The sequence below is a fragment of the Candidatus Pseudomonas phytovorans genome (assembly GCA_029202525.1).
In the GTDB taxonomy this organism is placed as follows: Bacteria; Pseudomonadota; Gammaproteobacteria; order Pseudomonadales; family Pseudomonadaceae; genus Aquipseudomonas; species Aquipseudomonas phytovorans.
In genome coordinates this window covers 4839107-4895791 of record CP119325.1, presented here as the reverse complement: position 1 = coordinate 4895791, position 56685 = coordinate 4839107, and the positions used below count along the sequence as shown (strand labels likewise).

Genomic DNA, 56685 nt, shown 5'->3' with positions numbered 1-56685 from the left:
TCAGTTGGAAGTCGTCGGGGATGTGAGGAAGGGCGATTCGCCATTTATGGGAAACGGCTTACAAGATAAACCCAAACGGGCTACGAAATTTGTGTGTCCGACCCAATGTCAAAGCGTGATTGGTAACTTTTCGTGCACTTTTATTCGTGCTGTTTAATGTGCCAGCATTATATGTAGGAAGTTTCCTGCAATGTGCGGTGCAGCACCGGCCCAAGGGCCGAGGATGCACCGGCACGCTTCAGGTGGGGCTGGAGCGCCCGGTCATTTCCCGGGCCATTTCGCTGGCATAGCTGTCGGTCATCCCGGCGATGAAATCGATCATGCGCAGGAAGGCGCTGTGCAGCGAGGCATGGGGGTCTGGGGCATTGTTGCCGATCAGGTCCAGTACCCGGCGGCTCTTGAACGAGGGGGTGCGCCCGCCGTGCTGTTCGAGCGCTGCGCCACAGAAGGTGTTGAGCAGAATCTCCAAGGTGGTGTAGGCGCCGATTTCATGCAGAGTCTTGCGCTTGTCCTGGAAGATCTTGTTGCGCGCCATGTCTTTGGCCTGCAGCACACAGCGTTTGGCCGGGCCGTGCATGTGCTCGACCAGGTCGCCCGCCAGGTGCCCGGCCAGCAATGCCTGCTGCTGCTCGACGAACGCATGGGCGGCGGCGTTCGTCAGGTGCTCGATAGCCTTGCCACGCAAAATCGCCAGCTTGCGCCGGCGGGAATCGCGCGGGCCGAGCTGGCGGTAGGTTTCTGGCAGGTCTTCGCCGACCAGGTCAAGCAGCAGGCTTTCGACTTCAGCGTATTCCAGCAACTCCATTTCCACGCCATCTTCGAGGTCGATCAGCGCATAGCAGATGTCATCGGCGGCCTCCATCAGGTACACCAGCGGGTGGCGCGCCCAGCGCTGTTCTTCCAGTTGCGGCATGCCGAGCTTGCGGGCGATCTGCTCAAGCAAGGGCAGCCCGCTACGTTCAATTTGGCAACCAAATAAAAAAGTTGCTATGTAATTGACTTTAATGGAGAAAATTATATTTATTTGTTTGGTTTCCAGACTCTCGCACCGTCGGGATGGGGAGCATTAGCTGCACGCAACCCCTCTAACTATGAGCAGAACGGAGTCGTGAGGTAACGAGGTTTTTTGATGGAGATAGACAAGGGCTGGAGCATCAATGGCAATTTTGATGGGGGGCTCGGAAGGTTGAGGAATCGTCTGCCCACCGTCTTCAATTTACATGCCTTAGGTCGGGAAAGGATCATGCGGATACAGGCATATGGACATCACAATCGCCCTCGGTTAGGGTTCAGCCTACCGCTTGAACCTCAGTAACGGATTACACGTCGCTATGACGCAAATTATAAATCGTGATGCAGCCGATAAGACGAAAGGTTTTCGATTACAGAAGCTTCGTGCGGCAAGGCTACTTCTTGAAGCGTCGAGCGAAAACGCACATGTGAATTTCTATTATGCTGCCATTGAGGTTGAAGAAGATGTAACAATAATAAAAACTACAGATTTCACCACTGAGCAGATAATTGAAGAAGACAAGAATTTTGATCCTGAAAGTAACTTCACCATCTTCTCAGATGCGGTGATCAATACGCTTGTAAGTTTTTTCGATATCTACATAGGTAAATGGCAAAAAAGCTACTCAACCGTGTTTACGTTTAATTTTTACACAACAACAAATTTCGGAAAGGAGAGAAAGGTTAAGCTTTCCGATGGGACCAAAATAGAACTCCCTAAGAAACCAATTCTTGAAACGCTCCAAAATAAGTCCGAAATTACCGACGAAGCAGCGAGCCTTATCAAATCCATATTGGTTGACGAATATAAAGATCAATATAAAACAATAGAAGGTAATGGGCACCTAAAAGCACTGGAAGACATGCCTTTAGATGACTTTAAAGTCTTCTTGAATAAGATTACATGGCTGTCAGGGCAAGAAGACGAATCAGCTCTGCAAGGGATAGCAGAAAAGCTAATAAAAGAAAGCAGCTATTATCAAATTAGTATGAGTGGTAAAGAGCAATTAATCCTTGCAAAAATATTAGATAAGATCGATGAAAAGCAGCATTTCAAAGATTATGCAGAAAGGTTCATAAATTCTGCTGAGGTGCAGCTTATTTTTAAGATGGCTGAATCTGAAATAAATGAATCGCTGCTTGATCCGATTTGGAAAGACCTTCAAGAACTATCCTTAAAGATAACTGATAAGCGAAATCTTGAGGAGAAAATATTGGATGTTTGTCCAAATTATCCACAATCGAGAATTGCGACGCTAGCGAGAAAAGCTTGCAACTCAAAGACCGAAGAAGATGCAAGCAATAAAAGTTTCTTGTCATTGAAGTACAGGGTTTTTGAGGCATGTGATGACTACTTTTTTGACAATCAAAAACTAGAGAAAAATGTTGATCAAAAATGTATTGATATGACAATAAAGATACTGCAAGAGAAAGCCGTTAGCTCAGTTGAAGAATTGAAGAAAGACTATACCTACTCCGTATCTAACAGAGAAACCATAAATAGCATAGTCCTCAATTTGATTGACTCATGCTTCGTAAGCCTCGACGAGGAGAAATCGAAATGAACGAGGCTGCCAAAAAGAATTTAATGTTCATCTCTTCGGATGATTTTTACCTTATAACGTACTCAATTATTATTATTCTTGACTGCCTTGGATGTACCAAAGGGAGAGAGTTTAAGGATTATAGGAAGCTGCCTTTTATAATTGAGCTAATAAATAATAAAAGAAACATGCTTACATTAGAGGCTACACCTCTAGAAAAGCTACACAAAAACGACAAAGATTTTTTATTTCAGAGCTACACCAATGGTTTAGCAAAAAGAAGTGAAACTTTAAAGATTCTTTTTACGCTTGAAAAAAGGGGTTATGTAAGCTTGCAGCAAGGAAGTATAGAAACTTTAGTTAACATAACTCTGAACATAGACAGGCTTCCAAAAGATTTTTTATCAAAAAAAGTATTCGGTACCGAGTACCAGAACTGTCAAAGGTTTAAGACAATAATCCAGAGAAGCACTGCACTTACTCTTGATACTTTTCTCGGTAAAATATATAGAGATAGAGGCGTAAAAATATGGGAAATTTAAGAATCCAAAAGATAGTTTACCAAGGTGCGAACTATCATTTTGAGTCCCCCATATTCGATGAGAACCTTATTCTTATAGAAGGTGACAATGGCACAGGTAAAAGCACCTTTTGCAACCTGATTTACTATGGTCTCGGCGGTAGAGTTAATGAATTCAGTCGAAAAGAGAAAAAAGAACAGCACAAAGAAATAACGAGCGATAAAGACAATCGGGTTGATCTTTACATAAAGATAAATGAGGAAAGCTTCAAGCTCACAAGATACATAGAAGACAATGACATAACTATATCTTCGACATTAGAAGTAAGTGATATTCAGACAAAGTCTCTCGCACTCATACATAATGGCGACGTTGCTCCAATCATATTGCAAGTATTCCGCTCGCAAGAGTCTGAATATATATTTTCGGATTGGATTTTATCGAAGCTAAAAATATCTGTTGTAGAGCTATATCAGGGTCATCGAAATTTTAAAATAAATTTCAATGACCTTATGCGTCTTATATATCATGACCAGCAACCAGATCCGAGAGGGGTCTACAAAAAGCTGGACACTCAAAACAACTTCATGAACGACTCCGAGCTTTTGAGGAAAGCTATCTTTGAACTTTTAGTCGGTAAAACATACTCAGATTATTATGACTCTCTTTCCAAGTCGAAGGCATTGGAGAAGGAAAAAATCATCGCGGCAGGACTTCTAAAAGAATACTCGCGGATCATAGAGGAATTATCAGGAAGTTCAGAGCCTCTCAACATTACTTTCCTACAAAAAAACCTGCAGGAAAAAGAAAATCAGTTAGAAAAACTGCATGACTCACGAAATAAATTCAAAAGTGGTAGAGGCACAAAAACGACAACGGTAGATTATGCACTAATAGACCTAAAAAATAAAATAACTGAAAAGCAACTCGCACTAAGCGAATTAAATCAAACGTTAATTTCAACGATCGGAGAAAGACATAAGCTTAACTCTATAAAAGAGAGCACTCTTAGAGAGATTTCACAAATATCCAAAATAATTCATTCTCACGATCAGCTTAATTTGTTTTCAGCAGACACTTGCCCGTATTGCTTAGGGAGAGTTGAGCGTATAGCCGGTCATTGTGTGTGTGGCTCCGAAATCAGAGAGGAACAGTATCAACGTTTTTTTTATACATCCAAAGAATACAAAGATATTTACAAGTCTAAGATAAAAACTACTCATACAATTGAAATAGCAATAACTGACTGCGAGCAAGAGCTGAGTGCTACCCAAAAAGCCATCATGCATATTGAGGCTGAACTTCCTGAGTTAATGCGAAAAATAGAAGAGCGTGTTGATAATCTCGACACGCCAATAGATCTCGATACGATAAATGATATTGATGATGAAATTTTAAATACCCGTCAAGATATAGAAACGATACGCCAACAAATGGAGGCGGAGGGTAAGAATGTTCGTCTGACAAACGATTACGAAAGGAAAAGAAGCGACCATGAAACAGCAAAGTTATTGACAGATCGGCTTGAGGCCAATGCTAAGATAGACATACAAGATAAAGTCGGTAAACTGAGTGCAATATATAATAAACTCATGACCGACTCGCTTCCGGACTGTAATGTCGCACGAATCAGTATAGAAGATTACTTACCAATAGTTGGTGGCGGTGAATACAGGGAGGCCAGTTCGGCTGTATCAAAAAGGCTGATGTATTACCTAGCACTTATGAACTTATCTCTTTCAGAGGAAAACGTCCCTTTCCCAAGATTCCTGATTATAGATACGCCAGAAACATCAGGAATTGAGCTAGATAATCTTAAACGCTGCTTGGAAAAAATTGGAGAGCTTGACCACTATGGAAAACCTTACCAAGTAATACTCACTACGGGTCTAAAAAAGTATCCTGACAGCTTCCTAAAATACAGAAAAATTTACTTGCCGGACAAGCAGCATCGATTGCTTATTAAAAACTAGTAATGGGCAGGGGTTGTACTCTCCATTTGCGTATGTGTTGAAGGTGGTGATATGGCTAGTATGAGTTGGATAGCTTTAACTAAGTTGAGTGAGGTGGTACGTTATGGAATTGTTTGACTTGACAAAATTGAAAAACAAGAAACACCAGCATTATGTGCCGCAGTTTTATCTCGAGCTGTGGATGTCTCATGACGGCTTCTTTGTTAAGAATAGCATGGGTGCTGTTCCTAAAATATATCTAAAAAAAACAACCGTTGATGTAGGTGAGGAAAACTTTTTCTACAAAATTGAGATGGATGATGTGGTTTGGGATATGTTGTATTACCGATTCGGAGAGGAAGCGAAATCCAATGCTGTTATTGCACAGGTGATGCAAGATCTTTTTATGCTGAAAGCAATGGATGACGTAGTTACCAAAGGCATTGGAATAGTAAATAATGATGAAGCTATGCGTGATAATGCGAGAGAAATACTGGAGTATTTGAAAAGACATCATCTCGAGAATGCTTATTCTAATATTGAAGGTGCGGTTTCAATCGAGATTGAGTCATTCAGTAAGTCTCAAAATTCAGACTTGTGGGTTCCTCCGTCTGCTGAAACGTTCATGCATATTTTAGTTTTTTTCTGTTTTCAATCGCTGCGAACAAAGCAGCGTATGCATAATCTAGAATCACAAATTGCTGAAATGTATTTGGAGCGGGGGGATGAGTCTATTCAGCTCAATTCTGAGCAGAAAAAATCCGTCATGAAATGCATGTTATATATTTTATCTTATCAGTTGTGTCAGAAGCTTTTTGCTGCTGGTTGTAGCATGACTATCTCAAAAAATCATACAAAGCTCAATTATCTTACCTCTGACTGTCCTGCAATGTACTTTGATAAGGCTAGTCTTCAGGCAGGAGCTAAGTCTTTTGGTGTCATGCCTCTTTCCCCTAAGTTGCTCGTTCATATCAGTGTGCCAGACGAGAATGTGCGAAGCGAGCAGAGCATCAAGATGGTTGATGTTTATGATGCAGGTATCATAAAAAAAGCAAACGAACTGGTACTAGAGTATTCGCATAATTTTGTGTTTGCTAAGAAGAAAAAAGATTTGCGTTGGGAATAAGGGGGGAGGTGCTTTTACAATCCAAATCGCACAAGGCATGTATTCCATTGTGGGGGGAGGAAAAGAATTCAGCTACCGGTATTTTTCTAAAAATCGAATTTATATTAGGCTCTGAAGGAAACCCTTTGGGTTTATGAAGGTGGACTGGATGAGCACCTTGAGTTCTCCTTTCATCCGGAAAAGGTTCTGGAGCGAGCATTTTTATGCGTAAGTTAGTAGGAAAGGCTTCTTTCTAAATGGTATTAAGTTTTGGTGTCTTTTTTCTATATTTTATTGCAAATGTCTATGTCTGAGCTATATTCATACGTTTTGCGTATGTGTTGAAGGTAGTGATATGGCTAGTATGAGTTGGGAAAAGCTGCTTAATAATACCCGTCTTGGCGGTCGGCCTCCAAAATCTGAGCTAGGCCGTTCACCTTTCCACTCAGACCATGACAAGGTTGTGTTTTCTGGTGCTTTCAGACGCCTTGCAAGAAAAACGCAGGTCCATCCTCTCGCCACTAATGACCACGTTCACAATCGCCTCACGCACAGCTTAGAAGTGGCTTGTGTTGGTCGGACGCTGGGAGTGAGGGTTGGCCAAGAGCTTCTGAATGAACGGCTTATCCCTGAGCAGCATTCAGCTTCTGATATTGGTGATATTGTCCAAACTGCTTGTCTTGCTCATGACATTGGCAACCCTCCCTTTGGGCACACAGGTGAAGAGGCTATACGTCACTGGTTCTCCAATGATGTCGGGGCAAAGATAATTGAGCGGCTTCCATTCAATGAAGCTGCTGACTTGCGTAGGTTTGAAGGTAATGCCCAAGGGTTTAGGGTTTTAACTACCTCAGAGTATCATCCCTATGAAGGGGGGATGCGTCTAACCTATGCGTCACTTGGAGCTTTTATTAAGTATCCTTGGCTGGCAGGGGATGCTCTTAACATGCAAAGGCCGATTCAGAATAAATACGGTATTTACTGCTCTGAGTTGGGTTTGTTTAATGAAGTGGCTGATGCTACAGGTTTGTTAAAGCTGGGTGATGGTTGGCGGTGTCGCCATCCACTGGCTAATTTGATGGAAATTTCTGATGACTTCTGCTATGCCATTCTTGATTTAGAGGATGGTGTAGAGATGGGTATCCTTGACTGGGATAAAGTCTTTGAAATTTTATGCCTTGTCCTTAGCGACTACCAGAAGGATCAGCTTGTCAAAGAAATTCAAGGCATGAAAGTTGGCCGTAGGCTCTCTATGGTTCGTGGAAAAGTTATTTCAGCTTTTGTAGATGCTGGAGCGACAGCCTTCATGAATAACCATAATGAAATTATGACAGGCAAGGTGTTAGGTATCTTAGACCTTTGTGATAAGACCGTGCGTGAATGTGTATCAGCCGCCAAGGGTCTTGCTCGTGATGAAATCTTCCAACATCCGAGGAAGGTTGAGTTAGAAATCGGGGCTTACAGCACAATTTCTACGATTCTTAACGTTAGCTGTTCTGCCGCTTTGGAATATGTCAGAAAGGGCGGTGTGGCTGATTCGAAGACTAGAAGGGTGGTTGAGCTTCTTGGTTTAGACTTGAAGAATTTAGACGCTAGCGGGGGTGTTTCCAAGGAGTACGGTGCAATCATGCAGGTTCTGGATTACGTGAGCGGTATGACAGATAACTATGCCATGCACTTGGCTCGACAGTTTAGTGGTATGGGTGGGGAGCGAATCTAGGTGGCTTGGCTCGCTGGATCGGTGGTAAGCTGGCGTTCTAGCAAAAACCTCCTTATTCTTTTTTTGAATGCTAATTCTTCTTGATATTGCCAAATAGTTGCACTTATAAACTTTTGGCTGTTGCTTTTCAAAAAATGTCATTTTTGGCTGCAAGGCCTAAGTACAGCTCACTCTGGTAGCTGCCGAACTTGTGCTTCTTGTAGCCCAAGGCGTCGGCGTGGCGTGCGCTCCAGGGGTACTTGAGGTAAGTGCCGAGGGTGGCATAGGTCAGCCGGGTACCGCCGTCGAACTGGTGATACTCCAGTTGGGTGAGCACGCGAAAACCCTGGGCGTTGCCCTCGAAGTTCAGGAAGTCGGCCCGCTGGTCGTCGCTCATGTCGTCCAGCCAGCCGCGCCCGGCAGCCTGCTGGAACCAGTGGCGGATGGCATCCTCGCCGGAGTGGCCGAAGGGCGGGTTGCCGATGTCGTGGGCCAGGCAGGCTGACTGCACGATCATCCCCAGGTCGCTGGGGGCGCACCAGTCGGGCAAGTTGTCGCGCAGGGTTTCGCCGACGCGCATGCCCAGCGAGCGACCGACACAGCTGACTTCCAGCGAGTGGGTCAGACGCGTATGGATATGGTCGTTGCTGGAAACCGGGTGCACCTGGGTCTTGCGCCCAAGGCGGCGGAAAGCGCCGGAGAAGATGATGCGGTCGTGGTCTTTGTGGAAGGGGCTGCGCCCGAGTTCATCGGCGCTGTAGAGGGCTTTGCCCAGGCGTTCGCGGGTGAGCAGGGTGTGCCAGTCCAAGGCGCATTCTCCTGTGGATCGAAGGCTATAGCTTCCGGTGTCGTGTTCATCTGCGCAAGGGGCAGGTCGATACCTGCCTTGTGGAAGCGGGTTCAGGTCGTCAGGGGCGACGCGTGCCTTGCATGTACAGGCGCAGCAGCGGCAGCAGGCTGCTGCCCAGGCGCACCAGCCGCGCCAGGTTACCGCTGCGCACGCCTTTGCCGGTCAGGAAGCCCAGCGCCACCACGGCGCCAATCCCCCACAAGGGCGCATGCTTTATCCCCAGCCCTTCGTGTAGCGAACTGCCCATGCCGCGCACGCGGCGCAAGGGCTCCATCAGCTGGCCGGACTCATGGCGGATTTCCTGGCGGTGCATCTCCATGCGCAGGCGCAGCAGTGCTTTGCGCAGCTCGCGCGGATTACGGGTGTCTGGCAGTTGTGGCAGGCTCATGGCAACAGGCGCTCCCGGTCCTTGGCGAGTTCTTCGAGGGTGGCCCCGAATGGCGACGATTCGTCAAACACGGCTGCCTTCAGGCGCAACCCGCAATACACTGCGGCAAGCCCATAGAACACGCACAGGCCAATGATGCCGGCCAGTCGATAGCTGTCCCACAGCAGTACCAGCAACAGCCCGGACAGGGCTGTCAGCAGCAGCAGGGCGAACACCAGGGCGAGACCTGCGAACAGCAGCAGGCGCAAGGTGCGGCCCTTTTGCTCCTGCAACTCGATGCCGAACAGTTCGATGTGGCTGTGCAGCAGCCCCAGCGCAGCCGCGCCCAGGCGTTTGCCCGAGGCGCTGGCGCCAATGGCGTCATTCTCCATGGGAACCCCTTAGCGCCGGTTGGCCAGCAGGCCTATCAACAGGCCGACGCCGGCCGCGATGCCGATCGCCTGCCACGGGTTTTCCTGCACGTACTGCTCGGCGTTGCCCAGCGCGGCCTGGCCGCGTTCGCGCACCGAGTCCTGGGTCAGCTGCAGGGTTTCGCGAGCCTGGGCCAGGCGGTCGTGAATCTGTTCGCGCAATTCGTCGGCCTGATCGCCCGCCAGGTTGGCAGTGTCGGCCAGGAGTCGCTCGGTGTCGCGCACCAAAGCCTGAAAGTCAGCCATCAGTATTTCTTGTGCAGTCTTTGCCGATTTGCTGGCCATGGGCCTCTCCCTGTCGATGAGTGTTGGTCTTTCGAGTAATAGCACGCGCGGAAGGTTCAAGTGCCTGCGCTGGTATGCGCCTTGCTTAGGCTTTGCCACGTTGCGGGGCGTCGCTGGCAGGCATTACGCCGATTCGGGGCGCCAACGCAGCGAATACCGATAAACCTTAACCCAATCCACGACAAACCCAAGAAAAAACCACGCAGGCTCCGACCCGCTCACCGAAACAGGGCAGGGGGCTGGCACCGATTCGGTGCAGGGATGCAGGTTCTTGAACTGTCCTGGTGCCTTTTTCAGCAGGTCTGCCTATTTCATGGAAAACATGCACAGCGCGATGGACTCCCTGGTCCATGGTTCCAATACCCTGTTCATTCTCATGGGCGCCATTCTGGTGCTGGCCATGCATGCCGGCTTCGCGTTCCTCGAAGTGGGTACGGTGCGCCACAAGAACCAGGTCAACGCCTTGTCGAAGATCCTCAGCGACTTTGCCATCTCGGCGCTGGTGTATTTCTTCATCGGTTACTGGATAGCCTATGGCGTCAATTTTTTCCAGCCGGCAGCGGTGCTGGCGGCTGATCATGGTTATTCGCTGGTCAAATGCTTCTTTCTGCTGACATTTGCTGCGGCGATCCCGGCGATCATCTCCGGGGGCATTGCCGAGCGGGCGCGCTTCGTGCCGCAGTTGTGTGCCACGGCGTTGATCGTGGCGTTCATCTACCCGTTCTTCGAGGGCGTGGTCTGGAATGGCAACCTGGGGCTGCAAGCCTGGTTGCAGGCCCGCTTCGGCGCGCCTTTCCATGATTTTGCCGGCTCGGTGGTTGTGCATGCGATGGGTGGCTGGCTAGCCTTGGCCGCAGTGCTGCTGCTGGGCGCGCGCCGTGGACGTTACCGGGATGGCCGGTTGGTGGCGTTTGCGCCGTCGAGCATTCCTTTTCTGGCGCTGGGCTCGTGGATTCTGATCATCGGCTGGTTCGGCTTCAACGTGATGAGTGCTCAAACGCTGCAGGGCGTCAGCGGCCTGGTGGCGATCAACTCGCTCATGGCCATGGTCGGTGGCACCCTGTCGGCCTTGTTGGCCGGTCGTAACGACCCGGGCTTCCTGCACAACGGGCCGTTGGCCGGGCTAGTGGCGATTTGCGCCGGTTCCGACCTGATGCACCCGATTGGCGCACTGACAACCGGCCTGGTGGCCGGCGCGTTGTTCGTCTGGACATTCACCGCAGCGCAGAACCGTTGGAAGATCGACGACGTGCTGGGCGTGTGGCCACTGCATGGCCTGTGCGGCGTGTGGGGCGGCATTGCCTGCGGCGTCTTCGGCCAGGCGGCACTGGGCGGGATGGGCGGTGTCAGCCTTGTCAGCCAGTTGCTGGGCAGCCTGATGGGCGTGGTGGTTGCACTGGTCGGAGGATTTGCCGTGTATGGCGTAATCCGCGCGCTGCATGGGCTGCGCTTGAGCCATGAGCAGGAATTCCAGGGTGCGGATTTGTCGCTGCACCGTATCGGCGCCACCAGCCAGGATTGAGCCAGGTCAGGTGCACGGATGGCAGGACGGACCTAGAATAGGTTTCTCCCTGCCAAACCGGAATGTACCCCATGTTGCCTGAATGCCAACTGTTCGGCACCCTCGGCTGCCACCTGTGCGAAGTGGCCGAGGGGGTGCTGATGCCTTTTGTCGATCATGGCCTGTTGGTCGAGTTGGTCGATATCGCCGAGAACGAGGCGCTGTTCGAGCTCTATGGCCTGATCATTCCCGTGCTCAAGCGTTGTGACAATGGCGGCGAACTGCACTGGCCGTTCGATGCCGAGCAGGTGGTGGCGTTTCTCGCGCAATGATGGCTCCAGGGGAGCTGTAACCCCGCTCCAAGGTGATGGATGTGGGCTGATGATCAGGTGCCGGCGCAGTGACGCTGGTGCCCATATTCAGTCATCGGGAGCTTCGCCATGTTGATCACTCCGCATTTCACGCTTGATGAAATGACCGTTTCACAGCTTGCCGCCAGGGACGGGTTTGACAACACGCCATCGCCCGAAGCCCGGGCCAACCTGCAGCTGCTGTGCGGTGCGCTCGAGCAAGTGCGCGCGTTGTTCGATGCGCCCATCATCGTCAGCAGCGGCTACCGCAGCGAGAGGGTCAACCGATTGATCGGCGGTGCCCCGAAAAGCCAGCACGTTCAGGGTTTGGCGGCCGATTTCACGGTGATCGAAGTCAGCCCGCGCGAGACCGTGCGCAGAATCAGCAACAGCGCTGTCCCTTTCGATCAACTGATCCTCGAATTCGATAACTGGGTGCACCTGTCTGTATCGCGCGGTTCGCCCCGGCGGCAAGTGCTGACCATCCGCAAAGGCAGCGGCTATCTGCCGGGGCTGCAATGAACCGCATTGACGACGACAAGGGGATGTTCGTATGCTGTATATAAATACAGTATCGAGGTGAACTCATGCTCAACGTCGAGCAACTCAAGTACAGCGTCAACCGCATGCCCGTCGAGCGGGTGGCCGACGCCGTGCTGGAACTGCGCCTCGAAGGCCTGGTCACTGATGACCGTACCCCGTTCGGAAAAGTCCACTTCAACACCTGCTTCGCCGAGATCGAAGCCCTGTTCCAGCGCGCCGGTTACCATCGCGGGCTGGATGTGGTGGGTTATCAGGGGTTGCTGTATGCCCTCTATGATCCTGGCCGTTGGGAGCCCGTTCAGGTGCTGCGCTGGCTGAAGGCGCGCAGCGAGGCGATTGCCGAGGCTGGTTGACGGCGCAGGCTTGGGGGATAATGCGCGGCCTTGAATGTTTCGAGCCCTGCCATGACCACGCCTTTCGACCCTGCTCACCAGCAAGCCAGCACGGTGTGCCTGCCCCCCGGTAACTGGGCGACGGTGCTCGATTGCCTGTGTGACCATTTCAAGGCCATCGACCGCGCCCAGTGGCTCGACCGCTTTGCCCGTGGCCGCGTGCTGAATGCCGAAGGGCACGCCGTTTCGGCCGGGTTGCCGTACAAGCGCGGCATGCGCCTGCACTACTTCCGTGAAGTGCCGAACGAGCGCCCCATCCCGGTGCAGGAAACGCTGCTGCATGTGGATGAACACCTGGTGGTGGCCGACAAGCCGCATTTCCTGCCGGTGACGCCAACCGGTGAATACGTCGAGCACACCTTGCTGCGCCGCTTGATTCGCCGCCTGGACAACCCGCACCTGGTGCCGTTGCACCGCATCGACCGGCACACGGCCGGGCTTGTGCTTTTTTCCGCCAACCCGCATACCCGCAGTGCTTACCAGCGCTTGTTCCCAGAACGGCGCATCGACAAGCGCTACCAGGCCATTGCCGCAGCGATGCCGCAGCATGTTTTTCCGCTGGTGCACAAAAGCCGCCTGGTGCATGGCGAGCCGTTTTTCCGTATGCACGAAGTGGAAGGGGAGGCCAACAGCGAAACCCTGGCCGAGGTGCTGGAGAAGAACGGCGAGCTTTGGCGCTATGGGTTGTCGCCGGTGACCGGCAAAACCCATCAGTTGCGCGTGCACATGGCAGCGCTGGGGGCGGGAATCAGCAATGACCCGTTCTATCCGCAACTGCTGAATGAAGAGGATGATTACCAGCGGCCGCTGAAGTTGTTGGCACAGAGCCTGCGCTTCGAGGACCCGCTGAGCGGGGAAGAGCGCTACTTCGAGAGCCGCTTGAGCCTGGACTGGTAGCGCCGGTAATCAGGCCTGCACGGACTCTGTGGGAGCGGGCGTGCCCGCGAACACCGGCGAAGCCGGTGCCATCCCCTGCGATGGAGTGCCAGGTTGCGAGCGTTAGCGGTTGAACCGCTCCACCAGCGAGTACTGGCTCCCCGCTGTGCTGGTCAGCTCCTCGCTCAATAATGCCGAGTGCTGCGCCTGTTCGGCGGTCTGGTCGGCGAGCTCGGCGATGGTGCTGATGTTGCGGCTGATCTCGTCGGCCACTGCAGTCTGCTCCTCGGTCGCTGCGGCAATCTGGGTGGCCATATCGGTGATGTTGGCCACAGCTTCGCTGATCCCCACCAGCGCCTCGTCAGCCTGCATTACACGGTCGACGCCTTCCTGCGCCTGGCGGTGGCCGCTTTCCATGGTCAGCACGGCGTTGCTGGCGGTTTGTTGCAGTTTGGCGATCAGGCCATGGATCTGCCCGGTGGACTCGGCAGTGCGCTGGGCCAACTGGCGCACTTCGTCGGCCACCACGGCAAAGCCACGGCCCATTTCACCGGCACGCGCCGCCTCGATGGCCGCGTTCAGTGCCAGCAGGTTGGTCTGGTCGGCAATGCCCTTGATCACGTCGACCACGCCACCAATCTCGTCGCTGTCCTTGGCCAGCTGGGTGACCGTCTGGCCGGTTTCGCCCACCGCCGCCGACAGGCGCTCGATGGCTTCGCGGGTTTCCCCGGCGATCTGCCGGCCCTGGCTGGTCAGGCGGTTGGCTTCCTGCGTGGCGTCGGCGGTGCGCTGTACGTGGTTGGCCACTTCCTGAGTGGTGGCGGCCATCTGGTTGACGGCGGCGGCGACCTGCTCGGTCTCTACCCGCTGGCGCTCCAGCCCCGAGGAACTCTTGTGCGCCAAGGCGTCGGACTGGCGCGCCTGGTCGCTGAGGTGTTCGGCACTGTCCTGCAGGCGGGTCAGGCAGGTTTTCAGGCGGGCATCCTGGCTGAGCATGGCCATTTCCAGGCGCGCCTGTACGCCGCGGCTGTCGGTGAACATCTGTGCGATCAGCGGGTCGGAGGTGGTCTGTTCGGCCAGGCGCAGCAGGCGTTTGAGGCCGCGCTGCTGCCAGCTCAAACCGAGCAGGCCGAGGGGCACGGATAGCCCGGCAGCCAGGGCAAAGCCCCAGGAATGGCCCAGCGAGTTGCCAATCAGGAAGCCTGCCTGGCTGATCAGGATGAACGGCAGCCAGTCCTGCAGCACTGGCAGCCACTTGTCCCTGCGAGGTACCGCAGGCTTGCCCTGGTTGAGACGGTGGTACAGTGCTTCGGCGCGGCGGATCTGCTCGGCGGTTGGCTTGACCCGCACCGACTCGAAACCGACGACCTGGTTGTTGTCGTAAATCGGGGTGACGTAGGCGTTGACCCAGTAATGGTCGCCGGACTGGCAGCGGTTCTTGACGATGCCCATCCACGGCTGGCCCTGCTTGAGGGTTTGCCACATGTGGGCAAACACGGCAGGCGGCACATCGGGGTGGCGTACCAGATTGTGCGGCGCGCCGGTCAACTCCTCACGGGTGAACCCACTGATTTCGATGAACGCATCGTTACAGTAGGTGATCACGCCCTTGGCGTTGGTGGTGGAGATCAACCGCTGCTGAGCAGGGAAAGTCCGTTCTCTCTGGGTAATCGGCTGGTTGTTACGCATGGGTTGATAGTCCGCAGGGCTTTGGACAGATATCGGCAAGCCACTGGTTTTATTGAATGATTATTTAATGTCATGGATTTCAGGTATGGCAAAGCCTGCCTGGGGCCGCAGCGCGGTGCCCCAGGCTTTCCTGGCTTAGCTTGCAATCAACTGGCGCAACACATAATGCAGAATCCCCCCAGATTTGAAGTACTCCACTTCATTCAGGGTGTCGATCCGGCACAACACCTCGATCTGTTCCTGTTGCCCATCTTCGCGGGTGATGCGCAACGGCAGGCTCATGCCTGGGCGGATCTGTGCGCCGTTCAAACCCAATACATCGATCCGCTCCTTGCCGGTCAGCCCCAGTTGCTTGCGGTCGTGACCGGCCTTGAACTGCAGCGGCAGTACGCCCATGCCCACCAGGTTGGAGCGGTGAATGCGCTCGAAGCTCTCCGCCAACACCGCCTTGATGCCCAGCAGGTTGGTGCCCTTGGCCGCCCAGTCGCGGCTCGAGCCGGTGCCGTATTCCTGGCCGGCGATGACCACCAGTGGGGTGCCTTCCTGCTGGTACCGCATGGCCGCATCGTAGATCGACAGTTTCTCGCCAGTGGGCACGTGCAAGGTGTTGCCGCCTTCTTCACCCCCCAGCATTTCGTTGCGGATCCGGATGTTGGCGAAGGTGCCGCGCATCATCACCTCATGGTTGCCACGCCGCGAGCCGTAGGAGTTGAAGTCGCGTGGCTCCACCCCCTGTTCACGCAGGTAGCGACCGGCGGGGCTGTCGGCCTTGATGTTGCCGGCCGGGGAGATGTGGTCGGTGGTGACCGAGTCGCCCAGCAGCGCCAGCACCCGCGCGCCGTGGATGTCGGCGATCTGTGGTGGTGGCCCGCCGATTTCATCGAAGAACGGCGGGTGCTGGATGTAGGTAGAGTCAGCCTGCCACACGTAGGTGGCTGCCTGCGGCACCTCGATGGCCTGCCACTGCGCGTCGCCGGCAAACACTTCGGCGTATTCCTTGTGGAACATCGCTGTATCTACCTTGGCTACGGCCGCAGCAATTTCCTGCTGGCTGGGCCAGATATCGTGCAGGTACACCGGTTGGCCGTCAGTGCCGGTGCCCAACGGGTCGCGGGTCAGGTCCACGCGCACGCTGCCGGCCAGTGCGTAAGCCACGACCAGCGGTGGCGAGGCCAGCCAGTTGGTCTTGACCAGCGGGTGCACACGGCCTTCGAAGTTGCGGTTGCCCGACAGCACCGACGCCACGGTGAGGTCGGCGCTGCCGATGGCTTTCTCGATTGCGTCGTCCAGCGGGCCGGAGTTGCCGATGCAGGTGGTGCAGCCATAGCCGACCAGGTCGAAGCCCAGTTGGTCGAGGTAGGGGGTGAGCCCGGCGGCCTTGAAGTAGTCGGTGACCACTTTCGAGCCCGGCGCCAGAGAACTCTTGACCCAGGGTTTGCGTTGCAGGCCCTTTTCCAGGGCCTTTTTAGCCAACAGTCCGGCAGCCATCATCACACTGGGGTTGGAGGTGTTGGTGCACGAGGTAATCGCGGCAATCACCACGGCGCCATCGCGCAGGGTGTGCGTCTGGCCTTGATGGCTGTAGTCGATCTCGCCAGCCTGGTCGGCGTTGCCCACCGCTACGCCGCCACCGCCCTCGCTTTCCAGGCGGCCGACTTCCTTCGCCAGCGGCTTGGGTTGCAGTTCGATGAAATGGTCAAAGGCCTGGCTGACCTGGCCCAGTGCCACGCGGTCCTGCGGCCGTTTGGGCCCGGCCAGGCTGGCCTCGACCTCGTGCATGTCCAGCGCCAGGCTGTCGCTGAACAGCGGCTCCTGCCCCGGCAGGCGCCACAGGCCCTGGGCCTTGCAGTACTGCTCGACCAGTTGCACGGTCGCTTCGGGGCGGCCCGACAGGCGCAGGTAGTCCAGGGTTACCTGGTCAACCGGGAAGAAACCGCAGGTGGCGCCATATTCAGGTGCCATGTTGGCGATGGTCGCACGGTCAGCCAAGGGCAGTTCGGCCAGGCCGTCACCATAGAATTCGACGAATTTGCCCACCACGCCTTTTTTGCGCAGCATCTGCGTGACCGTCAGCACCAGGTCGGTGGCGGTGATGCCTTCGCGCAGCTTGCCGGTCAGTTTGAAGCCGATGACCTCGGGGATCAGCATCGACACAGGTTGGCCGAGCATGGCCGCTTCTGCTTCGATGCCACCGACACCCCAGCCGAGCACGCCCAGGCCATTGATCATGGTGGTGTGCGAGTCGGTGCCGACCAGGGTGTCAGGGAAGGCGTAGGTGCGCCCATCGGCTTCACGGGTCCACACAGTACGGCCCAGGTATTCCAGGTTGACCTGGTGACAGATACCGGTGCCCGGCGGCACTACGCGGAAGTTGTCGAAGGCGCTCTGACCCCAGCGCAGGAAGGCATAGCGCTCGCCATTGCGCTGCATTTCGATGTCCACGTTCTCGCCGAAGGCCTGCGATGTGCCGTAATGGTCAACCATGACCGAGTGGTCGATCACCAGGTCCACCGGTGACAACGGGTTGATGCGTTGCGGGTCACCGCCGGCCTTGGCCATGGCCGCGCGCATGGCGGCCAGGTCGACCACGGCCGGCACGCCGGTGAAGTCCTGCATCAGAACGCGCGCCGGGCGGTACTGGATCTCGCGGTCAGAGCGCCGCTCGCTCAGCCACTGGGCGAGGGCGCGCAAGTCGTCGCCGGTGACGGTATGGCCGTCCTCCCAGCGCAGCAGGTTTTCCAGCAGCACCTTCAGCGACATGGGCAGGCGTTGCAGGTCGCCCAGCTGGCGGGCAGCCTCGGCAAGGCTGAAATAGTGGTAGGTCTGGTCCCCGACCTTCAGGGGCTTGAGGGTGTTCAGGCTATCGAGCGAGGGCATTGCCAACTCCTTCTGCGCCGGTGCCCGGCAACTACTCAAGGTTTGCCGGTGTCACCGCTCTGTGTCGATCCGCACGGTACGGACCTGGCTGAGTGGTCAGGTTAGACCGCTTTGCGGCCTCTGACCCTTTTCTGGACCGGTGGGGCGTGTCGCAGGTTCCGAACTTCCTTTATCATCGCCGCCCTGCCGGCGCCTGTTGCGCGCCAGCCGTAGTGGAGTGAGAGATGAATACCCTGTTCATGCATTGCCGGCCCGGTTTCGAGGGTGAGGTTTGCGCTGAAATCAGCGAACATGCCGCCCGCCTGGGCATTGCTGGCTATGCCAAAGGCAAGCCGCACAGTGCCAGCGCCGAGTTTGTCTGTACCGAAGAAGGCGGTGCCGAGCGGCTGATGGGGGCGCTGCGTTTCAGCGAGTTGATTTTCCCGCGGCAGTGGGCCCGGGGCGGTTATGTCGAACTGCCGGAAACTGACCGCATCAGTGTGCTGCTGGGGGCGCTGGCTGACTTGCCGGTGTTTGGCAGCCTGTGGCTGGAAGTGCTGGACAGTAACGATGGCAAGGAGTTGTCCACCTTCTGCCGCAAGTTCGAAGTGCCGCTGCGCAAAGCGCTGGAGAAGGCTGGCCGCCTGGTTGACGATGCCAGTCGCCCGCGCCTGCTGCTCACCTTCATCAGCGGCCGGCGGGTTTTCGTCGGCGTTGCCCCGGCCAACAATAGTGCCCTGTGGCCCATGGGCATTCCGCGCCTGAAGTTCCCCCGCGAGGCGCCCAGCCGCTCGACCCTCAAGCTGGAAGAAGCGTGGCACCAGTTCATCCCGCGGGATCAATGGGAGCAGCGCCTGGGCGATGACATGACCGGCGTTGATCTGGGCGCCTCACCGGGTGGCTGGACCTACCAGTTGGTGCGCCGGGGCATGCTGGTGACTGCCATCGACAATGGCCCGATGGCCGAAAGCCTGATGGACACCGGCCTGGTCCAGCACCTGATGGCGGATGGTTTTACCTGGCAGCCGAAGCAGCCGGTGGACTGGATGGTGTGCGACATTGTCGAGAAGCCGGCGCGCACCACCTCGCTGATCGAAACCTGGCTGGGTGAGGGGCTGTGCCGCGAGGCGGTGGTCAACTTGAAGCTGCCGATGAAGCAGCGCTATGCCGAAGTACGTCGGTTGCTCGACCGCATGGAGGCGACGTTCAAGGCACGCAAGATCAGGGTATCGATTGCCTGCAAGCAGCTGTACCACGACCGCGAGGAAGTGACCTGCCACCTGCGCCGGCTTGATCTGAAGCCGCGCTGAGGGCTAGGGGTGCATGGCTTGGGTTGGATGTGTGCCGTGAGATCGAGCGCCGCCCGCGCGGCGCTTCGCGGGGCAAGCCCGCTCCCACATTTGTTTCGGGCCAGTGAAGCCTGATGCATTGGTGCGCGGCCCCTTGTTTGTACGACGCGATATCGAGCCATGCGCCAAGGGTGCGCGCGCCAATGGATGCAGGAATAATTGGCCCGAAACGAATGTGGGAGCGGGCTTGCCCCGCGAAGCGCCGCGCGGGCGGCGCTCGATCTCAATGCAAACACCGACCTCAAGGCATGCACCTGAAACCCTTGGTCAACTAGGCGGTATGCGCGACAATGGCGATCATTTGCGGAGCCCTCCATGACCGATTTCACCCCCGACGCCATCCTTGATGCCTCCGGCCTGAACTGCCCGGAACCGGTGATGATGCTGCACCAGCACGTGCGTGACCTGGCCGCTGGCGGCCTGCTCAAGGTCATCGCCACCGACCCGTCGACCCGCCGCGACATCCCCAAGTTCTGCAACTTCCTCGGCCACGAACTGCTGCAGCAGCAAGAGGACGCCGGTACCTATCTGTACTGGATCCGCAAGAAAGCCGACTGAAACGCTCTGGAACAGGCCTGACGTTGCGCCTACACTGCGTTCCCCAGACAGGAGAGCGCCATGCTGATAGTTGCCGACGAGAACATCCCGCTGCTCGATGCCTTCTTCGAGGGTTTCGGTGAAATCCGCCGTTACCCTGGCCGAAGCCTCGATGCCGCCAGCGTCAAGGACGCCGACATCCTGCTGGTGCGCTCGGTAACCAAGGTCGACCGCCAATTGCTCGAAGGCAGCCGTATACGGTTTGTCGGCACTTGCACCATCGGCACCGATCACCTGGACCTGGACTACTTTGCCGAAGCCGGCATCCGCTGGAGCAGCGCACCGGGCTGTAATGCCCGCGGCGTGGTCGACTACGTGCTGGGCAGCCTGCTGACCCTGGCCGAGCTCGATGGCGCGGCACTCCCCGAGCGCGTCTATGGCGTGGTCGGCGCGGGTGAGGTGGGTGGCCGCCTGGTGCGGGTACTGCACGGCCTGGGCTGGAAGGTGCTGGTGTGCGACCCGTTGCGCCAGGCCACCGAGGGCGGCAACTACGTCAGCCTGGAAGCCGTCGTGCAACAGTGCGATGTGATCAGCCTGCACACCCCGTTGCAACGCGGTGGCGAGCACCCGACCTGGCACCTGTTGGGCCAGGCGCAGCTCGCGCAGTTGCGCCCGGGTGCCTGGCTGATCAACGCCAGCCGTGGCCCGGTGGTAGACAACGCCGCCTTGCGCGAGCTGCTGCTGGACCGTGAAGACGTGCATGCGGTGCTGGATGTGTGGGAGGGCGAGCCACAAGTCGACCTGCAACTGGCCGACCTTTGCACACTGGCCTCACCGCACATTGCCGGCTACAGCCTCGACGGCCGCCAGCGTGGCACGGCGCAGATCTACCAGGCACTGTGCCGTTTCCTGGGTGTGGACGAGCAGGTGCAACTGGCAGACTTGCTGCCTCCGCCGCCGCTGGCGCAGATCGAGCTGGATGCCAGCACGGACCCTGCCTGGGCATTGGCGACCCTGTGCCGCGCCGTGTACGACCCACGCCGCGACGATGCCGACTTCCGTCGCAGCCTGAGTGATGACCCGCAACAGCAGCGTGCGGCGTTCGACCAGTTGCGTAAACAGTACCCGCCTCGGCGCGAGATCGAGGGGTTGGCGGTGCGCTTGCGCGGGGAGTCGCCGCAGCTGGCGCAGCTGGTCAGTGCCTTGGGGGCGCAGTTGGTCTGACAGACTCGCAATTCCCGCAGGCCTTAACAGTCCCCCTGTAGGAGCGGCCTTGTGTCGCGATCGGGCCGCGAAGCGGCCCCTGCAGTCTGGGCGGCGAAGCTGAAATCCTGGGGCCGCCCTGCGGCCCGATCGCGACACAAGGCCGCTCCTACAGGGGGTGTACACCTGCTGTCAGGCAATAAAAACCCGGCGCAGGCGCCGGGTTGCAAAAAATCGCCGATCAACCTTTGCGTAAGCGCTCGACCCGGCTTTCTTCCAAGGCCTTGCAGGCTTGCTGGATCATCTGCTCGGTAATAGGCACTTCGCGCCCCTTGCCGTCGATGATCGAACCGCACGCCTGTGGTTGCTGGGTATTCTGAGGTTTCTGGTTGTCATTACCATGCTGCAAGCTCATGCACTGTCTCCTCTTCAGGTTCAAGTTCAGGTTAGCCCTGCGCCGTGACTGGCCTGTGACAGCTTCTGTGCCACAGCAGCAACAGTCCAACAGAAACCCTGTGAAAGCTCCACAATCTGTTTAGACCGATGCGTTATAGCAACCGGCATCCATTTCCCGGCCCGGATGAGTGGTAGTCTGCGGCTTCCCCGCAATTATGGTCGCCGCCATGTCCGAACCGGTTTCCCCTCGCCAACGCCGTGCCTTGCGCCTGGCATGGCAATTTGTTCGTCCGTACCGTCGTCAGGTGCTGCTGGCCTTGTTGGCGCTGGTGGTCACTGCCGCCATCACCCTGTCGATGGGGCAGGGCATCCGCCTGCTGGTGGATCAGGGCTTCATGACCCGCTCCGCGCACCAACTCAACCAGACTATAGGGTTGTTCCTGCTGCTGGTGTTGGCCCTGGCGGTGGGCACTTTCAGCCGTTTCTACCTGGTGTCGTGGATCGGTGAGCGCTGCGTGGCGGATATCCGCCGCGCCGTGTTCGACCACCTGATCGGTCTGCACCCCGGCTTTTTCGAAGACAACCGCAGCTCCGAGATCCAGTCGCGGCTGACCGCCGACACCACCTTGCTGCAATCGGTCATCGGTTCATCGCTGTCGATGTTCCTGCGCAACGCGCTGATGGTCATCGGCGGCGTGGTGCTGTTGTTCATCACCAACCCCAAGCTCACCAGCATCGTGGTGGTGGCCTTGCCGCTGGTGCTGGCACCGATTCTGCTGTTCGGGCGCCGGGTTCGCAGCCTGTCGCGCCAGAGCCTGGACCGGGTGGCCGATGTAGGCAGCTACGTGGCCGAAACCTTGGGGCAGATCAAGACGGTGCAGGCCTACAACCACCAGGCGCACGATCGCGAACGGTTCGCGGGCACGGTCGAAGCCGCATTCAGTGTGGCCCGCAAGCGCATTGCCCAGCGCGCCTGGCTGATTACCCTGGTGATCGTGCTGGTGTTGGGGGCCGTGGGGGTGATGCTGTGGGTCGGCGGCATGGATGTGATCGCCGGGCGTATTTCTGCAGGCGAGCTGGCGGCTTTCGTGTTCTACAGCCTGATCGTCGGCAGCGCGTTCGGCACCCTCAGTGAGGTCATCGGCGAGCTGCAACGTGCAGCGGGTGCTGCCGAGCGCATTGCCGAGCTGTTGGCGGCGCGCAGTGCGATCTTGCCGCCCGCTGTGGCGCAGGTGCTGCCGCAGCAGCGGGCCAGCGGGCATATCGAGTTGCAGCAGCTGGTGTTCGCCTATCCGTCACGGCCCTCGGTGGCGGCTGTCGATGGGCTGAGCCTGGTCATCGAGCCTGGGCAGACCGTGGCCCTGGTTGGCCCCTCGGGGGCGGGCAAGTCGACCCTGTTCGATTTGCTGCTGCGCTTTTACGACCCGCAGCAAGGGTGCATCCTGCTCGATGGCCAGCCGGTTACCGAACTGGACCCCGACCAACTGCGCCGGCAGTTCGCCCTGGTGGCGCAAAACCCCTCACTGTTTCGCGGCACGGTGGAGGCCAATATCCGTTATGGCCGGCCCGATGCCACCCTTGCCGAAGTCGAAGCAGCAGCGCACGGTGCCCATGCAGACGAATTCATCCGGCAGTTGCCGCAAGGCTACCAGACGCCCTTGGGCGAGGGCGGTGTCGGCCTTTCCGGCGGGCAACGCCAGCGCCTGGCGATTGCCCGGGCGTTGCTGGTCGATGCACCGATCCTGCTGCTGGACGAGGCCACCAGCGCCCTCGACGCGCAGAGCGAGCACCTGATCCAGCAGGCGTTGCCCAGCCTGATGGCCGGCCGCACCACGCTGGTGATCGCCCATCGCCTGGCCACGGTGCAGCATGCCGAGCGCATCGCGGTCATCGACAAGGGCCGGGTGGTGGCGGTGGGCACCCACCGTCAGCTGATCGAGGAAAGCCCGTTGTATGCACGCCTGGCGGCCTTGCAATTCACCAGCGGCTGACTCGTCGCGAGTTTGTAACAATTTTGTAGCAATTGCCTGAGAGTATCTGCCTCACTGTTGCGTAAGTGCTCGACCTGGCTGCCATTGCTTGATGGCAGCTTTTTTTTGGCCTGCCAACAACGGACATGGAATGTCTTCCCTGGTGTTGCCGATGCGCGCCATTCCTTTCCTTCCGGTTTCGAGATCCACGATGCTGCGTAAATCCCTCAGAGTGCAAATTCTCTCGCTGCTCGGCGGCAGCCTGGTGGCGATGCTGTTGATCGCCCTGGTGTGTTTCCAGTTCTTGTCGTCCAGCGTGCGCGGTTATGCCGAACTGGTGGACGGGCCGCTGCGGGCCTCGCAATTGATTGACGAAGCCAACCTGCAGTTCAAGATCCAGGTGCAGGAATGGAAGAACGTGCTGCTGCGCGGGCGTCAGCCGGCGGAGATGGACAAGTACTGGCAGCAGTTCCAGGCCCGCGAACAGCAGGTGCAACAGTTGCTCGGGCAACTGATCGACAGCAGCGACGCCAGGCTCAAGCCGCCATTGCAGCAACTGCGTGACAGTCACCAGCAGTTGGGCCAGGCCTATGCGCAGGGCCGCCAGGCCTTTCTTGCCGCCGGTGGCGATCCGGTAGCCGGCGACCTGGCGGTCAAGGGCGTGGATCGCGCTGCCAGTGAGCAGATGAGTGAACTGGTCGAGCAACTGCGTGCCGATGCCCGCCAGCGCGCGGCCAGCATCAACACCAGTGCCGAGCGCACGGTATGGCTGGGCCTGCTGGTAATGCTGGCCTCGGCGGTGCTGGTGGGGCTGCTCAGCCTGTGGCTGGTCAACCGCAGCCTGATCGAGCCGATTCGCCAGTTGATCGAGTATGTCGCGCAGCTTAGCCAGGGCCGCTTTGCAGCCCGGGTGGACAGCCGCCGCGAGGACGAACTGGGGCGCCTGGCGCGGGCGGCCAACACCCTGCGCGACTTCCTTGCCGACACCGTCGGCAGGCTGAAGGACAATGCCCAGGAGCTGGAAGGTGCCAGCGGCCAGTTGCGCAGCATTGCCGGCGACATGGCCCGCGGCACCCATGACCAGTTCCAGCGTACCGACCAGGTGGCCACGGCCATGCACGAGATGTCTGCCACCGCTCAGGAAGTTGCCCGCCATGCTGCCGAAGCTGCTCGCGCGGCGGATGACGCCGACCACAGTGCCCAGGCGGGTGAGCAGGTGATGCAGCAGACCATCGACATCATTGGCGTGGTCAACCGCGAAATCGCCGGCACGGCGGCGGTGATCCGCGACCTGGAGCATGACAGCACGCGCATTGGCAAAGTGCTGGAAGTGATCCGTGGTATTGCCGAGCAGACCAACTTGCTGGCGCTTAACGCGGCCATCGAAGCGGCGCGCGCGGGCGAGGCCGGGCGTGGCTTTGCGGTAGTGGCCGATGAGGTGCGCAGCCTTGCCCAGCGCACGGCAGCCTCGATTGCCGAGATCCACCAGATCATCGAAGCGGTGCAGTCGGGTGCGGTGGAGGCGGTCAAGGCCATCGAAAGCGGCCAGCAGCGAAGTGAAGAGGGGGCCGAGCAGGTGCAGCAGGCCGGGCAGATGCTGCAGCGCATCACCCAGGCGGTAGAGGCGATCCGCGACATGAACCGGCAGATCGCCACGGCGGCCGAAGAGCAGACCAGCGTGGCTGAAGACATCTCGCGCAACCTGATCGAAATCACCCGCATTGCCACGGCCAACCAGGAATCGGTGCAGCACACCGAACAGGCGGGGCAACGCCTGCATGGGCTGTCGGGGCAACTGGGTGAAGTGACCTCGCGGCTGAGCGCCTGACCTTTTCAGGCGCAACAAAAAGCCCGCGCAAGGCGGGCTTTTGATGAGGACTTGGTCGGAGAGACAGGATTCGAACCTGCGGCCTTCTCGTCCCGAACGAGACGCGCTACCTGGCTGCGCTACACTCCGATGAACAAAATCCTAGTGCATCCCGTTTTCGCCCACAAGCCCATGTGGTTAAACGGGCCTTTGCCAAAACGGGTGCCTGATCAGAGCTCTTTGACGGTACGGATCTGGTCTTTGTTCAGGCGCGTGCGCTTGCCGTCCAGTTGCTCGAATTCGTAAAAGCCGGAGTCTTCATCGAACGTCGGGGTGTCGGTGGCCTGAATTTCGCGGCCATCGTTCAGGGTAATGACGGTCGGCGATGCACAGCCGGCAAGGGCGCCCAGGCCCAGGGCAAGCAGGAAGGCGGGAAGGGTCCGTTTGATCATCGTGGTTCTCCAATTGCGATGGTGCTGAATGACAGTTATGACGCAGGGCGTTAGTGCAAGTTCCTTTCAAGTGCAGCATAGCGACAAATCTGGCCGGTTGACCCAAGGCAACGGTCGTGGGCACAACGCTGGCAAAGTTGCGCTGTGTTATAACGGTGGGCATCCATTTTCTGGTGACGGACACCCATGAAAGCCAAGGCAGATACCCCCTTCGTGCCGTTGAATATCGCTGTGCTCACGGTCAGCGACACCCGCACCTTCGACACCGATACCTCCGGGCAGTTGTTCGTCGACCGCCTGAGCGCAGCCGGCCACCGTCTGGCCGAGCGTGTGCTGCTGAAGGACGACCTGTACAAGATCCGCGCCCAGGTCGCCACCTGGATTGCCGATGACATTGTGCAGGTGGTACTGATCACTGGCGGCACCGGCTTTACCGGCCGTGACAGCACGCCCGAGGCGGTGGCTTGCCTGCTGGACAAGCAGGTCGAAGGCTTTGGCGAGCTGTTCCGGCAGATTTCCGTGGCCGACATCGGCACCTCCACCGTGCAATCGCGCGCCTTGGCCGGGCTGGCCAACGGTACATTGGTGTGTTGCCTGCCGGGCTCGACCAATGCAGTGCGCACGGGTTGGGACGGCATCCTGGCTGAGCAGCTCGATGCACGCCATCGGCCCTGCAACTTCGTGCCGCACCTGAAGCAGGCAGCGGCCTGTGACAGCCGTGGCTGAGGCCAGCCAGGCCCGGCCACTGATGCCGGTAGAGCAAGCCTTGGAGCAACTGCTGGCGCTGGCCGAAGCGGCGCCGATCCGTGACACCGAAAACCTGCCGTTGTCCGAGGCCGAGGGCCGCGTGCTGGCCACCGACCTGGTGGCCTCGCTCGACCTGCCGCCTTGGCCCAACAGTGCCATGGATGGCTATGCCTTGCGCCAAGCTGACTGGCAGGGCGAGCCACTGCCGGTTAGCCAGCGGATCTTCGCCGGCCATGCGCCGAAGCCGCTGCAGCCGGGAACTTGCGCGCGCATTTTCACCGGGGCGCCTGTGCCTGAGGGTGCCGACTGCGTCGAGATGCAGGAAAACACCGAAGTGCTCGACGACGGTCGGGTGCGCTTCCTCGAACTTTTGCATGCCGATCAGAACATCCGCCCCCAAGGCCAGGAAACCCGCAAGGGCGAGCAGGTGATGAGCGCCGGCACCCGGCTGGGGCCGATCGAACTGGGCCTGGCGGCGACCCTGGGCCACGGCCGCCTGGACGTGGTGCGCAAGGTGCGGGTGGCGGTGCTGTCCACGGGGGACGAACTGGTCGAGCCCGGCCTGCCACTGGGGCCGGGGCAAATCTACAACAGCAACCGCCGGCTGCTGGTCAGCTGGTTGCAGCGGCTGGGCTGCGACGTGGTCGATGCAGGCATCTTGCCGGATGACCTGGCGCTTACCCGCGCCTGCCTGGCCTCGCTGGGCGACGTTGACCTGATCCTGTCTACCGGCGGTGTCTCGGTCGGCGAGGCTGACTACCTGGGGGCGGCGCTGCGCGAAGCTGGCGAGCTGGCCTTGTGGAAGCTGGCGATAAAGCCAGGCAAACCACTCACCTTCGGCCACTTCCAGGGCGTGCCAGTGATTGGTCTGCCGGGTAACCCGGCCTCTACGCTGGTGACCTTTGGCCTGCTGACCCGGCCCTATCTGTTGCGTCGCCAGGGCGTGGCCGATGTCACGCCGCTGCGCTTCGACATGCCGGCAGGCTTTGACTGGCCCAAGCCCGGCACGCGGCGCGAGTACTTGCGTGCACGCATCGAGCACGGCCAGGTGCGTATCTACAAAAACCAGAGCTCTGGCGTGCTGCGTAGCGCGGCGTGGGCCGAGGGGCTGGTGGAAGTGCGTGAGGGAAGCACGCCAAAACAGGGCGACAGCGTGCCGTTCATTCCCTTCAGCGAGCTACTTGGCTGAGCGGCCCAGCCAGGCACTGCCCAGCGGCGCGGCCTCGGCCGGCGCTGCCTGGGCCAGGCGCATGTGCACGTTCTCCAGTTGCTGAGCGGCCACGCTCCAGTCGTGGCGCTGGCGGGCGAACTGGCGCCCGGCAGCGCTCAACTGGCTCATGCGCCAGGGCTGATTGAGCAGTTGTGTGATCAGCAGGGCCAGTTGGTCGCCGTCATCACTGCCCAAATAGTGCTCGCCGTTGTTTGCGCTCAGGCCCGATACGCCTTTGCCGGTGGTGATCACCGGTAGCCCTGCGGCCATGGCCTCAAGGATTTTTACCTTTGAGCCGCCGGCATAGCGCAGCGGCGCGAAGAACAGCGCCGATCGCTTTTGCAATTCACGCAGGTCGGGGCGGTAGCCGAACCATTCGATGCGCGGGTCGTTCCAGTGCAGTTTCCAGCTGGGCGGCAGGGCATGCCCGGCGATCGCCAGGCGCACTGCCGGGTTGCTCATCCACACCTGGGGCATGATGTCTTCCAGCGCCCACTCGATGGCCTCCAGGTTGGCGCCATATTCGAAGTTGCCGACGAACAGCAGACGTTGGCTATGCAGCGCCGGTTCCACGTGCTGGTAGAAATCACAATCCACCCCATTGACCACTACGTTTACCGGCCGCCCGCTGATTTGTGCGATCAGCTCGGCATCGTGGGCGCTGACCGCCACCAGTTCCGTGGGCTGGCATAGCACCCGCTGTTCCCAGCGCCGGTAGCGCCAGCGGTCGAACGCGTTGAGTGGGCGCAGCCACAGCGGCAGCCGGTCGTGGCAGGCACCGCCCATCACCGACTCGAGTGTGTGTTCGCTGAGCATGTAGGGCAGCTTGCGGGCCTGCAAGGCCTTTTCGAACGGTTGGAAACTGTAGCTGTGCTCGATCTGAATCACATCCCAGGGTTCATCCAGCAATTGCTCGAAACGGTGCCGCAGGCAAGAGGACAGGCCGTTGATGATGGCCCGCATGGGGTAGTCGATGATGGGGGAAGCCAGCAGGTTCAGCGGGCTGTGCAGTGGCCGACGGGGCATTACGATGAGGCGTTCGAGCAATGGCTCCAAGGCTTCGCGGGCTGAATCGCAGAGGGGAACTTTCGATTGCGCCAACAGGGTAATGCGATGGCCTTGTTGTGCCAACGCGCGTATCAGGTGGTATTGCCGGGTCTTGCTGCCACTGGTGGTCGGCCAGGGTAGGTAGGGCAGAGTCCAGAGAATGCGCATGACCCGGAATCCTCGCGAAAGGCCGCAGATGAAAAGACGCGCCCATCGGCAGTGTGCTGACCACCACTGCCGGGGCGCGTCCATGGCTGGGGTTTCAAGCCCGGCAAACAGAAGTCAAAAGGCTGACTTCCCAGGTTTTTTTGTTCGTCCGGGTCAAAAACTTGTCAAAAGTTCATTTTCTGAGCATAGCGCGCATTGTCGGGTGTGGGAGAAAGACCGCGCTGGCTTCGGTATTTTTTTGCAGCTATGCAACGATCCCGGAGCGGGCATGGTCGAGATCTGGGTCAGACAACTTCATGGAGACGCGCGATGCAAGGGCGTAAGGCAATGCTGATCCTGCATGGCAAGCAGGCGATGAATGAAGCGCTGCGCACCGCCGTGTGCGACCTGCGTGATACCGGTTGGGTGTTGGATGTACGTGTTACCTGGGAGGCGGGTGACGCTCAGCGCCTGGTCGGCGAAGCGCTCGCCGCTGGCTACAGCCATATTGTCGCAGGGGGTGGGGACGGCACTTTGCGAGATGTGGCCGAGGCCATGGGGCTGGCGGATGCCGAGGCCAGCCTGGCACTGTTGCCGCTGGGCACGGCCAACGATTTTGCCAAAGCCGCGGGCATACCATTGGAGCCAGCAGAGGCACTGGCACTGCTCAATTCACCTGCGCAGGCTATCGACCTGGGCCAGGCTGGCGACCAGTTGTTCCTCAACATGGCGACGGGTGGGTTTGGTAGCCAGGTCACCGCCAACACGTCCGAAGACCTTAAAAAAGTGCTGGGTGCTGCGGCTTACCTGTTCACCGGTTTGTCGCGCTTCAGCGAACTGCAGGCCGCCTCGGTGGAGCTGCAGGGGCCTGACTTCCAGTGGCAGGGGAGTTTGCTGGCACTGGGCATCGGCAATGGTCGGCAGGCGGGGGGCGGGCAGGTGCTATGCCCCGACGCGGTAGTGAACGACGGCTTGCTCGACATTGCCATCCTGCCGGCGCCGCAAGAGATGGTCGGGGCGCTGCGCGACCTGTTGGCCGGTGACGGCCTGTTTGTCCGCGCCAGGTTGCCCTGGGTCGAGATCAAGAGTGCGCAGGGCCTGGACATCAATCTCGATGGCGAGCCGTTGCAGGCCGACAACCTGCGCTTTCAGGCCAAGCCTGCTGCGTTACGCTTGCACCTGCCGGCCGGCTCGCCGCTGCTTAGTCATCCAGGCTGATGATTTTCTCGCGTACAGCGAACAGCACGAGGCCGGCTACATCATGAATCTGCAGGCGCTTCATGATTTGCGAGCGGTGGGTTTCCACGGTCTTGATAGACAGGCCCAGGCCTGTGGCGATTTCCCGGGTGGACTTGCCGCGCACGATCAGGCGCAGGATCTCCAGTTGTCGCGCAGTGAGGTTATGCCGCTCGCCCGCCGCTTGCTTGCCTTGCCGGGTGTGCTGTAGTGCCTGGTTGATGACTGTGTGGGCAATGGCCGGGCTGAGGTAGCGTTCGCCGTTGCGCACAGCACCCAGCGCGTGTTCCAGTTCGGTGGCACTGGTGTCCTTGAGCAGGTAGCCGTGGGCGCCGCTTTCCAGGGCCCGCATGATCAGGTCCGCGTCGGTGTGCATCGACAGGATCAACACCTTGCAGGTGCTGCCGCTTGCACGCAGTTGGGTGAGGGCGTCCAGGCCGCTGGTTGAACGCATGGAGATGTCCAGCAGGACGATGTCGGGCGCCAGCGCGCGCACTTGTTCGAGCAGCTGGCTGCCGTCGTCGGCTTCCCCGATCACGTCGTAGCCGGGGATGTCGCAGACCAGTGCGCGCACACCGGCACGGATCAGCGAGTGGTCGTCTACTAGCAGCAGTCTACAGGTCATGGGTAGCGGTACTCCCGGCGCGCTGCTGGGTGCGCGCAGGCCACGGGAACAGCGCCTCGATGCGCGTGCCCAGGCCGAGCCGGCTTGTGATGGCCAGGCTGCCCTGCAAGGCGGTGACCCGCTCCTGCATGCCGGCCAGGCCGCGCTGGCCAGCCTCGCCCGGGTGCCGTGCCGGGACGAAACCACGGCCATCGTCGTGAATCGACAACGCCAGCCCCTCGGGTGTGCGCTGCAGCTGGATGACCAGGTTGCCTGCCTGGGCGTGGCGCAGCATGTTGGTCACGGCCTCCTGGGTAATGCGAAAAACCGCCATGGCCACGGCCTCGTCGATGCCGCCCAGGCGCTGGTTGCACGCCAGGCTCCAGTGCACACTGCTGCTGGCCAGGGTACGCATCAGGTGCGCGCGCAGGCTGGCTTCCAGGCCAAGGCTGGCTAATTGCCGAGGGTTGAGCAGGGCAGACACATCGCGCACGTTGCCCAGGGTGTCGTCCAGTGTGCTGCGCAGGTTGTTGCAGTGGCCCTGCAGCTCATCGGGCATGCGCCGTTGCAGCCACTGCAGTTGCAGCTTGGCGGCGGTGAGCAACTGGCCTATGTCGTCGTGCAGTTCCCGGCTCAAGTGCTGGCGCTCATCTTCCTGGACTTTAAGCATGCGCTCGGCCAGTTCTGCAGGGCGCAGACTGATCGACCTGGCGCCCAGGCCCAGGTAGACGACAGTACCTAGCGTAGCGGCCAGTTGCAGCACCAGCAGGCTGGCGGGGACTGCCTGATGGACCAGGTAAAGCATCAGGTTGGCGATCAGCGAGGTAACGCAGAGCGCGACTGTCGCCCAACGCAGCAGGCCAACGCGGGAGCAGCAACGCAAAGAAGTCTTCAAGCGTGGAAGCATAGGTAGGGAAGCCACTGACATATTGCTTATGGGGGCCTTGCACAGTGCTGCTCAGAGGCTTCGGCGCAGTACTTTCGATGTTTTTCTGAACACGTTTTCATTCAACCTTTTTTCAGGTTGCAAGCGTTTGTGGGGGCGCATGTTACCACTTCGCACTGTAACGGTCGCGGCTGGGTAACGCCTTGAAACGCCTGCTGGTCGGGCATTGGCGGGTAGCAAAGTGCCACCTTTTGATCGCGATTTACGCACTTGTCGTGCAACTAGTGCGTTAATGGCTCAACTTGCCTCCCCCGAACATGTGCAGAACTTTCCAAGTTCGACCTTGGCGGGGCTTGAATAAGCGTGCTTAGTTGCACTTTGTGTCAGTTTAATGCGTTGAACTCCAGCGGCCGGTGCGTGCGCCGGCTGTCACTGGGGTGTGCGAGTGCAGGCACGCGCTGCCTTGCTCGTCGCAGGCAGCGCAGGCCGCTGCAAAGGGTTGTTGCACGACCTTGGCCAGGTCGCTCAGCAACACCAATTGTTCGCCGATGTCCAGGTTCAGCCGCCCGGTACGAGGGTCTACCAGCTCCAGTTGCCAGGCGAGCAAGGTAAGGCAGGCCCCTAGTGCGGGCAGGGCTTCGCGCTGCAGGCAGCCGCCGTGGCAGGCGGGGGCAAGTACTTGTTGCAGGGCGTTGGTGTAATGGGCAACTTCACGCAGGCCCAGGCCTGTGGCCTGCCGGGCAAGGTGATCAAGGGCGTTGTCCAGGCAACTGCAGGCATCCGGATCATTGTCGATCAATTCCAGATGCTGCAGGCACTCCTGGGCCTTGGTCAGCAATACCTGGGCATCCAGCAGGAAAACCTGCAGGGCGTCATCGAACGATAAGGCAGTGTCCATGATCAGGTCCCCGCGCGTAGGGCAAGCGCAGGGGGCGGGCACGCCGAAACGGTAACTAGCAAAAGCCTGACTCCATTCATGCATTGAGAATGGCGTCACATTAATGGCTAAAGGATATCGCGAACATCAGGTTGCACCCGATTGCCGCTAAGGGTTTCCCTGATATCTGGCTAAGGTGGGGAACTTTTGTCGGCCCGGCTGATTTACCGTGTAATGCCCGCAGTAAAGCATGATGGTAAAGTGATATCAATTGCCTTCACGGCATTTCCCCGCAAGGGTCAAGGTGTGCGTGAAGCCGCCGATACAGGGTGGATGCTTTCACTTTTTTGACTCAAGCCTGGGGGCTTTCCAATGGCTGGCATTCTCGACACAGTAGACCAACGCACGCAACTGGTGGGTGAGAACCGCCTGGAAATCCTGATGTTCCGCCTGGCTGGCCGCCAGCTGTTCGCGATCAACGTGTTCAAGGTGCAGGAAGTGCTGCAGCTGCCCAAGCTGACCCTGATGCCCCAGCGCCACGCCTTTGTCTGCGGGGTTGTCAACCTGCGCGGCCAGACCCTGCCGGTGATCGACCTGTCCCAGGCGATCGGCATGCGCCCGCTGCAGCCGGGGCCGGACAGCACCATCATCGTCACCGAGTACAACCGTTCGGTACAGGCCTTTCTGGTGGGCGGTGTTGACCGTATCGTCAACATGAACTGGGAGTCGATCATGCCCCCGCCTGCCAGCGCCGGGCGCCAGCACTACCTGACCGCCATCACCAAGGTCGATGAAAAGCTGGTGGAGGTGATCGATGTGGAGAAGGTGCTGGCTGAGATTGTGCCGTACAACGCCCGGGTTTCCGGCGAGAAGCTTGCCGACCCGGTACTGGCCCGCGCACGTGGCCGCGAGGTGCTGCTGGTGGATGACTCCAGCGTGGCCCTGGCGCAATTGCGCGACACCTTGTCCCAGCTGGGCGTGAAGCTGCACGTTGCCAGTGACGGCCTGAAGGCGTTGCGCATGCTCAAGGGCTGGGCTGATGCGGGCGAGGACGTATGTGAAAAGCTGCTTATGGTGTTCACCGATGCCGAAATGCCGGAAATGGATGGCTACCGGCTGACCACCGAGATTCGCAGCGATGCCCGTCTGCGCCGTCTCTACGTCGTGTTGCACACCTCGCTGTCGGGCAGTTTCAACGAATCCATGGTGAAGAAGGTGGGTTGCGACAACTTCCTGTCCAAGTTCCAGCCTGATCGGTTGGTCGATGTGGTCAAGCAACGCCTGCTGCTGGATGTCGCCCCTGCGTGATCGCAGGGGCAGCCGGGTATAAACTTGGCTTTTGGCAAGGCGCGAGGCGGCAGGGATGTTTCTTAGTGAGCTGTATCGATACCCGGTGAAGTCGGGGCAGGCGCAAAGCCTGCAGGCATCAAGGGTGGGGTTGTTGGGGTTGCAGGGCGACCGGCGCTGGATGGTCGTAGAGGAAGAAAATGGACGCTTCCTGACCCAGCGAGCCTGGCCGCAACTTGGCCAGCTGCAGGCGGGCGATGACGACAACGGGCAGTTGCTGCTGCAGGCGCCCGGGCTGGCGCCGTTGCGGGTGGCTGTGCCCGCTGCCGATGACGCTCTGCGTGACGTGACGATCTGGCGTGATACGTTGCGAGTGCCTGATGCGGGCGATGAAGTGGCGGCCTGGCTGAGCGAGCTGCTGGGCCAGGCCGTACGCCTGGTGCACTGCCCGGAGCAGCGCGCACGTTACCTGCCAAATGGCTATGGCTACAACAGTGATCGGGCGGCGTTTCCGGATGGCTTCCCCTTGTTGCTGATCGGGCAAGGTTCGCTGGACGAACTTAACCGGCGTATCGGCCGGCCCATGGAGATGCTGCGCTTTCGGCCCAATCTGGTGGTGCAGGGGGCAGAGCCGTTTGCCGAGGATGGCTGGAAGCGGATTCGCATCGGCAGCTTGGAATTCCGCGTGCTCAAGCCTAGTGTGCGGTGCATCTTTACCACGATTGACCCGGCTACCGGGGGGCGCAGTGCGGACCGCGAGCCGATGGTTACGCTCAAGACCTTTCGCGAGAAGGAGGGGGATGTGCTGTTTGGGCAGAACCTGGCGGTGGATGGGGATGGATGGCTTGAGGTGGGGATGAAGGTGGAAGTCCTGGAGTGAATGTGTTGCCTGAACCGGCCCTATCGCCGGCAAGCCAGCTCCCACAGGTTCATCACAGGTTCGAAGACTTGTGCGTTACCTGTGGGAGCTGGCTTGCCGGCGATAGGGCCGGTACAGATTCAGCAAACCTTACATGTCATCAAAATACCGCTCATGCCAGTCCACCAGCGGCTGTGGCGCATTCAGCTTCTGCCCGTAGATCACCGAGTAAGACAACACGTTCTGCACATACTGACGCGTTTCGTCGAACGGGATCGATTCCACCCACACATCAAAGCTCAGGTGCTTGGCGCCTTTGAGCCACTGGCGCACGCGCCCGGGTCCGGCGTTGTAGGCGGCCGAGGCCAGCACCCGGTTACCGTTGAACTGGCTGTGCACCTGGCTCAGGTAGGCCGCGCCCAGCTGGATGTTCTTGTCCGGGTTCAGCACCTGCGCCGGTGATGCCAGCGGGATGCTGAACTTGCGCGCAGTCTCTTTGGCCGTGGCCGGCATCAGTTGCATCAGGCCGCTGGCGCCTACCGGCGAGCGTGCATCTTCCATGAATGCACTTTCCTGGCGGGTGATGGCGAATACCCAGCTCGAATGCAGGCCGCGGACCTTGGCTTCGCGCACCAGGGTGTCGCGATGGGCCATCGGGAAGCGGATGTCCAGGTCGTCCCAGTATTGCGCCTGGCTGATGGTGCGGATGGCCGGGAAGTACCAGCGCAGCTCATAGCCCAGGCGGGCCTGGGCAACCATTTCGTCGCGGGTGAAGTGGCGGCTGACGTGGTACCACTCGCGGCGTCCCTCGACGATCTGGCCACGTGCGTGGAATTCCAGTGCCCGCTGGATGCCGGGCGTGTTACGGACTTTCTTGACCAGTTGCGGGCTCAGCAGCAACGGCTTGTTGTTCAATTGGTACGGTGTCTGCGCCCGGTCGGCGGCGAGGAAGCCGTAGAAGTCGCGTTCACGTGCCACAGTCTTGTACAGCAGCGGGATCTGCGGGTTGTTCGGTTGAGCCAGCTCCAGGCTGCGTGCCTGCCAGTATTTCCAGCGGCTGCTGCCAGCCAGGTCCTGTGGCAGGCGCTTGGTCAGCTCGTAGGCGTCTTCCCAGCGGCCCAGGCGCAGCAGCAGGCGCAGGCGCCATTCGCTGACGGTGTTGTCGCGCAACTCAGGGTCGTAGCGGGTCATCAGGTCGAGCGCGCGCGGGTCGTAGCGGCGTGCCAGGGTCAGGCCGATTTCGCGGGCGATGGCCACCTTTTCGTCGCGGGAAAAGTGCATGCGCTGTGCGTAATCGTCGAGCAGCGCCATGGCCCGCTCCGGGTCCTGGCGAGCCAGGCGGCGCAGGCCGAGGCTGACCACATCCGACATGGCCTCGTTGGCCGGGGTGAAGCGCGACGGCTGGTTGAGCATTTCAGGCTTTTGCGCCACGTCGACCAGCAGGCGCCCCTGTGGGCCCAGCGTGGTCAGCGTCTTGACCAGGTTGTTGGCCAGGGCGTAGTTGCGCGTCTGCGCTGCCAGCTTGGTACGTTCCCAGCGCTTGGCCTCGGTCAGCTGGCCTTCGGCCGCCCACATGCCGAACAGCGTGTCGCAGGCGGCAGGCTGCGACTTGCCGACGTTCCACAGTTTGTCGGCTGTTGCGTAGCCCTCGGCGCGCAGGCTGTGGCTGAGCTGATACTGGCCGTTGAGGCAGTCCAGTTCAGTGAAGTTGAGCTTGGGGTCGTAATATTTGACGAAGGTGTCCCACTCGCCGCGTTCAGCCAGCCAGCGTAGCCAGCGCAGTTTCATCCAGTTGGCCTGGGGCAGGTCGCCATGCTTGGCAAGAAAGCCTTCGATTTCCTGGTTGCTGGCGCTTTTGAGGCGGGCGGTAAGCTCGTCGTAGGCCAGGTAGGGTGTCAGCGGGTAGTCGCTCAGGGCTTGGGCATAACGCAGGTAAGGGCCTTTGTCGCCCTTGGCCAGCGCGCGTTTGGCCTCGTCGTAGTACTGGCGTTGCAGGGTGAGGTCTGTAGCCTGCGCTGCGCAGGTGGCAGCGGTGAGCAGCAGGCAGGATGCAATATGTAACAGGCGGCTGCGCATGATACGTCCGGGCAGTTGAACCATGGGGAAGTGACGGCGGAGCCAGCACTGTTGGAAGCAATTGCCTTAGCTTAGCTGTTTGCCGGCGGCGGGTGAAAGCACTGTGCTTGTATCGGGATATTAACTTCGACCAGATGTCGCAAAGCCCTCGTCAGGTGGCGAGGCGGATGCTGTCGAGGGCCAAGTCAGGTAGAATGCGCGCCCGATTTATGGAGACCAACATGACCCTGCTCAAATTCAGCGATGTGTCCCTCGCATTCGGCGCCATGCCGCTGCTGGACAAAGTGTCCTGGCAGATCGCTCGTGGTGAGCGGGTGTGCATCATCGGCCGCAACGGCACTGGCAAATCCAGCATGCTGCGCTTGGTCAAGGGCGAGCAGAAGGGTGACGACGGCGAAGTCTGGCGTGCCCCTGGCCTGAAGATCGGCGAGCTGCCGCAGGAACTGCCGGTGGCCGACGAGCGCACGGTGTTCGATGTCGTGGCCGCAGGCCTGGATGGCGTAGGCGAGCTGTTGGCGCAGTTCCATCACCTGAGCATGAATATCCAGAACGACGAAGACCTGGAAAAACTCATGCACGTCCAGCACGAGCTGGAAGCCCGTGATGGCTGGCGCCTGCAGCAAGTGGTGGAGAGCACCCTGAGCCGCCTGCAGTTGCCGGCCGACAAGACCCTGGCCGAACTGTCCGGTGGCTGGCGCCGCCGTGTGCTGCTGGCCCAGGCACTGGTGTCCGAGCCCGACCTGCTGCTGCTCGACGAACCGACCAACCACCTGGACATCGGTGCCATTGCCTGGCTTGAAGAGGCTCTGCGCAGCTTCAACGGTGCGGTGTTGTTCATCACTCACGACCGGTCCTTCCTGCAGAACCTGGCCACCCGCATTCTTGAACTGGACCGCGGCGGCCTGATTGACTGGAACGGTGACTACGCCAGTTTCCTGGTGCACAAGGAGGCCGCACTGGCCGCCGAAGAAACTGCCAACGCGCTGTTCGACAAGCGCCTGGCCCAGGAAGAAGTGTGGATTCGCCAAGGCATTAAGGCCCGACGCACCCGTAACGAAGGCCGCGTGCGTGCGCTGAAAGCCTTGCGCGTGGAGCGTGGCGAGCGCCGCGAGCGCCAGGGCAAGGCCAACATCCAGATCGAAGCGGCAGACAAGTCCGGCAAGCAGGTAATGGTGCTGGAAAATGTCAGTTTCCATCACGCCGAAGGGCCGATGCTGGTCAAGGACTTTTCCATGGTCCTGCAGCGCCAGGACCGTATCGGCCTGCTGGGCGCCAACGGTACCGGCAAGACCACTTTGCTCAAGCTGATGCTCGGCGGCCTGGAGCCCACTTCGGGCAAGGTCGAGCGCGGCACCAAGCTGGAAGTCGCCTACTTCGACCAGATGCGTCACCAGCTTGAGCTGGAAAAGACTGTGATCGACAACCTGGCCGAAGGCCGGGACTTCATCGAGATCGACGGCCAGAACCGCCACGTGTTGAGCTACCTGGGCGACTTCCTGTTCAGCCCTCAGCGTGCCCGCACGCCGGTCAAGGCACTGTCGGGTGGCGAACGCGCGCGCCTGCTGCTGGCCAAGTTGTTCAGCAAGCCGGCCAACCTGTTGGTACTCGACGAACCGACCAACGACCTGGATGTGGAAACCCTCGAGCTGCTCGAAGAGGTGCTGGCCAACTACAAGGGCACCGTGCTGATGGTCAGCCACGACCGGGCCTTCCTCGACAACGTCGTCACCAGCACGCTGGTGTTCGAAGGCGAGGGTAAGGTGCGTGAATACGTGGGTGGCTACGAGGACTGGATTCGCCAGGGTGGCTCGCCGAAGCTGCTGGGCGTGACCGAGAGCAAGGGTGGCAAGTCTGCGCTCAACAGCGCGGTGGTGGAAAAGGTCGAGGCTGAACCTGCGCCAGTGGCTGCACCGGTGGCCGAAGAGGGTTCGAAGAAGAAGCTCAGCTACAAGCTGCAGCGTGAGCTGGAGATGCTGCCAGGGCAGATCGACCAGGTTGAGCAGCGCATGGCTGAGGCTCAGGAAGAAGTAAGTGCGGCGGGTTTCTACCAGCGTCCGATTGCTGAGACTTCGGCGGTGTTGGCGAAGATCGAGAAGCTGCAGGGCGAGCTGGATGCCTTGGTAGAGCGCTGGGCCGAGCTGGAAGGCTGATTGGCTTTTAACCTGTACCGGCCTCTTCGCGGGACAAGCCCGCTCCCACAGGTACACCACAGGCCTTGAGGAATGTGGGGTATCTGTGGGAGCGGGCTTGTCCCGCGAAGAGGCCGGTACAGGTCAATTCATTCCTTCTTCTGCAACCGCACCGCCAGTACATCGCACGGCGCCCCATGCAGCACGTCATTGGCCGTAGAGCCTAGCAGCAACGCCAGGCCATGGCGGCCGTGGCTGCCGACCACGATCAGGTCGCATTTCTGGTCCTTGGCCAGCTGGTGGATTTCCTGGCGCGGTTGGCCGTAGGTCAGGTGCGAGTCGCCGCGCTGGATGTCGGGGTATTTGTTGAACAGGCGGTCCATGCGCTCCTTGGCCTGGTCAAACTGCTGCTGTTGCAGCTGCGACAGGTCCATCGGCACGTCACCGCCGAATGCCATGGCCATCGGCTCGACGATGTGCACCAGCGAAACCTTGGCACCTGAAGGCTTGGCCAGCGCCATGGCGCGCTTGATCACCGGGTCGCATTCTTCGGTCAGGTCGACGGCGACCAACAAATGTTCGTATTGCATGAGCGTACTCCTGACAATCGCGATAGAAGCAGTATGGTCGCTTTCGGGCGGGTCTTCCGTGAAAAATGGCTAACCAGCTCATTTGCAACGCTTTATGGGAACTACTGATATGACGGTATTGCTGGTGGTGTCAATCCTTGCGCTGATTCTCAGCCCGCTTTCCTGGCTGCGCAGCTCGCGCAAGCAGAGCGAGCAGATGAAGCTGCGCCTGGAGGCTCGGCGCATGGGGATGGCCATGCAACTGGCGCCGCAGCAGTGGCCGCACTGGCTGGAAAGGCAGCCACCAAGCCCTTGCCCGCAATACCACAGGGCACGGCGTCGCGGGCATGAGGATAGCTTCAGCTTCTGGCAGGTCAGCCCGGGGGTGTGGTGTAACCAGTGGCGCGAGCCCTGCGAAGATCCGCGCTTCATGGAGGCCTTGGCGCGCTTGCCGGCGAGCGCCTACAAGGTCGAGGCCGATGCACGGATGATCGCCCTGTACTGGACCGAGCGCGGTGATACGGCTGTATTGCAGGATGTTGCCTACGTCCTTGAAACCTTGTCCTGACAGTTCATAACGACAAAGCGGCGGCCTGGCAGAACCCTGAAGGGGTGGGGAGCCAGGTCGCCGCTTTGCGTTCTGCTGTCGCAGAAAAGGCCAGGCAGGCCGGGTATTCACTCAAGCAGGTGGCAGTGTAGCCGCCTCGGGTTGCCGCGCAAGCCGAAAGTTGCAGCACTGTGCAATTCAGTGTGGTCAATCGCTGACATGAATGGGCGGCGATCACTGTCATCATGTTTTGTACCCAGACGATACAAAATGACTGGAAAGTCGCGTTTTCGCCGTGCTCGTGAGCATTTGACAACGCCGATCTTTTCGGAGAATGTGTGCACACCCAAATCAAACGGGCGTATGAATTGAGCGTTTGTATGTCATGACGCCGAGCCATACTTCCGACTAGCGCGCTGACGGGTGTGCCTGGGGCAGGGCAGCAAGGCCTGCTTCTGCTGCAGCGATCGGCGTGTACTGTTCAGCTTCCATATCGTGGAGATCAGTTGATGATTTACGAAGGTAAAGCCATCACGGTTAAGGCTCTTGAAAGTGGCATCGTCGAGCTCAAGTTCGACCTCAAGGGTGAGTCCGTCAACAAGTTCAACCGCCTGACCCTGAACGAGCTTCGCCAGGCCGTCGATGCCATCCAGGCCGACGCTTCGGTCAAGGGCGTGATCGTCAGCAGTGGCAAGGACGTGTTCATCGTCGGCGCCGACATCACCGAGTTCGTCGACAACTTCAAGCTGCCCGAGGCCGAACTGGTCGCCGGCAACCTGGAAGCCAACCGCATCTTCAGCGCCTTCGAAGACCTCGAAGTGCCGACCGTTGCTGCCATCAACGGTATCGCCCTGGGCGGCGGTCTGGAAATGTGCCTGGCCGCCGACTACCGGGTCATGTCCACCAGCGCCAAGATCGGCCTGCCGGAAGTCAAGCTGGGCATCTACCCAGGCTTTGGCGGCACCGTGCGCCTGCCGCGTCTGATCGGTTCGGACAACGCTGTCGAGTGGATCGCCTCCGGTAAGGAAAATCGTGCCGAAGACGCGCTGAAAGTGGGTGCCGTCGACGCCGTGGTCGCCCCTGAGTTGCTGCAGGCCGGTGCCCTGGACCTGATCAAGCGCGCCATCAGTGGCGAGCTGGACTACAAGGCCAAGCGTCAGCCCAAGCTGGAAAAACTCAAACTCAATGCCATCGAGCAGATGATGGCCTTCGAGACCGCCAAGGGCTTCGTCGCCGGCCAGGCTGGCCCGAACTACCCGGCCCCGGTCGAAGCCATCAAGACCATCCAGAAAGCCGCCAACTTCGGCCGCGACAAGGCCCTGGAAGTCGAAGCCGCTGGCTTTGCCAAGCTGGCCAAGACCTCGGTTGCCGAAAGCCTGATCGGCCTGTTCCTGAACGACCAGGAACTCAAGCGCAAGGCCAAGGCGCATGACGAGATCGCGCACGATGTGAAGCAGGCCGCCGTGCTCGGCGCCGGTATCATGGGTGGCGGCATTGCCTACCAGTCAGCGGTCAAGGGCACTCCGATCCTGATGAAGGATATCCGCGAGGAAGCCATCCAGCTGGGCCTGAACGAGGCCTCCAAGCTGCTCGGCAACCGCGTAGACAAGGGCCGCCTGACCCCGGCCAAGATGGCCGAGGCGCTGAATGCGATCCGTCCGACCCTGTCCTATGGCGATTTCGCCAATGTCGACATCGTCGTCGAAGCCGTGGTCGAGAACCCGAAAGTGAAGCAGGCCGTGCTGGCCGAAGTGGAAGGCCAGGTGAAGGAAGATGCAATCCTTGCCTCCAACACCTCGACCATCTCCATCAACCTGCTGGCAAAAGCACTCAAACGCCCGGAAAACTTCGTCGGCATGCACTTCTTCAACCCGGTGCACATGATGCCGCTGGTGGAAGTGATCCGTGGCGAAAAGTCCAGTGAAGTGGCGGTCGCCACCACCGTGGCCTACGCCAAGAAAATGGGCAAGAACCCGATCGTGGTCAACGACTGCCCGGGCTTTTTGGTCAACCGCGTGCTGTTCCCGTACTTCGGCGGCTTCGCCAAGCTGGTCAGCGCCGGTGTCGACTTCGTGCGCATCGACAAGGTCATGGAGAAGTTCGGCTGGCCGATGGGCCCGGCCTACCTGATGGACGTGGTCGGCATCGACACCGGCCACCACGGCCGTGATGTGATGGCCGAAGGCTTCCCCGACCGCATGAAGGACGAGCGCCGCTCGGCCGTCGACGCGCTGTACGAGGCCAACCGCCTGGGCCAGAAGAACGGCAAGGGCTTCTACGCCTACGAAACCGACAAGCGCGGCAAGCCGAAGAAAGTCTTCGACGCCGCCGTGCTCGATGTGCTCAAGCCCATCGTGTTCGAGCAGCGTGAAGTCACCGACGAAGACATCATCAACTGGATGATGGTGCCGCTGTGCCTGGAGACCGTGCGCTGCCTGGAAGACGGCATCGTCGAAACCGCCGCCGAGGCCGACATGGGCCTGGTCTATGGCATTGGTTTCCCTCCCTTCCGCGGTGGTGCGCTGCGCTACATCGACTCGATCGGTGTCGCCGAATTCGTTGCCCTGGCCGATCAATACGCCGACCTGGGGCCGCTGTACCACCCGACCGCCAAGCTGCGTGAAATGGCCAAGAGCGGCCAGCGCTTCTTCAACTGAGCGGTCAACGAGCTAGAGCGAGAGATTTGATATGAGCCTGAATCCAAGAGACGTGGTGATTGTCGACTTCGGTCGCACACCAATGGGCCGCTCCAAGGGTGGCATGCACCGCAACACCCGCGCCGAAGATATGTCGGCGCACCTGATCAGCAAACTGCTGGAACGCAACGGCAAAGTCGACCCGAAAGAAGTCGAGGATGTGATCTGGGGCTGCGTCAACCAGACCCTGGAGCAGGGCTGGAACATCGCCCGCATGGCGTCGTTGATGACCCCGATCCCGCACACATCCGCAGCGCAGACCGTCAGCCGCCTGTGCGGCTCGTCGATGAGCGCGCTGCACACCGCTGCCCAGGCAATCATGACCGGTAACGGCGATGTGTTCGTGATCGGTGGCGTGGAACACATGGGCCACGTCAGCATGATGCACGGCGTCGACCCTAACCCGCACCTGTCCTTGCATGCTGCCAAGGCTTCCGGGATGATGGGCCTGACTGCGGAAATGCTCGGCAAGATGCACGGCATTACCCGTGAGCAGCAGGACCTGTTCGGCGTGCGTTCGCACCAGTTGGCCCACAAGGCCACGGTCGAAGGCAAGTTCAAGGACGAGATCATCCCGATGCAGGGCTATGACGAGAACGGCTTCCTGAAGGTGTTCGATTTCGACGAAACCATTCGCCCGGAAACCACCCTCGAAGGCCTGGCGTCGCTCAAGCCCGCGTTCAACCCGAAAGGCGGCACCGTCACTGCCGGTACCTCGTCGCAGATCACTGACGGCGCTTCGTGCATGATCGTCATGTCTGGCCAGCGCGCGATGGACCTGGGTATTCAGCCATTGGCGGTGATCCGTTCGATGGCGGTGGCCGGTGTCGACCCTGCAATCATGGGTTACGGCCCGGTGCCATCGACCCAGAAAGCGCTCAAGCGTGCCGGGCTGACCATGGCCGACATCGACTTCATCGAGCTCAACGAAGCCTTTGCGGCGCAGGCCTTGCCGGTGCTGAAAGACTTGAAAGTGCTCGACAAGATGGATGAGAAGGTTAACCTGCACGGCGGCGCCATTGCTTTGGGCCACCCGTTCGGTTGCTCCGGGGCACGTATTTCGGGCACCCTGCTCAACGTCATGAAGCAGAATGGCGGTACCCTGGGGGTGGCGACCATGTGCGTCGGCCTCGGCCAAGGTATCACCACTGTTTTCGAACGCGTCTGATCGCGTTGCGGGACAGCAACCGGGGCCTTGTGCCCCGGTTTTGCTTTTACAGGATTTATTCAAGAGGGTGGGCAACATGCAGATACAACCAGGCGTATACCGGCATTACAAAGGGCCTGAGTACCGTGTCTTCAGCGTTGCGCGGCACTCCGAGAACGAAGAGTGGATGGTGTTCTACCAATGCCTGTATGGTGATTACAGCTTCTGGGTACGCCCCCTTTTGATGTTCCAGGAGTCTGTCGAGGTTGACGGCGAGCAGGTGCCACGCTTTGCTTTGGTCAAGGCCGAAGAAGGGCTGCCTGGCATGCTGGGCAAGTCGCACGAGTGATCGTCCGGGCTTGACCTCACACTTTTGCCACTATATATAGCGGTGCCGCGTCTGGCACCTGACGCGTTTTTCATTTTCAGATTCAGGAATACTCCGATCCATGGGCAAATCGCTGGTCATTGTGGAATCCCCGGCCAAGGCCAAGACCATCAACAAGTACCTGGGCAACCAGTACGTGGTGAAGTCGAGTATCGGCCATATCCGAGACCTCCCCACCAGCGGTTCGGCCAGCGCAAGCAAAGAGCCGGCCGCCAAGCGTGGCAAGGCCGCGGGTGAGGCTCCGGCCCTGTCACCGAAAGAAAAGGCCCGTCGCCAGTTGGTGGCGCGTATGGGCGTCGACCCGGATCACGGCTGGAAGGCTAAGTACGAGATCCTTCCTGGCAAGGAAAAGGTGATCGAAGAGCTGCGTCGCCTGGCCAAGGATGCCGACACCATCTATCTCGCAACCGACTTGGACCGCGAGGGGGAAGCCATTGCCTGGCACCTGCGCGAAGCCATCGGTGGTGACGACACCCGCTACAAGCGCGTGGTGTTCAACGAAATTACCAAGAAGGCTATCCAGGAGGCCTTCTCGCAGCCGGGCGAGCTGGACATCCACCGGGTCAACGCCCAGCAGGCGCGGCGCTTTCTCGACCGTGTGGTCGGTTACATGGTTTCGCCGCTGCTGTGGTCCAAGATTGCCCGTGGCCTGTCTGCTGGCCGTGTGCAGTCGGTAGCCGTGAAGCTGGTGGTGGAGCGCGAGCGCGAAATCCGCGCATTCATCCCGGAAGAGTACTGGGAGATCCACGCCGACCTCGGCACCGCCAAGAACGCCAAGGTGCGTTTCGAGGTGTCGCGTGAGAAGGGTGAGGCGTTCAAGCCACTGAACGAAGCCCAGGCCATGGCCGCGCTGGAGAAGCTCAAGGCCTCCAGCTACAGCGTGGTCAAGCGTGAAGACCGCCCGACCAGCAGCAAGCCGTCGGCGCCGTTCATCACCTCCACCCTGCAGCAAGCGGCCAGTAACCGCCTGGGCTTCGGGGTGAAAAAGACCATGATGATGGCCCAGCGCTTGTATGAAGCCGGCTACATCACTTACATGCGTACCGACTCGACCAACCTGTCGGCCGACGCGCTGGACATGGCGCGTAGCTACATCGAGCGCGAGTTCGGCAAGCAGTACCTGCCGGATGCGCCGCTGGTATACAGCAGCAAAGAGGGTGCCCAGGAGGCGCACGAAGCAATTCGTCCGTCCGACGTGAATACCCATCCGACCAAGCTCAGTGGCATGGAGCGTGACGCCGAGCGCCTGTACGAGCTGATCTGGCGCCAGTTCCTGGCCTGCCAGATGCCGCCGGCGCAGTACCTGTCCACCAGCGTCACCGTGGCTGCCGGCGAGTTCGAGCTGCGTGCAAAAGGCCGTATCCTCAAGTTTGACGGTTATACCCGCGTGCTGCCACAGCAGAGCAAACCGGGCGAAGACGACGTGCTGCCAGAGATGGTCCAGGGCGAAGCGCTGAAGCTGATTCAGATCGACCCGAGCCAGCACTTCACCAAGCCACCGGCGCGCTTCACCGAAGCCAGTCTGGTCAAGGAAATGGAAAAGCGCGGTATTGGTCGCCCGTCGACCTATGCGGCGATCATCTCGACCATCCAGGACCGTGGCTATGTGACCTTGCACAACCGCCGCTTCTATTCCGAGAAGATGGGCGACATCGTGACCGAGCGCCTGTCGGAAAGCTTCTCCAACCTGATGGACTATGGCTTTACCGCCGGCATGGAAGAGAACCTCGACGACGTCGCCCAGGGCGAGCGTGACTGGAAGAACGTGCTCGACGAGTTCTACGGCGACTTCAGCAAGAAGCTGCAGACTGCCGAGTCCAGCGAAGGCGGTATGCGCGCCAACCAGCCGACCATGACCAACATTCCGTGCAAGGAATGTGGCCGACCGATGATGATCCGCACTGCTTCCACGGGTGTTTTCCTGGGTTGCTCGGGTTACACCCTGCCGCCAAAAGAGCGCTGCAAGGCCACTGTCAACCTGGTGCCGGGTGACGAAATTGCCGCTGATGACGAGGGTGAATCGGAATCCCGCGTGCTGTTGGGCAAGCACCGTTGCCCGATCTGCGCCACGGCAATGGACGCCTACCTGCTGGACGAGAAGCACAAGCTGCACATTTGCGGCAACAACCCCGATTGCGTTGGCTACGAGATCGAAGAGGGCAGCTATCGCATCAAGGGGTACGAAGGGCCGAGCCTGGAGTGCGACAAGTGTGGCAGCGAGATGCAATTGAAAACCGGCCGTTTTGGCAAGTTCTTCGGCTGCACCAACGCCACCTGCAAGAACACCCGCAAGCTGCTCAAGAGCGGCGAAGCAGCGCCACCGAAGATGGACAAGGTGGACATGCCGGAACTCAAGTGCGAGAAGGTCGACGACACCTACGTGCTGCGCGACGGTGCTTCGGGCTTGTTCCTGGCCGCCAGCCAGTTCCCGAAAAACCGCGAAACACGTGCACCGTTGGTACTGGAAATCGTGCCGCACAAGCACGAAATCGACCCGAAGTATCACTTCCTGTGCGATGCGCCGCAGAAAGACCCGGATGGCCGCCCGGCGGTAATCCGCTACAGCCGCAAGACCAAGGAGCAGTACGTGCAGTCCGAAGTCGATGGCAAACCGACCGGCTGGAAGGCGTTCTACGACGGTAATGCGTGGAAGGTTGAAGACAAGCGCTGATTCTTCGGTGTAGTAATTGGGGCCGCTTTGCGGCCCCAATCATTTATGATGCAGCTATCCGCCTTGCAGCCTCATGGGAGGGCACAGAAATGGCCCAGGAAACCTATACCCGCACCAACCAGAAACTGTTCTTCGCTGGCCTCGCTCTTGAGTCCATGGCCAAAGCTGAGCAAGGCCAAGCCATGAATGCCCAAGGCCTGGTTCAGGCTGAGCGCGAGTCGGCGCTGTTTCACCTGCATGGCGCGCTGCTGGGTCTATGCCATGAAATCGGCGCCTTCTATCGCCTGCCAGTGGTGGCAACGGTTGAACAGGCCTTGGCCGAAGACGCGTTGAATGGCATCACCATTCCGGAAGTGGCCGAGTTGCTGGAGCTGGCTCGTCAGCGTGAAACCTGGCTGGCGCAAATGCTGAGTGCTTATGCCGATTTGTTCCGACCACCTGTCGCCAGGAAGGCGCCGAAAACCGACGTCACCCAGCCACTGATCCAGGCCGTCAATCTCGATGAGCCCGAGCATCCTGCGCTGTCGCATGCCGAACTGGAAAGCTGGCGCAACAACCTCAAGGGGTTGGTGAGACGTTTCCGCGACGCGTTGAGTGAGTGCTGATAGCCGTTACGGCTGGTACAATATTGGCCTTTCGCGGAGAACTGCCATTTATGTCTACGTCTTTTCTGGAAATTGTCGAGTTGCCTGATGGCCGCATCGAACTGCGTCGCGCCGAGGATGAGGGCTCTCTGGTAACCCTGGATTTCTCGGAAGACGCCAAGGTGTTCCTGCAGGGTCAGCATGTTGAGGTGGCCAAGGCCATGCTCAGTGTGGGCGTGCAGATGGCTGGTCGCCTGATGGATGGCGAGCTTGAGCGTGATGAAGGGCCGCGTGTGCTGCACTGATGGTGCAGCAGGGCTTCAGGCTTAATGAAGTGACAGGCAAAGCCTGAACATCAGCCGAGGCGGATGTTCAGGCTTTGTGCGTTTCCAGTACTGGCTGCGCGTAGCAGTTGCTGGCGTGCGGTGGCATTGACGCTGCCCAGCCAGCTGACCACGGTGTGGCTGCGGCCCAGGCGCAAGGCTTCGCAGGCCAGTTGCAGCGGGGTCTGGTTGCCGCGAGGGTGCAGCAGCAGGATGCGTTCACGGTTGAGGCCGGCATCGCGCAGCCAGGCCTGGGTCAGGCTGGATGGCGGGGCGATCAGGGTCAGCCAACGGGCCTGGTCCTCTTCACTCAGCTCGCGCAGTACCGGTGCCAGCAGGCTTTGGCAGTGCCCGGGCGCGCCGCGCAGCGACAGTTCGCTGAACAGTTCGGGCTGGTTGCTCTTGCGCGCCAGTTCGCTGGCTTTCAGGCCCGGTAGTACGGGCTGGGCGAGGAATGCTTCGAACAGTGGCAACTGGGCTTGCTCGGGTGCGTGAATGAACTGCTGCATGACGCCTCCTGGATCAGCGGCGAATGACGCCGACGCTCAAGCCCTCAATCACCAGTTCCTGATCTTTCAGGTCGACTTCGATGGGGGCAAATTCGGGGTTTTCGGCAAGCAGCCAGACTTTGCTGCCTTCACGCTTGAAGCGCTTGACTGTCACTTCGTCGCCGATGCGGGCCACCACGATCTGGCCGTTGCGGGCTTCGCGGCAGGTGTGTACTGCCAGCAGGTCACCGTCGAAGATGCCGACGTCCTTCATGCTCATGCCGTGTACGCGCAGCAAATAGTCGGCCTGGGGGTGGAAGAACGCAGGGTTGATGTTGCAGGATTGCTCGATGTGCTGTTCGGCAAGTATCGGCGCGCCGGCAGCAACCCGGCCGATGATTGGCAAGCCGCTTTCTTCTGCCTTGGTTTCCAGGCCGGGGATACGGATGCCGCGGGAGGCGCCCGGGGTCATCTCGATCGCGCCCTTGCGGGCGAGTGCCTTCAGGTGCTCCTCGGCGGCGTTGGGCGACTTGAAGCCCAGTTCCTGGGCGATCTCGGCGCGTGTCGGCGGGAAGCCGTTGTCTTCCAGGCAGCGCTTGATGAACGCGAGAATTTCGGCTTGGCGTGGCGTCAGTTTCAACATGGTGAGCGCTCTGTCTTTTTGTACAGTGACTGGGATTATATACAGTACTGGATGCGCTGCAAGCCAAAAGGCGCAATAAACCTGAGCAATGGCGCTTGCAGCCTGCCGCCCGGGGCTTTTAAATGGCGACCGCCCGGTCACCGAGCCTTGACAGACGCAGGGCTGAAACGTATGTTTCAAACACCTGTTTGTCTGGCGGAGTACCCGGAGTAGTCATGGCCCAATCGGAAACCGTTGAACGCATTCTCGATGCTGCCGAGCAGTTGTTCGCGGAAAGGGGGTTCGCCGAGACCTCGTTGCGGCTGATTACCAGCAAGGCCGGGGTCAACCTGGCGGCCGTCAACTATCACTTCGGCTCCAAGAAAGCGCTGATCCAGGCGGTGTTCTCGCGCTTCCTCGGCCCGTTCTGCGCCAGCCTCGAAAGGGAGCTGGAGCGCCGCCAGGCAAGGCCTGAGCACAAACCCAGCCTTGAAGAGCTGCTGGAAATGCTGGTGGAGCAGGCACTGGCCGTACAGCCGCGCAGCAATAATGACCTGTCGATCTTCATGCGCCTGCTGGGCCTGGCCTTCAGCCAGAGCCAGGGCCACCTGCGGCGTTACCTGGAAGACATGTACGGCAAGGTGTTCCGCCGCTACATGCTGCTGGTCAACGAAGCCGCACCGCGTATTCCGCCACTGGAGCTGTTCTGGCGCGTGCATTTCATGCTCGGCGCTGCCGCCTTCAGCATGTCTGGTATCAAGGCGCTGCGGGCAATTGCCGAAACTGACTTCGGCATCAACACCTCGATCGAGCAGGTGATGCGCCTGATGGTGCCGTTCCTGGCCGCAGGTATGCGTGCCGACAGCGGCGTCACCGACGAGGCCATGGCCACCGCGCAATTGCGCCCGCGCGCCAAGAGCGGTACTGCCACGGCCAAGGCCTGAAGGCTGGGCGCAGCGGGGCGCTTGGGCTAAGCTAGCGGCGCTTCTGTCCAGTCTTCAATGAAGGATTACCCATGCCCGTCAGCCTCCAAGGCTCCCTGATGGTGGATATCGCCGGTAAATGGCTGACCGCCGAAGACCGTCACCTGCTGCGCCAACCCGAAGTGGCCGGCCTGATCATCTTTGCCCGCAACATCGACAGCCCGCGCCAGGTGCGTGAGCTGTGTGCTTCCATTCGCGCCATCCGCCCCGAACTGATCCTGGCCGTGGACCAGGAGGGCGGCCGTGTGCAGCGCCTGCGTCAGGGCTTTGTCCGCTTGCCGGCGATGCGTGCGCTGGCTGACAACGACAATGCCGAATACCTGGCGGAGCAATGCGGCTGGTTGATGGCGACCGAGGTGCTGGCGGTTGGCCTGGACCTGAGCTTTGCCCCGGTGCTCGACCTGGACCACCAGCGCAGCGCTGTGGTCGGCAGCCGCGCCTTCGAGGGTGACCCGCTGCGTGCCACGCAATTGGCGGGGGCGTTCATCCGGGGGATGAACGCGGCGGGTATGGCCGCCTGTGGCAAGCACTTTCCGGGGCATGGCTGGGCCGAGGCGGACTCGCATGTGGCCATCCCTACCGATGAGCGCAGCCTTGAGCAATTGCGCCAGGCCGACCTGGTGCCATTCACGCGCCTCAGTGGGCAGCTGGCGGCGGTGATGCCGGCGCATGTCATCTACCCACAGGTTGACAACCAGCCTGCCGGCTTCTCGCGGCGCTGGCTGCAGGACATCCTGCGCGGCGAGCTGGGCTTTGACGGGGTGATCTTCAGTGATGACCTGTCGATGGCGGGTGCGCATGTGGTGGGTGATGCGGCCAGCCGTATCGAGGCAGCGTTGAGCGCAGGCTGTGACATGGGCCTGGTGTGCAATGACCGGGCGGCAGCGGAGCTGGCGCTGAGTGCGGCGCAGCGGATGAAGGTCAAGCCATCGCCGCGAATTGCGCGGATGCGTGGGCAGGGCTTTGCCCGTACCGATTATCGCCAGCAGCCAAGGTGGCTGGAGGCGCTGGGGGCGTTGCGCGAGGCGCAGTTGGTCGATTGACTTTGCCGGCCTCTTCGCGGGGCAAGCCCGCTCCCACAGGAATGCACCGCTCTTGAGGGCTGTACTTTTTCTGTGGGAGCGGGCTTGCCCCGCGAAGAGGCCGGAACTGGCTGTCAGCGGCCGCGCTTCCCGGGCAAGGGGGCAAACAAAGCCTCGATTTCTTCATCGCCCATGCGCCATTGCCCGGCCTGCCCGCCATCCAGCAGGCTCGCCGCCAGCGCCGCTTTGTCCTGCTGCAACAGCTGGATTTTCTCTTCCACCGTGCCCCGGGTAATCAGCTTGAACACGAACACCGGCTTGTCCTGGCCAATGCGGTAGGCGCGGTCGGTGGCCTGGTTTTCACTGGCCGGGTTCCACCACGGGTCGTAGTGGATCACCGTGTCTGCCGCCGTCAGGTTCAAGCCCACGCCACCGGCTTTGAGGCTGATCAGGAACACCTCGCTGTCACCTTTCTGGAACTGTTGCACCGGCGTGCGCCGGTCGCGGGTGTCGCCGGTCAGCAGGCTGTAGCGGATCTTGCGCTTCTCCAGTTCCTGTTCGATCAGTGCCAGCATCGAGGTGAACTGCGAGAACAGCAACACCCGGCGGCCTTCGCTAAGCAGTTCTTCAAGCATTTCCAGCAGCGCACCCAGCTTGCCCTTGTCGGCCTGGTTGCCTTTGCTTTCCACGCCCTTGACCAGACGCAGGTCGCAGCATACCTGGCGCAGCTTGAGCAGCGCGTCGAGGATCACGATCTGGCTGCGCGCGGCACCATTGCGGGCGATTTCGTCGCGGACTTTCTGGTCCATGGCCACCCGCACGGCCTCGTAGGTATCGCGCTGGGCGTCGCTGAGTTCGACCCAGTGCACCATTTCGGTCTTGGCGGGCAGCTCTGTGGCCACCTGCTCCTTGGTACGGCGCAACAGGAACGGGCGGATGCGGCTGGCCAGGTGGGCCATGCGCTCGCTGTCGCCGTGGCGCTCGATCGGCGTGCGGTAGTCCTGGTTGAAACGCTTGAGGTCACCCAGCCAGCCGGGCATCAGGAAGTGGAAGATCGACCACAGCTCGCCCAGGTTGTTCTCCATCGGCGTGCCGGTCAGGCAGACACGCTGGGCGGCCTGCAACTCGCAGACGGCAAGGGCGGCCTTGCTGGTGCTGCTCTTGATGTTCTGCGCTTCGTCCAGCACCAGTACATGCCAGGGCTGAGCGCGCAAGTGTTCGAGGTCGCGGGGCATCAGCGCGTAGGTGGTCAGGACCAGGTCGTATTCCTGCAACTTGGCAAAATGCTTGCTGCGCCCCGGCCCGTGCAGTGCCAGCACGCGCAGGTCGGGTGCGAAGCGCTGGGCTTCGTCCAGCCAGTTGGGTATCAGGCTGGTGGGCATCACCGCCAGGGCCGGAGCATTCATGCGCCCGGACTGTTTCTCCAGAAGCAGGTGAGCAAGGGCCTGAAGCGTCTTGCCCAGGCCCATGTCGTCACCGAGGATGCCGCCGGTGCCCATTTCTCGCAGTGCCTGCAGCCAGTTCAGGCCTTGTTGCTGATAGGGCCGCAAGCTGGCCTGCAGCCCGGCTGGTGGTTCCACGTGCAGGTCGCGGGCATCGCGCAGGCGGCGGCCAAGGTCGCGTACATGCTGGCCGCCTTCCCAGAGCAGCGGCAGGCCTTCGATTTCGTTCAGGCGCGCCGCGTCGGCACGTTCCAGGCGCACCGCGGGGCCAGCGGCATGCTCGTGCAGGTAAAGCTCACCCAGGGTGGCCATGACTGATTTCACCCGGCCATAAGGCAGGGCGACGCGCAAGGCCGGGGCATCCAGGCGGCCGCGGTTGAGGTCGATCAGCAAGTGCTCGTCGTCACTGCGCCGGGCCAGCTCGCTGGGTCGCAGCAGTTCCGGGCTGCTGCGTAGTAGTTGCAGCACGATCGGCAACAGGCTGTGGCGCTGGCCTTCGACCACGATGCCCAGTTCCAGGTCGAACCATTCATGGCCAGGGGCTTCGTCGATGGTTGCGTACCAATCGTCCACCTCTTGCAGGTTGAAGGCGAAGTCGCGGTGGATGTCGATGTCCCAGCCGGCTGCGCGCAGGCGTGGCAGGCCTTCGCGGGCAAAGCGCAGCCAGGCTTCGTCGTCGGGTAGCTGAAACATTTCGCCGGCGCTGTCGGGCAGGGCCTTGCTTTGTCGGGTAGCGGCCTTGAAACCCAGTTCGCGCACCACCTTGCGCAGCGCCTGCTCGGCCTGCGGCTGGCGGCGGATGCGCTGGCTGGTGTTGCCGACCAGGCGGGTCAGCGGTTTTTCGTCGTTACCGCTGGCGCGCAGGTCGTCGTAGTCGAACGCCAGTGCGGCGCGGTGTTGCATCTGCCGCTGCATACGGCCGGTCTTGGGCATGTAGGCGCTGAATTCGAGACTACCGAGCGTCAGTCGTCCTCTTGGCGGGATGTCTTCGATGTGTTCTGTGCTCACGGCAGTGGGCGTGGGGACGTGACGGTTCAAAGCGTTCAATCGATGACTCAAGGGGATAACCAGGTGCTCGGGAACGATGGGTGCACGCGCAAGCTGGCTGGCAATGAAGGGGTCAAGGTCGTGGCGTAGCGTGCCGGTCAAACGCTGCTGCCGGTCGACATAGTGCATGGGTTCGATGGGCACCGCCTGCAACTGCTCGTGACCATTGTGGTACCAGGCTCCGCGGTAGCTACCATTGTCCAGCCTGACCCAGCGGAACTCGGCTTGTAGCTCCGGGCCTGGGGAAAGTGGTGCCATGTCGTCTTCAAATAACAGGCGGCCAGTGGCCAGGGCATAGCTGTAGAGCTCCCCGCCCTGCTTGCCTTCCAGTTGCGCCGTTGGCGAAATCGTTTCGCTGCGGGCATCGATCAGGCGCAAAAGCCGGGCATCGTCTTCTGTGACGTAGCGAGGGGTGTAGTAGAGCATCTCGGGCATTGATGTGATGCGGCCGGTCTTCAGCGTGTCGTCGGCCTGACGGGTACCTTTGAGCGGCTCGAGTCGCCAGAGCCCGTTATCCACATGAACACGGTAATAGATTGCCGGACCTTTGCGCGCGGGCCCTTTAGGCGTAGCGGGTCGGGCGGGGGACTCAAGGGCCTCAACCCACAGGTTGAGGTCCGGTGGCAGCGACAGGGCGGAGTGCTCATGCGCAGCTGTGGCGTCGAGGGCGGCCTGCAATTGCAGCAGCGCCGCAACGCAATGCTTGCAGTTGAGTGCAACCGGGCAGGTACAGCGCCCAAACACGCGCAGGTCCCCGTGGTTAACGACCAGCCGGATGTTTTGCTGGTAGGTCTCGCCTGCCGAGCCCGTGCAGATGGCTTCGATCGTTGCGCCATGCTGCGACAGGATGCGTGCCCTCTCTTGCGCAGCATAGTTGCGGCCTCGCGTCATTGTGCCGGCTTCGATGAAGTCGACCCAGCCGGGATAGGCCCTCAGCAACTGCTGCGCATCGATCTCGCTCACATCACTGCTCCATCATTTCCGGGTCCATCACCGGCATTTTCGGTGCACCCGGCGCGGTCACCTTCAGCAGCACGGCCAGGTGGCCGCCGTCGAGGAAGGTCAGTTGGCCGCCCTTGACGTTGCTGTTGCTCTGCTTGAACTGTTCGCTTTGCAGTACGTTGCCGTTGCCGTCCAGCTGGTTGACCCAGAAGTTGGCCTCGACCGCGATGAAGCGCCCTTCAGCGATGCTCAGGTTGCCTTCGATGGGGAAGTGGCCGAACTGTTCGGCGCCTTCGCCCAGGGCGATGCGGCTGGGCTCGCTGCCCACCTGCTGCTGCCAGGCCTTGTGCATCAGCACGGTGTAGTCGGCGGTGGCTTCCAGGCGGGTGGCTTCGTCTTCCAGCGCCAGGCGGCGCTCGGCGTCTTTTGCCAGGCGCGGGGCACCGGCGCTCCAGTCTTCGGGGGCGAACGGGCTGGTAAAGGCAGGCACGCTGTTCTGCCGCACCAGGAGCATTTCTACCTGATACAGGCCTTCGGCGAAGGCGGCTGGCGCGAACAGCGCCAGCAGCAGGGTCAGGCAACGGATGGCACGCATGGATCTTCCTTAGGCAGGCTGTGGTGTCAGGCGCTCGAACAGCGCCTCCAGGGTATTGAAGCGTTCGTCGGGGCGTTCCATCGGGACCAGGAAGCGGAACTGGGTGGCGCCTTCGAACTTGTAGCGTTTGGGCTGGCCCTGGATCAGCTTGATCAGGGTCAGCGGGTCGACCGGGGTTTCGGCCTCGAACTCCAGCTTGCCGCCATTGGGGCCGGCATCGACTTTCTTGATGCCGAGCTTTTCCGCGTGCAGCTTGAGCGAGGTCAGGCGCATCAGGTTTTTGGTCGGCTCTGGCAGCAGGCCGAAACGGTCGATCATTTCCACTTGCAGGTCCTTGAGGCCTTCTTCGTCGGCGGCCGAGGCAATTCGCTTGTACAGGATCAGCCGCGCATGCACGTCGGGCAGATAACCCTCGGGGATCAGCGCCGGCAGGCGCAGGTTTATCTCCGGGCCACCGCCCAGAGGCTGTTCGAGGTTGGGCTGGGTACCCTTGCGAATCGCCTTGACTGCGCGTTCGAGCATTTCCATATACAGGGTAAAGCCAACGGCCTGGATCTGCCCGCTCTGGCCTTCGCCCAGCAGCTCGCCGGCGCCGCGGATTTCCAGGTCGTTGGTGGCCAGCACAAAGCCTGCACCGAGGTCCTGGGTGTTGGCGATGGCCTCCAGGCGTTTTTCGGCGTCGGCGCTGACTTTTTGCCGGGTTGGCGTCAGCAGGTAGGCATAGGCCTGGTGGTGGCTACGGCCGACACGGCCACGCAGCTGGTGCAACTGGGCCAGGCCAAACTTGTCGGCCCGCTCGATCACGATGGTGTTGGCGCTGGGCACGTCGATGCCGGTTTCGATGATGGTCGATGCCACCAGCACGTTGAAGCGCTTGTGGTAAAAGTCGCTCATTACCTGTTCCAGCTCGCGCTCGCGCATTTGCCCATGGCCGATGCCGATGCGTGCCTCAGGCACCAGTTCGGCAAGGTCTGCGGCGCATTTTTCGATGGTTTTCACATCGTTGTGCAGGTAGTACACCTGGCCACCGCGCAGCAACTCACGCAACAGCGCTTCTTTGACCGTGCTGTTGTTCTGCTCCATGACAAAGGTGCGCACCGAAAGGCGGCGTGCGGGCGGCGTGGCGATGATCGACAGGTCGCGCATGCCGGCTACTGCCATGTTAAGGGTGCGCGGGATCGGCGTGGCGGTCAGGGTGAGGATGTCCACCTCGCTGCGCAGTGCCTTCAACTGCTCTTTCTGACGCACGCCAAAGCGGTGCTCTTCGTCGATGATGGCCAGGCCCAGGTCCTTGAAGCGCACATCGTCCTGCAGCAGCTTGTGGGTACCAATAAGGATGTCGATCTTGCCTTCGGCCAGGTCGGCGGCGGCGGCGGCGATTTCCTTGGCCGACTTGAAGCGGCTCATCACCTCCACGGTCACCGGCCAGTCGGCAAAGCGGTCGCGGAAGCTGTTGTAGTGTTGCTGGGCGAGCAGGGTGGTCGGTACCAGTACAGCCACCTGGCGGCCGCTGTGCACGGCAATGAACGCGGCACGCATGGCCACTTCGGTCTTGCCGAAGCCGACGTCGCCGCACACCAGGCGGTCCATTGGCTTGGGCGCCAGCATGTCGGCGCGCACCGCTTCGATGGCGGCTTGCTGGTCTGGTGTTTCTTCGAACGGGAAACCGGCGCTGAAGGTGGCGTAGTCGGCGGATGGGTCGGCAAACGCATAGCCCTTGCGTGCGGCGCGGCGGGCGTAGATGTCGAGCAGCTCGGCGGCCACGTCGCGCACCTGTTCGGCAGCCTTGCGCTTGGCCTTTTGCCAGGCTTCCGAGCCCAGCCGGTGC

At 60.0% G+C, this 56685-nt stretch carries 48 protein-coding genes, 1 tRNA gene and 2 pseudogenes (1 of these 51 running past the window's edge); 30 read left to right on the top strand and 21 right to left on the bottom strand.

Going from position 1 to position 56685, the window contains the following annotated elements:
- Positions 1 to 238 precede the first annotated feature (238 nt).
- A pseudogene (locus P0Y58_21510) lies at positions 239 to 976 on the bottom strand (deoxyguanosinetriphosphate triphosphohydrolase).
- Between the two features lie 355 nt (positions 977 to 1331).
- Here P0Y58_21510 and P0Y58_21505 point away from each other — a divergent pair.
- From P0Y58_21505 to P0Y58_21485, 5 genes are all read left to right on the top strand, one after another.
- Complete coding sequence (locus tag P0Y58_21505; GenBank protein ID WEK29457.1) at positions 1332 to 2576, top strand: hypothetical protein; 1245 nt, start codon at positions 1332 to 1334, stop codon at positions 2574 to 2576.
- Positions 2573 to 3097, top strand: a complete 525-nt coding sequence (locus tag P0Y58_21500) for a hypothetical protein (GenBank protein ID WEK29456.1) — start codon at positions 2573 to 2575, stop codon at positions 3095 to 3097. Before P0Y58_21505 ends, P0Y58_21500 begins: the two co-directional genes overlap by 4 nt.
- Positions 3085 to 5049 carry an AAA family ATPase gene (locus P0Y58_21495; protein WEK29455.1) on the top strand — a complete coding sequence of 655 codons (1965 nt, stop codon included), beginning with the start codon at positions 3085 to 3087 and terminating at the stop codon, positions 5047 to 5049. Before P0Y58_21500 ends, P0Y58_21495 begins: the two co-directional genes overlap by 13 nt.
- A 103-nt stretch (positions 5050 to 5152) precedes the next feature.
- On the top strand, positions 5153 to 6154 hold the full coding sequence (locus P0Y58_21490) for a DUF4238 domain-containing protein (protein ID WEK29454.1): 1002 nt from the start codon (positions 5153 to 5155) through the stop codon (positions 6152 to 6154).
- Positions 6155 to 6488: 334 nt separating this feature from the next.
- On the top strand, positions 6489 to 7853 hold the full coding sequence (locus P0Y58_21485; GenBank protein WEK29453.1) for a deoxyguanosinetriphosphate triphosphohydrolase: 1365 nt from the start codon (positions 6489 to 6491) through the stop codon (positions 7851 to 7853).
- Between the two features lie 163 nt (positions 7854 to 8016).
- On the opposite strand, the pseudogene dgt reads toward P0Y58_21485, so the two are convergent.
- The 4 genes and pseudogenes from dgt to P0Y58_21465 form a co-directional block, all read right to left on the bottom strand.
- Positions 8017 to 8640, bottom strand: a pseudogene (dgt, locus tag P0Y58_21480) (dNTP triphosphohydrolase).
- 100 nt (positions 8641 to 8740) lie between these two features.
- The gene (locus P0Y58_21475; GenBank protein WEK29452.1) at positions 8741 to 9070 is read right to left on the bottom strand and encodes a hypothetical protein; all 330 of its coding nucleotides are present in this window, start codon (positions 9068 to 9070) and stop codon (positions 8741 to 8743) included.
- Positions 9067 to 9441, bottom strand: coding sequence for a phage holin family protein (locus P0Y58_21470; GenBank protein WEK29451.1), 375 nt, complete (start codon positions 9439 to 9441; stop codon positions 9067 to 9069). The genes P0Y58_21475 and P0Y58_21470 overlap by 4 nt, the downstream gene beginning before the upstream one ends.
- 9 nt (positions 9442 to 9450) lie before the next feature.
- Positions 9451 to 9765 (bottom strand): YqjD family protein, encoded by a 315-nt coding sequence (locus P0Y58_21465; GenBank protein WEK29450.1) that lies wholly within the window; start codon positions 9763 to 9765, stop codon positions 9451 to 9453.
- Between the two features lie 313 nt (positions 9766 to 10078).
- Here P0Y58_21465 and P0Y58_21460 point away from each other — a divergent pair, with 313 nt between their 5' ends.
- The 5 genes from P0Y58_21460 to P0Y58_21440 all read left to right on the top strand — a co-directional run bounded on the left by P0Y58_21460 (position 10079) and on the right by P0Y58_21440 (position 13448).
- Positions 10079 to 11287, top strand: coding sequence for an ammonium transporter (locus P0Y58_21460; GenBank protein WEK29449.1), 1209 nt, complete (start codon positions 10079 to 10081; stop codon positions 11285 to 11287).
- A gap of 71 nt (positions 11288 to 11358) precedes the next feature.
- Positions 11359 to 11598 (top strand): glutaredoxin family protein, encoded by a 240-nt coding sequence (locus P0Y58_21455; GenBank protein WEK29448.1) that lies wholly within the window; start codon positions 11359 to 11361, stop codon positions 11596 to 11598.
- Positions 11599 to 11706: 108 nt separating this feature from the next.
- On the top strand, positions 11707 to 12138 hold the full coding sequence (locus P0Y58_21450) for a D-Ala-D-Ala carboxypeptidase family metallohydrolase (GenBank protein WEK29447.1): 432 nt from the start codon (positions 11707 to 11709) through the stop codon (positions 12136 to 12138).
- A gap of 65 nt (positions 12139 to 12203) precedes the next feature.
- A complete protein-coding gene (locus tag P0Y58_21445; GenBank protein WEK29446.1) occupies positions 12204 to 12512 on the top strand; it encodes a transcriptional regulator in 309 nt (102 codons plus the stop codon).
- A gap of 51 nt (positions 12513 to 12563) precedes the next feature.
- The gene (locus tag P0Y58_21440) at positions 12564 to 13448 is read left to right on the top strand and encodes a pseudouridine synthase (GenBank protein WEK29445.1); all 885 of its coding nucleotides are present in this window, start codon (positions 12564 to 12566) and stop codon (positions 13446 to 13448) included.
- Positions 13449 to 13550: 102 nt separating this feature from the next.
- Here P0Y58_21440 and P0Y58_21435 read toward each other — a convergent pair whose 3' ends face one another.
- Both P0Y58_21435 and acnA read right to left on the bottom strand, forming a co-directional pair.
- Complete coding sequence (locus P0Y58_21435; GenBank protein WEK29444.1) at positions 13551 to 15116, bottom strand: PAS domain-containing methyl-accepting chemotaxis protein; 1566 nt, start codon at positions 15114 to 15116, stop codon at positions 13551 to 13553.
- Between the two features lie 135 nt (positions 15117 to 15251).
- Positions 15252 to 17993: an aconitate hydratase AcnA gene (gene acnA / locus P0Y58_21430; protein ID WEK29443.1), complete on the bottom strand. Its 2742-nt coding sequence runs from the start codon at positions 17991 to 17993 to the stop codon at positions 15252 to 15254.
- 224 nt (positions 17994 to 18217) lie between these two features.
- Between acnA and rlmM the strand changes: the two genes are divergently transcribed.
- From rlmM to pdxB, 3 genes are all read left to right on the top strand, one after another.
- Positions 18218 to 19282 carry a 23S rRNA (cytidine(2498)-2'-O)-methyltransferase RlmM gene (gene rlmM / locus P0Y58_21425; GenBank protein WEK29442.1) on the top strand — a complete coding sequence of 355 codons (1065 nt, stop codon included), beginning with the start codon at positions 18218 to 18220 and terminating at the stop codon, positions 19280 to 19282.
- Between the two features lie 354 nt (positions 19283 to 19636).
- On the top strand, positions 19637 to 19879 hold the full coding sequence (gene tusA / locus P0Y58_21420) for a sulfurtransferase TusA (GenBank protein WEK29441.1): 243 nt from the start codon (positions 19637 to 19639) through the stop codon (positions 19877 to 19879).
- 60 nt (positions 19880 to 19939) lie between these two features.
- The gene (gene pdxB, locus P0Y58_21415) at positions 19940 to 21082 is read left to right on the top strand and encodes a 4-phosphoerythronate dehydrogenase PdxB (protein WEK29440.1); all 1143 of its coding nucleotides are present in this window, start codon (positions 19940 to 19942) and stop codon (positions 21080 to 21082) included.
- Positions 21083 to 21302: 220 nt separating this feature from the next.
- On the opposite strand, the gene P0Y58_21410 is transcribed toward pdxB, so the two are convergent.
- The gene (locus tag P0Y58_21410) at positions 21303 to 21476 is read right to left on the bottom strand and encodes a hypothetical protein (protein WEK29439.1); all 174 of its coding nucleotides are present in this window, start codon (positions 21474 to 21476) and stop codon (positions 21303 to 21305) included.
- A 208-nt stretch (positions 21477 to 21684) separates the two neighbouring features.
- On the opposite strand from P0Y58_21410, the gene P0Y58_21405 reads away from it, so the two are divergent.
- Both P0Y58_21405 and P0Y58_21400 read left to right on the top strand, forming a co-directional pair.
- On the top strand, positions 21685 to 23448 hold the full coding sequence (locus P0Y58_21405; GenBank protein ID WEK29438.1) for an ABC transporter transmembrane domain-containing protein: 1764 nt from the start codon (positions 21685 to 21687) through the stop codon (positions 23446 to 23448).
- A gap of 190 nt (positions 23449 to 23638) precedes the next feature.
- Positions 23639 to 25255 (top strand): methyl-accepting chemotaxis protein, encoded by a 1617-nt coding sequence (locus P0Y58_21400; protein ID WEK29437.1) that lies wholly within the window; start codon positions 23639 to 23641, stop codon positions 25253 to 25255.
- Between the two features lie 52 nt (positions 25256 to 25307).
- Here P0Y58_21400 and P0Y58_21395 read toward each other — a convergent pair.
- Positions 25308 to 25384, bottom strand: a tRNA-Pro gene (locus P0Y58_21395).
- An 80-nt stretch (positions 25385 to 25464) separates the two neighbouring features.
- Complete coding sequence (locus P0Y58_21390; protein ID WEK29436.1) at positions 25465 to 25686, bottom strand: YgdI/YgdR family lipoprotein; 222 nt, start codon at positions 25684 to 25686, stop codon at positions 25465 to 25467.
- Between the two features lie 186 nt (positions 25687 to 25872).
- Here P0Y58_21390 and moaB point away from each other — a divergent pair, with 186 nt between their 5' ends.
- Together moaB and P0Y58_21380 are read left to right on the top strand one after the other, a co-directional pair.
- Positions 25873 to 26412, top strand: a complete 540-nt coding sequence (gene moaB, locus P0Y58_21385; protein ID WEK29435.1) for a molybdenum cofactor biosynthesis protein B — start codon at positions 25873 to 25875, stop codon at positions 26410 to 26412.
- Positions 26396 to 27622, top strand: a complete 1227-nt coding sequence (locus P0Y58_21380; protein ID WEK29434.1) for a molybdopterin molybdotransferase MoeA — start codon at positions 26396 to 26398, stop codon at positions 27620 to 27622. The genes moaB and P0Y58_21380 overlap by 17 nt, the downstream gene beginning before the upstream one ends.
- On the opposite strand, the gene P0Y58_21375 is transcribed toward P0Y58_21380, so the two are convergent.
- Positions 27611 to 28858, bottom strand: a complete 1248-nt coding sequence (locus P0Y58_21375) for a glycosyltransferase family 4 protein (GenBank protein ID WEK29433.1) — start codon at positions 28856 to 28858, stop codon at positions 27611 to 27613. The genes P0Y58_21380 and P0Y58_21375 overlap by 12 nt on opposite strands.
- Positions 28859 to 29167: 309 nt before the next feature.
- Between P0Y58_21375 and yegS the strand changes: the two genes are divergently transcribed.
- Positions 29168 to 30055 carry a lipid kinase YegS gene (gene yegS / locus P0Y58_21370; protein ID WEK29432.1) on the top strand — a complete coding sequence of 296 codons (888 nt, stop codon included), beginning with the start codon at positions 29168 to 29170 and terminating at the stop codon, positions 30053 to 30055.
- Here the strand turns inward: yegS and P0Y58_21365 are convergent.
- From P0Y58_21365 to P0Y58_21355, 3 genes are all read right to left on the bottom strand, one after another.
- Complete coding sequence (locus tag P0Y58_21365) at positions 30039 to 30698, bottom strand: response regulator transcription factor (protein WEK29431.1); 660 nt, start codon at positions 30696 to 30698, stop codon at positions 30039 to 30041. The genes yegS and P0Y58_21365 overlap by 17 nt on opposite strands.
- A complete protein-coding gene (locus P0Y58_21360) occupies positions 30688 to 31584 on the bottom strand; it encodes a histidine kinase (protein ID WEK29430.1) in 897 nt (298 codons plus the stop codon). The genes P0Y58_21365 and P0Y58_21360 overlap by 11 nt, the downstream gene beginning before the upstream one ends.
- A 367-nt stretch (positions 31585 to 31951) precedes the next feature.
- Positions 31952 to 32461 carry a histidine kinase gene (locus tag P0Y58_21355; protein ID WEK29429.1) on the bottom strand — a complete coding sequence of 170 codons (510 nt, stop codon included), beginning with the start codon at positions 32459 to 32461 and terminating at the stop codon, positions 31952 to 31954.
- Positions 32462 to 32812: 351 nt separating this feature from the next.
- Here P0Y58_21355 and P0Y58_21350 point away from each other — a divergent pair, with 351 nt between their 5' ends.
- Both P0Y58_21350 and P0Y58_21345 read left to right on the top strand, forming a co-directional pair.
- The gene (locus tag P0Y58_21350) at positions 32813 to 33748 is read left to right on the top strand and encodes a chemotaxis protein CheV (GenBank protein WEK29428.1); all 936 of its coding nucleotides are present in this window, start codon (positions 32813 to 32815) and stop codon (positions 33746 to 33748) included.
- A gap of 55 nt (positions 33749 to 33803) precedes the next feature.
- The gene (locus P0Y58_21345; GenBank protein WEK29427.1) at positions 33804 to 34607 is read left to right on the top strand and encodes an MOSC domain-containing protein; all 804 of its coding nucleotides are present in this window, start codon (positions 33804 to 33806) and stop codon (positions 34605 to 34607) included.
- Between the two features lie 129 nt (positions 34608 to 34736).
- Here the strand turns inward: P0Y58_21345 and P0Y58_21340 are convergent, their stop codons facing one another.
- Complete coding sequence (locus P0Y58_21340; GenBank protein ID WEK29426.1) at positions 34737 to 36662, bottom strand: transglycosylase SLT domain-containing protein; 1926 nt, start codon at positions 36660 to 36662, stop codon at positions 34737 to 34739.
- 221 nt (positions 36663 to 36883) lie between these two features.
- Between P0Y58_21340 and P0Y58_21335 the strand changes: the two genes are divergently transcribed.
- Positions 36884 to 38812, top strand: coding sequence for an ATP-binding cassette domain-containing protein (locus P0Y58_21335; GenBank protein ID WEK29425.1), 1929 nt, complete (start codon positions 36884 to 36886; stop codon positions 38810 to 38812).
- A 128-nt stretch (positions 38813 to 38940) separates the two neighbouring features.
- On the opposite strand, the gene P0Y58_21330 is transcribed toward P0Y58_21335, so the two are convergent.
- Complete coding sequence (locus P0Y58_21330; protein ID WEK29424.1) at positions 38941 to 39381, bottom strand: universal stress protein; 441 nt, start codon at positions 39379 to 39381, stop codon at positions 38941 to 38943.
- 109 nt (positions 39382 to 39490) lie between these two features.
- Between P0Y58_21330 and P0Y58_21325 the strand changes: the two genes are divergently transcribed.
- The 7 genes from P0Y58_21325 (at position 39491) to P0Y58_21295 (ending at position 47698) form a co-directional block, all read left to right on the top strand.
- Positions 39491 to 39928 carry a hypothetical protein gene (locus P0Y58_21325; protein WEK29423.1) on the top strand — a complete coding sequence of 146 codons (438 nt, stop codon included), beginning with the start codon at positions 39491 to 39493 and terminating at the stop codon, positions 39926 to 39928.
- A gap of 488 nt (positions 39929 to 40416) precedes the next feature.
- Positions 40417 to 42564 (top strand): fatty acid oxidation complex subunit alpha FadB, encoded by a 2148-nt coding sequence (fadB, locus tag P0Y58_21320; protein WEK29422.1) that lies wholly within the window; start codon positions 40417 to 40419, stop codon positions 42562 to 42564.
- Positions 42565 to 42595: 31 nt separating this feature from the next.
- Positions 42596 to 43771 carry an acetyl-CoA C-acyltransferase FadA gene (gene fadA, locus P0Y58_21315; GenBank protein WEK29421.1) on the top strand — a complete coding sequence of 392 codons (1176 nt, stop codon included), beginning with the start codon at positions 42596 to 42598 and terminating at the stop codon, positions 43769 to 43771.
- Between the two features lie 76 nt (positions 43772 to 43847).
- Positions 43848 to 44099, top strand: a complete 252-nt coding sequence (locus P0Y58_21310; protein ID WEK29420.1) for a DUF1653 domain-containing protein — start codon at positions 43848 to 43850, stop codon at positions 44097 to 44099.
- A gap of 100 nt (positions 44100 to 44199) precedes the next feature.
- A complete protein-coding gene (gene topA, locus P0Y58_21305) occupies positions 44200 to 46809 on the top strand; it encodes a type I DNA topoisomerase (GenBank protein ID WEK29419.1) in 2610 nt (869 codons plus the stop codon).
- An 89-nt stretch (positions 46810 to 46898) separates the two neighbouring features.
- Positions 46899 to 47414, top strand: a complete 516-nt coding sequence (locus P0Y58_21300; GenBank protein ID WEK29418.1) for a PasA protein — start codon at positions 46899 to 46901, stop codon at positions 47412 to 47414.
- Positions 47415 to 47464: 50 nt separating this feature from the next.
- Positions 47465 to 47698, top strand: a complete 234-nt coding sequence (locus P0Y58_21295) for a hypothetical protein (GenBank protein WEK29417.1) — start codon at positions 47465 to 47467, stop codon at positions 47696 to 47698.
- Positions 47699 to 47748: 50 nt separating this feature from the next.
- On the opposite strand, the gene P0Y58_21290 is transcribed toward P0Y58_21295, so the two are convergent.
- Together P0Y58_21290 and lexA are read right to left on the bottom strand one after the other, a co-directional pair.
- Positions 47749 to 48225, bottom strand: coding sequence for a SulA-like leucine-rich domain-containing protein (locus P0Y58_21290; GenBank protein WEK29416.1), 477 nt, complete (start codon positions 48223 to 48225; stop codon positions 47749 to 47751).
- Between the two features lie 13 nt (positions 48226 to 48238).
- On the bottom strand, positions 48239 to 48847 hold the full coding sequence (gene lexA, locus P0Y58_21285) for a transcriptional repressor LexA (GenBank protein WEK29415.1): 609 nt from the start codon (positions 48845 to 48847) through the stop codon (positions 48239 to 48241).
- 215 nt (positions 48848 to 49062) lie between these two features.
- Between lexA and P0Y58_21280 the strand changes: the two genes are divergently transcribed.
- Complete coding sequence (locus P0Y58_21280; GenBank protein WEK29414.1) at positions 49063 to 49770, top strand: TetR/AcrR family transcriptional regulator; 708 nt, start codon at positions 49063 to 49065, stop codon at positions 49768 to 49770.
- 71 nt (positions 49771 to 49841) lie between these two features.
- Complete coding sequence (nagZ, locus tag P0Y58_21275) at positions 49842 to 50852, top strand: beta-N-acetylhexosaminidase (protein ID WEK29413.1); 1011 nt, start codon at positions 49842 to 49844, stop codon at positions 50850 to 50852.
- 113 nt (positions 50853 to 50965) lie between these two features.
- On the opposite strand, the gene P0Y58_21270 is transcribed toward nagZ, so the two are convergent.
- The 3 genes in view from P0Y58_21270 to mfd are tightly spaced (at most 9 nt apart) and all read right to left on the bottom strand, a layout consistent with a single transcriptional unit that may run on beyond the window.
- Complete coding sequence (locus P0Y58_21270) at positions 50966 to 54283, bottom strand: DEAD/DEAH box helicase (protein ID WEK29412.1); 3318 nt, start codon at positions 54281 to 54283, stop codon at positions 50966 to 50968.
- A gap of 1 nt (position 54284) precedes the next feature.
- A complete protein-coding gene (locus P0Y58_21265) occupies positions 54285 to 54857 on the bottom strand; it encodes a CsiV family protein (GenBank protein WEK29411.1) in 573 nt (190 codons plus the stop codon).
- Between the two features lie 9 nt (positions 54858 to 54866).
- On the bottom strand, positions 54867 to 56685 hold the 3' portion of the coding sequence (gene mfd / locus P0Y58_21260; GenBank protein ID WEK29410.1) for a transcription-repair coupling factor. It continues 1631 nt past the right edge of the window; only the last 1819 of its 3450 coding nucleotides appear in the window; its start codon lies beyond the right edge, outside the window — the gene reads right to left on this strand; the stop codon is at positions 54867 to 54869.

Excerpts from the sequence above, each read along its gene's own strand:
- acnA (WEK29443.1), bottom strand. The coding sequence starts at position 17,993 with ATGCCCTCGCTCGATAGCCTGAACACCCTCAAGCCCCTGAAGGTCGGG.
- topA (WEK29419.1), top strand. The coding sequence starts at position 44,200 with ATGGGCAAATCGCTGGTCATTGTGGAATCCCCGGCCAAGGCCAAGACC.
- P0Y58_21355 (WEK29429.1), bottom strand. The coding sequence starts at position 32,461 with ATGGACACTGCCTTATCGTTCGATGACGCCCTGCAGGTTTTCCTGCTG.
- fadA (WEK29421.1), top strand. The coding sequence starts at position 42,596 with ATGAGCCTGAATCCAAGAGACGTGGTGATTGTCGACTTCGGTCGCACA.
- P0Y58_21390 (WEK29436.1), bottom strand. The coding sequence starts at position 25,686 with ATGATCAAACGGACCCTTCCCGCCTTCCTGCTTGCCCTGGGCCTGGGC.
- P0Y58_21455 (WEK29448.1), top strand. The coding sequence starts at position 11,359 with ATGTTGCCTGAATGCCAACTGTTCGGCACCCTCGGCTGCCACCTGTGC.
- P0Y58_21330 (WEK29424.1), bottom strand. The coding sequence starts at position 39,381 with ATGCAATACGAACATTTGTTGGTCGCCGTCGACCTGACCGAAGAATGC.
- P0Y58_21460 (WEK29449.1), top strand. The coding sequence starts at position 10,079 with ATGGAAAACATGCACAGCGCGATGGACTCCCTGGTCCATGGTTCCAAT.
- P0Y58_21495 (WEK29455.1), top strand. The coding sequence starts at position 3,085 with ATGGGAAATTTAAGAATCCAAAAGATAGTTTACCAAGGTGCGAACTAT.
- P0Y58_21470 (WEK29451.1), bottom strand. The coding sequence starts at position 9,441 with ATGGAGAATGACGCCATTGGCGCCAGCGCCTCGGGCAAACGCCTGGGC.
- P0Y58_21490 (WEK29454.1), top strand. The coding sequence starts at position 5,153 with ATGGAATTGTTTGACTTGACAAAATTGAAAAACAAGAAACACCAGCAT.
- P0Y58_21310 (WEK29420.1), top strand. The coding sequence starts at position 43,848 with ATGCAGATACAACCAGGCGTATACCGGCATTACAAAGGGCCTGAGTAC.
- P0Y58_21485 (WEK29453.1), top strand. The coding sequence starts at position 6,489 with ATGGCTAGTATGAGTTGGGAAAAGCTGCTTAATAATACCCGTCTTGGC.
- P0Y58_21340 (WEK29426.1), bottom strand. The coding sequence starts at position 36,662 with ATGCGCAGCCGCCTGTTACATATTGCATCCTGCCTGCTGCTCACCGCT.
- P0Y58_21345 (WEK29427.1), top strand. The coding sequence starts at position 33,804 with ATGTTTCTTAGTGAGCTGTATCGATACCCGGTGAAGTCGGGGCAGGCG.
- P0Y58_21435 (WEK29444.1), bottom strand. The coding sequence starts at position 15,116 with ATGCGTAACAACCAGCCGATTACCCAGAGAGAACGGACTTTCCCTGCT.
- fadB (WEK29422.1), top strand. The coding sequence starts at position 40,417 with ATGATTTACGAAGGTAAAGCCATCACGGTTAAGGCTCTTGAAAGTGGC.
- P0Y58_21410 (WEK29439.1), bottom strand. The coding sequence starts at position 21,476 with ATGAGCTTGCAGCATGGTAATGACAACCAGAAACCTCAGAATACCCAG.
- P0Y58_21405 (WEK29438.1), top strand. The coding sequence starts at position 21,685 with ATGTCCGAACCGGTTTCCCCTCGCCAACGCCGTGCCTTGCGCCTGGCA.
- P0Y58_21400 (WEK29437.1), top strand. The coding sequence starts at position 23,639 with ATGCTGCGTAAATCCCTCAGAGTGCAAATTCTCTCGCTGCTCGGCGGC.
- P0Y58_21290 (WEK29416.1), bottom strand. The coding sequence starts at position 48,225 with ATGCAGCAGTTCATTCACGCACCCGAGCAAGCCCAGTTGCCACTGTTC.
- P0Y58_21445 (WEK29446.1), top strand. The coding sequence starts at position 12,204 with ATGCTCAACGTCGAGCAACTCAAGTACAGCGTCAACCGCATGCCCGTC.
- P0Y58_21440 (WEK29445.1), top strand. The coding sequence starts at position 12,564 with ATGACCACGCCTTTCGACCCTGCTCACCAGCAAGCCAGCACGGTGTGC.
- P0Y58_21335 (WEK29425.1), top strand. The coding sequence starts at position 36,884 with ATGACCCTGCTCAAATTCAGCGATGTGTCCCTCGCATTCGGCGCCATG.
- P0Y58_21300 (WEK29418.1), top strand. The coding sequence starts at position 46,899 with ATGGCCCAGGAAACCTATACCCGCACCAACCAGAAACTGTTCTTCGCT.
- P0Y58_21360 (WEK29430.1), bottom strand. The coding sequence starts at position 31,584 with ATGCTTCCACGCTTGAAGACTTCTTTGCGTTGCTGCTCCCGCGTTGGC.
- nagZ (WEK29413.1), top strand. The coding sequence starts at position 49,842 with ATGCCCGTCAGCCTCCAAGGCTCCCTGATGGTGGATATCGCCGGTAAA.
- P0Y58_21465 (WEK29450.1), bottom strand. The coding sequence starts at position 9,765 with ATGGCCAGCAAATCGGCAAAGACTGCACAAGAAATACTGATGGCTGAC.
- P0Y58_21365 (WEK29431.1), bottom strand. The coding sequence starts at position 30,698 with ATGACCTGTAGACTGCTGCTAGTAGACGACCACTCGCTGATCCGTGCC.
- P0Y58_21450 (WEK29447.1), top strand. The coding sequence starts at position 11,707 with ATGTTGATCACTCCGCATTTCACGCTTGATGAAATGACCGTTTCACAG.
- moaB (WEK29435.1), top strand. The coding sequence starts at position 25,873 with ATGAAAGCCAAGGCAGATACCCCCTTCGTGCCGTTGAATATCGCTGTG.
- P0Y58_21280 (WEK29414.1), top strand. The coding sequence starts at position 49,063 with ATGGCCCAATCGGAAACCGTTGAACGCATTCTCGATGCTGCCGAGCAG.
- pdxB (WEK29440.1), top strand. The coding sequence starts at position 19,940 with ATGCTGATAGTTGCCGACGAGAACATCCCGCTGCTCGATGCCTTCTTC.
- tusA (WEK29441.1), top strand. The coding sequence starts at position 19,637 with ATGACCGATTTCACCCCCGACGCCATCCTTGATGCCTCCGGCCTGAAC.
- P0Y58_21325 (WEK29423.1), top strand. The coding sequence starts at position 39,491 with ATGACGGTATTGCTGGTGGTGTCAATCCTTGCGCTGATTCTCAGCCCG.
- P0Y58_21375 (WEK29433.1), bottom strand. The coding sequence starts at position 28,858 with ATGCGCATTCTCTGGACTCTGCCCTACCTACCCTGGCCGACCACCAGT.
- P0Y58_21505 (WEK29457.1), top strand. The coding sequence starts at position 1,332 with ATGACGCAAATTATAAATCGTGATGCAGCCGATAAGACGAAAGGTTTT.
- P0Y58_21475 (WEK29452.1), bottom strand. The coding sequence starts at position 9,070 with ATGAGCCTGCCACAACTGCCAGACACCCGTAATCCGCGCGAGCTGCGC.
- rlmM (WEK29442.1), top strand. The coding sequence starts at position 18,218 with ATGAATACCCTGTTCATGCATTGCCGGCCCGGTTTCGAGGGTGAGGTT.
- P0Y58_21350 (WEK29428.1), top strand. The coding sequence starts at position 32,813 with ATGGCTGGCATTCTCGACACAGTAGACCAACGCACGCAACTGGTGGGT.
- lexA (WEK29415.1), bottom strand. The coding sequence starts at position 48,847 with ATGTTGAAACTGACGCCACGCCAAGCCGAAATTCTCGCGTTCATCAAG.
- P0Y58_21295 (WEK29417.1), top strand. The coding sequence starts at position 47,465 with ATGTCTACGTCTTTTCTGGAAATTGTCGAGTTGCCTGATGGCCGCATC.
- yegS (WEK29432.1), top strand. The coding sequence starts at position 29,168 with ATGCAAGGGCGTAAGGCAATGCTGATCCTGCATGGCAAGCAGGCGATG.
- P0Y58_21265 (WEK29411.1), bottom strand. The coding sequence starts at position 54,857 with ATGCGTGCCATCCGTTGCCTGACCCTGCTGCTGGCGCTGTTCGCGCCA.
- P0Y58_21500 (WEK29456.1), top strand. The coding sequence starts at position 2,573 with ATGAACGAGGCTGCCAAAAAGAATTTAATGTTCATCTCTTCGGATGAT.